General features: G+C 68.6%; 48 protein-coding genes and 1 tRNA gene. 16 read left to right on the forward strand and 33 right to left on the reverse strand.

From position 1 onward, the window contains the following. A partial coding sequence (locus KIH27_RS10435; protein ID WP_214092924.1) for a cbb3-type cytochrome c oxidase subunit I occupies positions 1-1,172 on the reverse strand: 1,172 nt, incomplete at its 3' end. A gap of 188 nt (positions 1,173-1,360) precedes the next feature. On the opposite strand from KIH27_RS10435, the gene KIH27_RS10440 reads away from it, so the two are divergent. Beyond that, complete coding sequence (locus KIH27_RS10440) at positions 1,361-2,386, forward strand: iron-siderophore ABC transporter substrate-binding protein (protein ID WP_214092925.1); 1,026 nt, start codon at positions 1,361-1,363, stop codon at positions 2,384-2,386. A gap of 93 nt (positions 2,387-2,479) precedes the next feature. Then, positions 2,480-3,532 carry an NAD(P)-dependent alcohol dehydrogenase gene (locus KIH27_RS10445; RefSeq protein ID WP_214092882.1) on the forward strand — a complete coding sequence of 351 codons (1,053 nt, stop codon included), beginning with the start codon at positions 2,480-2,482 and terminating at the stop codon, positions 3,530-3,532. On the opposite strand, the gene KIH27_RS10450 is transcribed toward KIH27_RS10445, so the two are convergent. The 5 genes from KIH27_RS10450 to KIH27_RS10470 form a co-directional block, all read right to left on the reverse strand. Further along, complete coding sequence (locus tag KIH27_RS10450; protein ID WP_372451346.1) at positions 3,529-4,719, reverse strand: MFS transporter; 1,191 nt, start codon at positions 4,717-4,719, stop codon at positions 3,529-3,531. The two genes, KIH27_RS10445 and KIH27_RS10450, sit on opposite strands and share 4 nt — an antisense overlap. Before the next feature lie 115 nt (positions 4,720-4,834). Further along, positions 4,835-6,046, reverse strand: coding sequence for an MFS transporter (locus KIH27_RS10455; RefSeq protein ID WP_214092884.1), 1,212 nt, complete (start codon positions 6,044-6,046; stop codon positions 4,835-4,837). Between the two features lie 63 nt (positions 6,047-6,109). Then, on the reverse strand, positions 6,110-7,084 hold the full coding sequence (gene nrdF / locus KIH27_RS10460) for a class 1b ribonucleoside-diphosphate reductase subunit beta (protein ID WP_214092885.1): 975 nt from the start codon (positions 7,082-7,084) through the stop codon (positions 6,110-6,112). Positions 7,085-7,182: 98 nt separating this feature from the next. Further along, positions 7,183-8,730, reverse strand: a complete 1,548-nt coding sequence (locus KIH27_RS10465; protein WP_214092886.1) for a flavin-containing monooxygenase — start codon at positions 8,728-8,730, stop codon at positions 7,183-7,185. Between the two features lie 80 nt (positions 8,731-8,810). After that, positions 8,811-9,548: a TetR/AcrR family transcriptional regulator gene (locus KIH27_RS10470; protein WP_214092887.1), complete on the reverse strand. Its 738-nt coding sequence runs from the start codon at positions 9,546-9,548 to the stop codon at positions 8,811-8,813. A 118-nt stretch (positions 9,549-9,666) separates the two neighbouring features. Here KIH27_RS10470 and KIH27_RS10475 point away from each other — a divergent pair, with 118 nt between their 5' ends. Further along, the gene (locus KIH27_RS10475; RefSeq protein WP_214092888.1) at positions 9,667-10,848 is read left to right on the forward strand and encodes an NAD(P)/FAD-dependent oxidoreductase; all 1,182 of its coding nucleotides are present in this window, start codon (positions 9,667-9,669) and stop codon (positions 10,846-10,848) included. Between the two features lie 70 nt (positions 10,849-10,918). Here KIH27_RS10475 and KIH27_RS10480 read toward each other — a convergent pair whose 3' ends face one another. Beyond that, positions 10,919-11,632, reverse strand: a complete 714-nt coding sequence (locus tag KIH27_RS10480) for a LysR family substrate-binding domain-containing protein (protein WP_214092889.1) — start codon at positions 11,630-11,632, stop codon at positions 10,919-10,921. A 28-nt stretch (positions 11,633-11,660) separates the two neighbouring features. Between KIH27_RS10480 and KIH27_RS10485 the strand changes: the two genes are divergently transcribed. Further along, positions 11,661-12,053, forward strand: coding sequence for a DUF5997 family protein (locus KIH27_RS10485; RefSeq protein ID WP_214092890.1), 393 nt, complete (start codon positions 11,661-11,663; stop codon positions 12,051-12,053). On the opposite strand, the gene KIH27_RS10490 is transcribed toward KIH27_RS10485, so the two are convergent. Together KIH27_RS10490 and KIH27_RS10495 are read right to left on the reverse strand one after the other, a co-directional pair. Then, entirely contained in the window at positions 12,054-12,413 is a 360-nt protein-coding gene (locus KIH27_RS10490) for a type II toxin-antitoxin system PemK/MazF family toxin (protein WP_214092891.1), read from the reverse strand. Continuing rightward, positions 12,403-12,618, reverse strand: a complete 216-nt coding sequence (locus KIH27_RS10495) for a toxin-antitoxin system protein (protein ID WP_214092892.1) — start codon at positions 12,616-12,618, stop codon at positions 12,403-12,405. The genes KIH27_RS10490 and KIH27_RS10495 overlap by 11 nt, the downstream gene beginning before the upstream one ends. Before the next feature lie 42 nt (positions 12,619-12,660). On the opposite strand from KIH27_RS10495, the gene KIH27_RS10500 reads away from it, so the two are divergent. Beyond that, positions 12,661-13,368: an exonuclease domain-containing protein gene (locus KIH27_RS10500; protein ID WP_214092893.1), complete on the forward strand. Its 708-nt coding sequence runs from the start codon at positions 12,661-12,663 to the stop codon at positions 13,366-13,368. Positions 13,369-13,470: 102 nt separating this feature from the next. Here the strand turns inward: KIH27_RS10500 and nrdE are convergent, their stop codons facing one another. From nrdE to KIH27_RS10520, 4 genes are all read right to left on the reverse strand, one after another. After that, on the reverse strand, positions 13,471-15,645 hold the full coding sequence (gene nrdE / locus KIH27_RS10505; protein WP_214092894.1) for a class 1b ribonucleoside-diphosphate reductase subunit alpha: 2,175 nt from the start codon (positions 15,643-15,645) through the stop codon (positions 13,471-13,473). After that, positions 15,612-16,058 carry a class Ib ribonucleoside-diphosphate reductase assembly flavoprotein NrdI gene (nrdI, locus tag KIH27_RS10510; RefSeq protein WP_372451347.1) on the reverse strand — a complete coding sequence of 149 codons (447 nt, stop codon included), beginning with the start codon at positions 16,056-16,058 and terminating at the stop codon, positions 15,612-15,614. The genes nrdE and nrdI overlap by 34 nt, the downstream gene beginning before the upstream one ends. Positions 16,059-16,092: 34 nt before the next feature. After that, positions 16,093-16,332 carry a redoxin NrdH gene (locus KIH27_RS10515; RefSeq protein WP_214092895.1) on the reverse strand — a complete coding sequence of 80 codons (240 nt, stop codon included), beginning with the start codon at positions 16,330-16,332 and terminating at the stop codon, positions 16,093-16,095. A gap of 408 nt (positions 16,333-16,740) precedes the next feature. Beyond that, entirely contained in the window at positions 16,741-17,412 is a 672-nt protein-coding gene (locus KIH27_RS10520; protein WP_214092896.1) for a DedA family protein, read from the reverse strand. A gap of 145 nt (positions 17,413-17,557) precedes the next feature. On the opposite strand from KIH27_RS10520, the gene KIH27_RS10525 reads away from it, so the two are divergent. After that, positions 17,558-18,238, forward strand: coding sequence for a response regulator transcription factor (locus tag KIH27_RS10525; protein ID WP_214092897.1), 681 nt, complete (start codon positions 17,558-17,560; stop codon positions 18,236-18,238). Here the strand turns inward: KIH27_RS10525 and KIH27_RS10530 are convergent. Genes KIH27_RS10530 through KIH27_RS10545 form a run of 4 tightly spaced genes read right to left on the reverse strand, consistent with a single transcriptional unit; the run spans position 18,208 to position 21,758 of the window. Further along, positions 18,208-19,626, reverse strand: a complete 1,419-nt coding sequence (locus tag KIH27_RS10530) for a sensor histidine kinase (RefSeq protein WP_214092898.1) — start codon at positions 19,624-19,626, stop codon at positions 18,208-18,210. The genes KIH27_RS10525 and KIH27_RS10530 overlap by 31 nt on opposite strands. A 49-nt stretch (positions 19,627-19,675) precedes the next feature. Beyond that, positions 19,676-20,218, reverse strand: a complete 543-nt coding sequence (locus tag KIH27_RS10535; RefSeq protein ID WP_214092927.1) for an NAD(P)H-dependent oxidoreductase — start codon at positions 20,216-20,218, stop codon at positions 19,676-19,678. Then, the gene (locus KIH27_RS10540; protein ID WP_214092899.1) at positions 20,203-21,096 is read right to left on the reverse strand and encodes an SDR family oxidoreductase; all 894 of its coding nucleotides are present in this window, start codon (positions 21,094-21,096) and stop codon (positions 20,203-20,205) included. Before KIH27_RS10540 ends, KIH27_RS10535 begins: the two co-directional genes overlap by 16 nt. Beyond that, a complete protein-coding gene (locus KIH27_RS10545) occupies positions 21,093-21,758 on the reverse strand; it encodes a TetR/AcrR family transcriptional regulator (protein WP_307856840.1) in 666 nt (221 codons plus the stop codon). The genes KIH27_RS10540 and KIH27_RS10545 overlap by 4 nt, the downstream gene beginning before the upstream one ends. Before the next feature lie 136 nt (positions 21,759-21,894). Here KIH27_RS10545 and KIH27_RS10550 point away from each other — a divergent pair, with 136 nt between their 5' ends. Continuing rightward, complete coding sequence (locus KIH27_RS10550) at positions 21,895-23,370, forward strand: cytochrome P450 (protein WP_214092901.1); 1,476 nt, start codon at positions 21,895-21,897, stop codon at positions 23,368-23,370. A 78-nt stretch (positions 23,371-23,448) separates the two neighbouring features. Here the strand turns inward: KIH27_RS10550 and KIH27_RS10555 are convergent, their stop codons facing one another. From KIH27_RS10555 to KIH27_RS10570, 4 genes are all read right to left on the reverse strand, one after another. Then, positions 23,449-23,856 (reverse strand): VOC family protein, encoded by a 408-nt coding sequence (locus tag KIH27_RS10555; RefSeq protein ID WP_214092902.1) that lies wholly within the window; start codon positions 23,854-23,856, stop codon positions 23,449-23,451. Positions 23,857-23,878: 22 nt separating this feature from the next. Next, positions 23,879-25,615 carry a ubiquinone-dependent pyruvate dehydrogenase gene (poxB, locus tag KIH27_RS10560; protein ID WP_214092903.1) on the reverse strand — a complete coding sequence of 579 codons (1,737 nt, stop codon included), beginning with the start codon at positions 25,613-25,615 and terminating at the stop codon, positions 23,879-23,881. A gap of 118 nt (positions 25,616-25,733) precedes the next feature. Continuing rightward, on the reverse strand, positions 25,734-27,899 hold the full coding sequence (locus KIH27_RS10565; protein WP_214092904.1) for an acyl-CoA dehydrogenase family protein: 2,166 nt from the start codon (positions 27,897-27,899) through the stop codon (positions 25,734-25,736). A 47-nt stretch (positions 27,900-27,946) separates the two neighbouring features. Further along, positions 27,947-28,705: an SDR family NAD(P)-dependent oxidoreductase gene (locus KIH27_RS10570; protein ID WP_214092905.1), complete on the reverse strand. Its 759-nt coding sequence runs from the start codon at positions 28,703-28,705 to the stop codon at positions 27,947-27,949. 90 nt (positions 28,706-28,795) lie between these two features. On the opposite strand from KIH27_RS10570, the gene KIH27_RS10575 reads away from it, so the two are divergent. The 4 genes from KIH27_RS10575 to KIH27_RS10590 all read left to right on the forward strand — a co-directional run bounded on the left by KIH27_RS10575 (position 28,796) and on the right by KIH27_RS10590 (position 33,500). Next, on the forward strand, positions 28,796-31,024 hold the full coding sequence (locus KIH27_RS10575; RefSeq protein ID WP_214092906.1) for a carbon starvation CstA family protein: 2,229 nt from the start codon (positions 28,796-28,798) through the stop codon (positions 31,022-31,024). After that, complete coding sequence (locus tag KIH27_RS10580) at positions 31,003-31,185, forward strand: YbdD/YjiX family protein (RefSeq protein WP_214092907.1); 183 nt, start codon at positions 31,003-31,005, stop codon at positions 31,183-31,185. The genes KIH27_RS10575 and KIH27_RS10580 overlap by 22 nt, the downstream gene beginning before the upstream one ends. 30 nt (positions 31,186-31,215) lie before the next feature. After that, on the forward strand, positions 31,216-32,547 hold the full coding sequence (locus KIH27_RS10585) for a macrolide-binding ATPase MABP-1 (RefSeq protein ID WP_214092908.1): 1,332 nt from the start codon (positions 31,216-31,218) through the stop codon (positions 32,545-32,547). 146 nt (positions 32,548-32,693) lie between these two features. Next, entirely contained in the window at positions 32,694-33,500 is an 807-nt protein-coding gene (locus tag KIH27_RS10590) for a L,D-transpeptidase (RefSeq protein WP_214092909.1), read from the forward strand. Positions 33,501-33,603: 103 nt separating this feature from the next. Here KIH27_RS10590 and KIH27_RS10595 read toward each other — a convergent pair whose 3' ends face one another. Further along, the gene (locus KIH27_RS10595; RefSeq protein ID WP_214092910.1) at positions 33,604-34,092 is read right to left on the reverse strand and encodes a hypothetical protein; all 489 of its coding nucleotides are present in this window, start codon (positions 34,090-34,092) and stop codon (positions 33,604-33,606) included. A gap of 268 nt (positions 34,093-34,360) precedes the next feature. Between KIH27_RS10595 and KIH27_RS10600 the strand changes: the two genes are divergently transcribed. Both KIH27_RS10600 and KIH27_RS10605 read left to right on the forward strand, forming a co-directional pair. Continuing rightward, positions 34,361-34,516 carry a hypothetical protein gene (locus KIH27_RS10600; RefSeq protein ID WP_214092911.1) on the forward strand — a complete coding sequence of 52 codons (156 nt, stop codon included), beginning with the start codon at positions 34,361-34,363 and terminating at the stop codon, positions 34,514-34,516. Between the two features lie 252 nt (positions 34,517-34,768). Continuing rightward, entirely contained in the window at positions 34,769-35,284 is a 516-nt protein-coding gene (locus tag KIH27_RS10605; RefSeq protein WP_214092912.1) for a helix-turn-helix domain-containing protein, read from the forward strand. Between the two features lie 460 nt (positions 35,285-35,744). Here the strand turns inward: KIH27_RS10605 and KIH27_RS10610 are convergent, their stop codons facing one another. The 9 genes from KIH27_RS10610 to KIH27_RS10650 all read right to left on the reverse strand — a co-directional run bounded on the left by KIH27_RS10610 (position 35,745) and on the right by KIH27_RS10650 (position 43,250). Further along, entirely contained in the window at positions 35,745-36,293 is a 549-nt protein-coding gene (locus KIH27_RS10610) for a hypothetical protein (RefSeq protein ID WP_214092913.1), read from the reverse strand. Positions 36,294-36,304: 11 nt separating this feature from the next. After that, positions 36,305-37,723 (reverse strand): hypothetical protein, encoded by a 1,419-nt coding sequence (locus KIH27_RS10615; protein ID WP_214092914.1) that lies wholly within the window; start codon positions 37,721-37,723, stop codon positions 36,305-36,307. A gap of 26 nt (positions 37,724-37,749) precedes the next feature. Next, positions 37,750-38,040, reverse strand: coding sequence for a WXG100 family type VII secretion target (locus KIH27_RS10620; RefSeq protein WP_214092915.1), 291 nt, complete (start codon positions 38,038-38,040; stop codon positions 37,750-37,752). Further along, entirely contained in the window at positions 38,037-38,390 is a 354-nt protein-coding gene (locus tag KIH27_RS10625) for a WXG100 family type VII secretion target (RefSeq protein ID WP_214092916.1), read from the reverse strand. The genes KIH27_RS10620 and KIH27_RS10625 overlap by 4 nt, the downstream gene beginning before the upstream one ends. A 164-nt stretch (positions 38,391-38,554) precedes the next feature. Beyond that, a tRNA-Ala gene (locus tag KIH27_RS10630) sits at positions 38,555-38,627 on the reverse strand. A gap of 70 nt (positions 38,628-38,697) precedes the next feature. Further along, positions 38,698-39,138 (reverse strand): GreA/GreB family elongation factor, encoded by a 441-nt coding sequence (locus KIH27_RS10635; protein ID WP_214092917.1) that lies wholly within the window; start codon positions 39,136-39,138, stop codon positions 38,698-38,700. 46 nt (positions 39,139-39,184) lie between these two features. Then, on the reverse strand, positions 39,185-40,438 hold the full coding sequence (locus KIH27_RS10640; RefSeq protein ID WP_214092918.1) for an NAD(P)/FAD-dependent oxidoreductase: 1,254 nt from the start codon (positions 40,436-40,438) through the stop codon (positions 39,185-39,187). A 59-nt stretch (positions 40,439-40,497) separates the two neighbouring features. Next, the gene (locus tag KIH27_RS10645; RefSeq protein ID WP_214092919.1) at positions 40,498-42,027 is read right to left on the reverse strand and encodes a PucR family transcriptional regulator; all 1,530 of its coding nucleotides are present in this window, start codon (positions 42,025-42,027) and stop codon (positions 40,498-40,500) included. Next, complete coding sequence (locus KIH27_RS10650; RefSeq protein ID WP_307856841.1) at positions 42,027-43,250, reverse strand: MFS transporter; 1,224 nt, start codon at positions 43,248-43,250, stop codon at positions 42,027-42,029. The genes KIH27_RS10645 and KIH27_RS10650 overlap by 1 nt, the downstream gene beginning before the upstream one ends. Positions 43,251-43,291: 41 nt before the next feature. Here KIH27_RS10650 and KIH27_RS10655 point away from each other — a divergent pair, with 41 nt between their 5' ends. Next, positions 43,292-44,083: a phosphatidylethanolamine N-methyltransferase family domain-containing protein gene (locus KIH27_RS10655; protein WP_214092920.1), complete on the forward strand. Its 792-nt coding sequence runs from the start codon at positions 43,292-43,294 to the stop codon at positions 44,081-44,083. Here KIH27_RS10655 and pgm read toward each other — a convergent pair. Then, positions 44,071-45,723, reverse strand: a complete 1,653-nt coding sequence (gene pgm, locus KIH27_RS10660) for a phosphoglucomutase (alpha-D-glucose-1,6-bisphosphate-dependent) (protein ID WP_214092921.1) — start codon at positions 45,721-45,723, stop codon at positions 44,071-44,073. The genes KIH27_RS10655 and pgm overlap by 13 nt on opposite strands. A 98-nt stretch (positions 45,724-45,821) precedes the next feature. On the opposite strand from pgm, the gene KIH27_RS10665 reads away from it, so the two are divergent. Then, entirely contained in the window at positions 45,822-46,367 is a 546-nt protein-coding gene (locus tag KIH27_RS10665; RefSeq protein ID WP_214092922.1) for a hypothetical protein, read from the forward strand. Between the two features lie 43 nt (positions 46,368-46,410). Here the strand turns inward: KIH27_RS10665 and KIH27_RS10670 are convergent, their stop codons facing one another. Beyond that, complete coding sequence (locus KIH27_RS10670) at positions 46,411-46,776, reverse strand: DUF488 domain-containing protein (protein ID WP_214092923.1); 366 nt, start codon at positions 46,774-46,776, stop codon at positions 46,411-46,413. Between the two features lie 274 nt (positions 46,777-47,050). Between KIH27_RS10670 and KIH27_RS22980 the strand changes: the two genes are divergently transcribed. After that, positions 47,051-47,849 (forward strand): PGRS repeat-containing protein (locus KIH27_RS22980; protein WP_372451348.1); only part of this gene is annotated, 799 nt, incomplete at its 3' end.

The following is a 47,849-nucleotide window of genomic DNA, read 5'->3' on the forward strand; positions in this document are numbered from 1 at the left end:
GTGTCGGACACGTGGAAGTCCAGCGGCGGGCTGGCCAGCATGACACCGGTCAAGCCGCCCGCGAGGAACGTGACGATGAAGCCCATCGCGAACAGCATCGGGGTCTCGAAGGTCAGCTGGCCCTTCCACAGGGTGCCGATCCAGTTGAAGAACTTCAGGCCGGTCGGGATGGCGATCATCAGGCTCAGCAGCGAGAAGAACGGCAGCAGGATGGCGCCGGTGGCGAACATGTGGTGCGCCCACACCGCGGTGGACAGACCCGCGATCGTCATCGTGGCGTAGACCAGGGTGACGTAGCCGAAGATCGGCTTGCGGGAGAACACCGGGAAGACCTCGCTGACGATGCCGAAGAACGGCAGCGCGATCACGTACACCTCGGGGTGCCCGAAGAACCAGAACAGGTGCTGGTAGAGCATCACACCGCCGTTGGCGGAGTCGTAGATGTGCCCGCCCAGGTGCCGGTCGTAGGCCAGCGCGAGCAGCGCGGCGGTCAGCAGCGGGAAGATGATCAGCACCATGATCGAGGTGATCAGGATGTTCCAGGTGAAGATCGGCAGCCGGAACATGGTCATGCCGGGGGCCCGCATGCAGGCGACCGTGGTGATCATGTTGACCGCGCCCAGGATGGTGCCCAGACCACCGACGGCCAGACCGCAGATCCACAGGTCCGCGCCGGCACCCGGCGAGTGCAGCGCGTTGGACAGCGGGGTGTAGGCGGTCCAGCCGAAGTCGGCGGCACCGCCGGGGGTGATGAACCCGCCCAGCGCGATCAGCGCGCCGAACAGGAACAGCCAGTAGGAGAACGCGTTCAGCCGCGGGAACGCCACGTCCGGCGCGCCGATCTGCAGCGGCAGCACCAGGTTGGAGAACCCGAACACGATCGGCGTCGCATAGAACAGCAGCATGATCGTGCCGTGCATGGTGAACAGCTGGTTGAACTGCTCATTGGAGAGGAACTGCAGGCCCGGCGCCGCCAGCTCGATGCGCATCAGCAGGGCCAGCAGGCCACCGATGAAGAAGAACGCCATACAGGTGACGACGTACATGATGCCGATCAGCTTGTGATCGGTGGTCGTGACCATCTTGTAGAGCAGGCTGCCCTTCGGGCCCGACAGAGGCGGGAACGGCCGACTGGCCTCCAACTCTGCACGGGGGGGTGCTTCGGCGGTCAAGATTCCTCCAAACATGGGCATCCTGGGAAACTTGAGAGGAATCCTAACCCCGACCGCCGCCGCATCGGTATAGGCCTCCTACAAACCGTCGTATTCGTCTCCTTCGCGGGCCGCGAATCGGTGGGTGTTAACGTCACGGCGTGACCAGGGCGGACGGGATCGGGCTGGCGACAGCGACTCTGACAGTGATGTTGGTCACGTTGACCGGCTGCGGGAGCGGCGGGTCGGGTCCGGCCGCCACGCCGACCGTCACCACCACGACGATGGTCGCCGGCGCCGGCGTGCTGGGCAACGATCGGCGGCCCGACGAATCGTGTGCGGCCGAACCGGCCCGGGTCGACCCCGGCCCGCCGCAGCGCCCGGTGCACAACGCGGCCGGCGTCGAACCGGCCAGCGTCGAGGTGCACGAGGATCCGCAGCGCATCGTGGTGCTCTCCGGCGATCAGCTCGACGCGCTGTGCGCGCTGGGCCTGCAGTCCCGGGTGGTGGGCGCCGCACTGCCCGACGGCTCCGACCACCAACCGTCCTACCTGGGCGTGGCCGTCCACGCGATATCCGGCGTCGGCAGCCGCAGCACGCCGGACCTGGACGCGATCACCGCGGCGCACCCGGACCTGATCCTCGGTGTGCAGGGGTCGACGCCGTACGCCCAGCTGGCCCAGATCGCCCCGACGGTCATCACGGCTGCGCCGGGCGCGGCGTGGCAGGACAACCTGCGCACGGTCGGCGCGGCCACGTCGCGCACCGGCGCCGTCGACGAGCTACTCGACAAGTTCGCCGAACACGCCGCCCAGTCGGGCGAGGCCGACGACGCCACCCACTTCCAGGCGTCGGTGGTTCAGCTGACCGAGGACACCCTGCGGGTGTACGGAACCGCGAACTTCGCCGGCAGCGTGCTGCGGGCCGTCGGCCTGGATCGGCCGCCGGCACAGCGGTTCACCGACAAGCCCTACCTGGAAATTCCCACCGCCGACCCGGACCGCACCGACTTCTCCGCCGCCGACGGCGACATCGTCTACATCTCGTTTGCCTCCCCCGCGGCGAAGGCGCGGGCCGGGGCACTGTTCGACAGCGCCGGCTGGCGCCGACTGTCCGCCAAGCGCGACAGCCGGGTCTTCGTCGTCAACAACGAGGTGTGGCAGACCGGTGAGGGGCTGATCGCCGCCCGCGGTGTCGTGGCGGACCTGCGCTGGGTGAACGCCCCGATCAACTGACCGGACCCGTACGGGCGACCGCCAAATTACTTTGGTAAGCTATCAATTTGAATTCGTTGATTTCCTGATGCCGATTAGAGGGTTCCTGCACCGATGAGCACCGTCTCCGCCTACGCCGCCACATCCGCCACCGCCCCGCTGACCAAGACCACGATTACCCGCCGCGAACCCGGCCCGCACGACGTCGCGTTCGACATCGTCTTCGCCGGCATCTGCCACTCCGACATCCACACCGTCAAGGGCGAGTGGGGCAAGCCCCGCTACCCGGTGGTGCCCGGCCACGAGATCGCCGGCGTCGTCACCGCCGTCGGCTCCGCGGTGACCAAGTACCAGGTCGGCGACCGGGTCGGGGTCGGCTGCTTCGTCGACTCCTGCCGGTCCTGCCCGAGCTGCGTCGCCGGGGTGGAGCAGTACTGCACCGGTGGCGGCATGGTCGGCACCTACAACGCTGTCGGCCGCGACGGCGAGCCGACCCAGGGCGGGTACAGCGGCGCGATCGTCGTCGACGAGAACTACGTGGTCCGCATCCCGGACTCGATTCCGCTGGACGCCGCCGCTCCCCTGCTCTGCGCCGGCGTCACGCTGTATTCGCCGCTGCGGCACTGGAGCGCCGGTCCCGGCAAGCGGATCGCGGTGGTCGGCCTCGGTGGCCTGGGCCACATGGGCGTCAAGCTCGGGGCGGCGATGGGCGCGGAGATCACCGTGCTGTCGCAGTCGCTGAAGAAGATGGAGGACGGGCTGCGCCTCGGCGCCCACCACTACCACGCCACCAGCGACCCGGAGACCTTCAAGAAGCTGCGCGGCAGCTTCGACGTCATCCTCAACACGGTCTCGGCCAACCTGGATCTGGGCGCCTACCTGAACCTGCTCACCGTCGACGGCACGCTGGTCGAACTGGGCATGCCCGAGCACGAGATGAAGGTGCCGCCGTTCCCGCTGGCCGGCATGCGGCGCAGCCTGTCCGGCTCGATGATCGGCGGCATCGCCGAGACCCAGGAGATGCTGGACTTCTGCGACGAGCACGACGTGCGCCCGGAGATCGAGGTGATCGCGCCGGACTACATCAACACCGCCTACGAGCGGGTGCTGGCCTCCGACGTGCGGTACCGCTTCGTCATCGACACCGAGTCGCTGCGGCAGCCCTAACCGGCTGCCGCTTCGGCCGGCGCGTGCTCGGGATCCGCCGACGATTGGTGTGCCCGAATCCATCCCGCGGTGTAGCCGCACACGATCAGGACCGTGGCCGCCAACAGCAGCAGCCCGACCTCGTAGTTGTTGTGCACCCGGTCGTAGGTCTCGGTCATGACCATCGGCGGGAAGAAGCCGCCCATCTCACCGACGGCTGACACGATTCCGGTGACCGCGCCGAGGGAGTGGCTCGGGGTCCGCCAGGCCACCCACTCGAACACCGCACCGGTGCCGATGCCGATCGCCGCCGCCAGCGCGGTGAACACCGCCCCCGCCCACAGGTCGGCGGGGGGTTTGAAGGCCGCGGCGACGGCCAGGACAGCCATCGCGATCAGAGCGGCCATGACCACGTACTTCGCCGCGATCCGGTCGGCCAGGACCCCGCCGACCGGCCGGGCGAGCACCGCCACCAGCGCGAACACCGCAGTACGGTCACCGGCCTGAATCGCCGAGAAACGGTAGACGGTGTCGATGTAGGTCGGCAGGTAGACGCTGAACGCAACGAACGCCCCGAACACCACGCCGTAGAGCAGCGACATCTCCCAGGTGACCCGCAGCCGGCCGGCGATCTTGAGTTCGGTCAGCAATCCACTGCCGGTCGGTGCGTAGTAGGGCCCGTTGCGCATCGCCAGGAACGACACCGCCGCCGCCACCGCCAGCAGGACGGCGACGAGCAGGTGCGTGGCGAACACCCCGAGCGCCTGCGCCAGCAGGGGGGTGAGGTACGCCGACAGTGCGGTCCCGGCCATGCCGACGCCGAAGACACCGGTGGCGAAACCGCGATGATCCGGCTCGTACCATTCGCTGACGAACGGGATACCGGCCGCGAATGCCGCACCCGGTATCCCCAGGAAGAGGCTGGCCGTCAGCAGCAGTGCATATGACCCGGAGTTCGCCGCAGCACCCACCGCCAGCACCGGAACGGTCGAGACCAGACACACCGCAGCCGTGACGATCCGACCGCCGAATCGGTCGGTCAGCGGCCCGACGATCAACCGGCCCAGGGTGGCGGTGAGCAGGGGCGCTGCGACCAGCAGCGATTCCTGACCGCCGCTCAGCGACATCATCTCGCGATACGTCATCGCCAGCGGGGCGACCAGCGCCCAGGCCCAGAAGTTGATCACCGAGACGCCGGTGGCAACCATGAGCTGCATCCCTGGCCGTCGGCCAGTCGTCAGTGCCCCACGAACCTCCATGACGCCATGAAACCATCGCTGAACTGGATGCTCGCTGTCAGCACGGTGTGACAGTGGCGGGAGTCTATTCCGGGGCTGCCGGTTCTCGCGTCCGCAGCCGGAAAACGGTGTAGGCCAGCGCGATCAGTGCGGTGGCGATCAGCAGCAGCAGTCCGACGGTGTAGTCGTTGTGCACCGGGTCGTAGGTCGCGCCCATCACCAGTGGCGGGAAGTAGCCGCCCAATCCTCCTGCGGCGGAGACGATTCCGGTGATCGACCCCAGCGATCCGGCCGGCGCGCGGCGAGTCACCCAGGCGAACACCCCGCCGGTACCGATGCCGAGTGCGACGGCCTGCGTGATGAACGTGGCCGCCGACCACACGTCCGCCGGCGGTTTGAAGACCGCCACCGAGGCCATCGCCGCGACGCCGACCAGCGATCCCGCCACCACGTACTTGGGCGGCATCCGGTCGGCCAGCCATCCGCCGACCGGTCGGGCCAGCACCGCAGCCAGCGCGAACGCCGCCGTGCGTTCACCGGCATCGATCTGCGAGAACCCGTAGATGGTCTTGATGTAGACCGGCAGGTAGTTGCTGAACGCGACGAACCCGCCGAACACCACCGCGTACAGCAGTGACATCTCCCAGGTGACCCGCAGTCGTGCCGCCGCCAGCAGTTTCGGCACCACCGGGGCGGTGTAGGGCCGAAAGTACGGGCCGTTGCTCAGCACGGCCCAGCACAGCAGTGCGGTCAGCGCCAGTGCCCCCGCGATGATCAGGTGGGTGTTGATCAGCCCGATCCGCCGCACCAGGCGCGGGGTGAAGAACGCGGACAGCGCCGTGCCCATCATGCCCATACCGAAGATACCGGTGGCCAGGCCGCGACGGGACGGCTCAAACCAGTTGTTGGCGAACGGGATTCCGATCGCGAACACCGCGCCCGGCACCCCGAGCAGCAGCGCGGAGGCCAGCACCAGGGGAAAGCGGCCGGCCTGCTCGGCGAAGCCCACCAGCAGCACCGGGACGATTGACGCCACCGAGGTGCCGATGAACATCGCCCGGCCACCGAACCGGTCGGTCAGCGGGCCGGCGATCATCCGTCCCGCCGAGCCGACCAGGATCGGGGTGGCCACCAGCAGCGCTACCTCGGTGGTGCCCAACGACATTCGAGCCGCGTCGGTCATCGCGACCGGGCCGATCAGGTTCCACGCCCAGAAGTTGATCACCGACACCCAGGTCGCCAGCGCCAGGTGCACCCCCGGTCGCGCTTCGGCGTCTGGCCTTATGGCGCTGCCCATCGGCCCATGAAACCACCGCGGCTCGCCGTCGATGCGGCGTTTCAGCGGAATCTCGCGGCCTGCTTAGAAGTCCCAGTCGGAGTCTTCGGTGACGACGGCCTTGCCGATCACGTACGACGAGCCCGACCCGGAGAAGAAGTCGTGGTTCTCATCGCCGTTGGGGCTCAACGCCGACAGGATCGCCGGGTTGACGTCGGTCTCGTCGCGCGGGAACAGCGCCTCGTAGCCGAGGTTCATCAGCGCCTTGTTGGCGTTATAGCGCAGGAACTTCTTGACGTCCTCGGTCAAGCCCACCGAGTCGTAGAGGTCCTGGGTGTACTCGACCTCGTTGTCGTAGAGCTCGAACAGCAGCTCGTAGGTGTAGTCCTTGAGCTCCTGACGCTTGGCGTCGTCGACCGTTGTCAGGCCGCGCTGGTACTTGTAGCCGATGTAATAGCCGTGCACCGCCTCGTCGCGGATGATCAGTCGCAGCACGTCGGCGGTGTTGGTGAGCTTGCCCCGGCTCGACCAGTACATCGGCAGGTAGAAGCCGGAGTAGAACAGGAAGCTCTCCAGCAGCGTGGAGGCCACCTTGCGCTTCAGCGGCTCGTCACCGCGGTAGTACTCCATCACGATCGCAGCCTTGCGCTGCAGGTTGGAGTTCTCCTCCGACCAGCGGAACGCCTCGTCGATCTGGCTGGTCGACGCCAGTGTGGAGAAGATCTGGCTGTAGCTCTTGGCGTGCACCGACTCCATGAAGGCGATGTTGGTGTAGACGGCCTCCTCGTGCGGGGTCAGCGCATCCGGGATGAGGCTGACCGCGCCGACCGTGCCCTGGATGGTGTCCAGCAGCGTCAGGCCGGTGAAGACCCGCATCGTCAGCTGCTTCTCGTCGTCGGTGAGCGTGCCCCAGGAGGGGATGTCGTTGGAGACCGGCACCTTCTCCGGCAGCCAGAAGTTGCCGGTCAGCCGGTCCCAGACCTCGAGGTCCTTGTCGTCCTGCAACCGGTTCCAGTTGATCGCCGAGACCCGGTCGATCAGCTTCAACTTCTCACTCATCAGAACCCCATTCCGCCCGCCGATAACTAGGCCTCTGACACTACCCCTGGGGTGCGACAACCGAGCGGAACACAAAGTGTTGTGTTCGTCGTGTCGCCTCAGCGGGCGGCCGCACCCGAGCGCACCCCGAAAAACCGGTACTCGGCCGGCCGCAGTTTGCGGGTGGATCGCCAGTATTGCCAGGTCATCCCGCTCCACAGGGTCCGGTTCACACCGTGCTCGTCGAGGTACCAGCTGCGGCAGCCCCCGGTGTTCCACACCGTCGTACCCAGCCGATGCTGCAGCTCCGCGTTGAACCGGTCCTGCGCGGCCCGGCTGGGCGCCAGTGCCTGGGCACCGAGGTCGTCGACGGCGGCGATCGCCGCGGCGACGTAGTGGATCTGCGACTCGATCATGATCACCACCGAGGTGTGCCCCAGCCCGGTGTTCGGCCCGAGCAGGAAGAACAGGTTGGGCATGTCGGCGACGGTGATGCCGCGGTGCGCCGCCACCCCCTCGGTGTTCCAGCGGTCGACCAGGTCTTCGCCGCCGGGTCCCTTGATGTCGACGTAGGTGTAGGAGTCGACGACGTGGAATCCAGTGGCGTAGACGATCACGTCGACCGGGTGCTCGACACCGTCGGCGGTGACGATCCCGTGCGGCGTGATCCGGTCGATGTGCTCGGTGATCAGCTCGGTCTTCGGGTCGGCGACCGCCCGGTAGTAGTTGGGCGCGTAGAGGATTCGCTTGCAGCCTGCCCGGTATCGCGGCGTCAGCCGCCGGCGCAGGTCCTTGTCGCGGACGTTGGCCCAGATGTTCGCCCGGCCGACCAGTTCGACGCCGCGCAGCAGACCGGGCCGCCTGGTCATCGCGAAACCCAGACCTTCCAGCCCCCAGTAGATCGCGGTCCGCACCGCCCAGCGCAGCCCGGGCACTCTGGAGAATGCGGTCAGCACGAATTTGGGGAACGGCCGGTTCGGTCGGGGCACCACCCACGGCGGGGTGCGCTGGTACAGCTGAACCTGCGCGACCCCGACGTCGTCGCGCACCAGTTCCGGCACGATCTGGATCGCGCTGGCACCGGTCCCGATCACCGCGACCCGCTTGCCGGCCAGTTCCACATCGTGCCGCCACTCCGCGGAATGGAAGGCAGCACCGGCGAATTCATCGATGCCGTCGATGTCGGGCAGCCGCGGGATGTGCAGCGCACCGGCGCCCGAGATCAGGAACTGGGCGATGTATTCATGACCGGACTCGGTGAACACGTGCCAGCGGAATTCGTCGTCGTCCCAGTGCGCGCGCTGCACCCGCTCACCGAACCGGGTGCGTTCCCGCAGCCGGTATTTGTCGGTGACGCCCCGGAGGTAGTCGAGGATCTCCGGTTGCGGGGAGAACAGCTTGCTCCAGGTCGGCTTCGGCTCGAACGAGAACGAATACAGGTGCGACGGCACATCGCAGGCACACCCCGGGTAGGTGTTGTCCCGCCACGTCCCGCCGACGTCGTCGGCCTTCTCCAGGATGAGGAACTCGACGCCGCGGCGCCGCAGTTCGATACCCATGCCGAGCCCGGAGAACCCGGTCCCGATGATCAGCGCACGGGTGCGTATCGGCGCCTCGCTGGGCGTTTCGCTCGCCGCACGATCGGCGGCCCGTTCGGTGACGGCCATGTCGCACAACTTTCCCGGGAACGGCGGTACTGGGTATTTTCCAGTGTCTCCGCGGTGACCGGTGGTGTCAACGAATCCGGTCAGGCGACCGGCTGGCGCTGCACCGCCTCGTGGATGGGCTGATCCGGGTCGATCGTGATGCCCAGTAGTTCGGCGGCGCCGTTGATCACGCCCATCATGATCGTGGTGAAGTAGGTGGTGAACGCGTCGTGCGGAATCCGGCGCGGGCTGTCCACATCCGAGCCCAGCCACCAGTCGGTCGTCGAGGCCGCCGCACCGAACGCCGCGAACGCCGCGAGCTCGAAGGCGGAGCGGTCCAACTCCATCTCGTGCAGCTCGTTGTTGAACATCTCGGCCATCGCCAGGGTGATCTCACGCCCCTCGTTGAGGGTGCGCATCGTCGACTCGGACTGCTCCGGGAACCGGCCCTGGATGAAGAACCGCAGCACATTCGGGTGCTCGTCGACGAGCGTGACGTATTCCTCGACGCTGCGCCGGATGACGGTGCGGACCGAGTCGACGGTCAGGTCGATCGAGGGGAAGATCGCCGCCCACAGGTTGTCGCGGAGCCGCTCTCCGATCGCCTGGAACAGGTCCGACTTGTCGGTGAAATGGCGGTAGATCTTCGGCTTGGCGGTGCCGGCCTCCTCGGCGATCTGCCGCACGCTCAGATCCGGTCCGAGCCGGTCGATCGCCCGGAACGCGGCTTCGACGATCTCGCCGCGCACCTTCTTGCGGTGCTCACGCCAGCGCTCACTGCGCGCGTCGACCCGCTGGCCGCCGTTCTCGGCCGGCTTGGGTCTACTCGTTCCGCGCACGTCAAGCACCTTACCGCCTGGTCCCGGCTGACCTGGGCAGACCGTCCGGGCGCGAGGTCCGTTAGCATCGACCGACGGTTCCGGCCCTTCGGCCGCCTAATTGTGAGACGAGACTGGCGTGACGCAACGATTCGACCTGGCCATTGTCGGCGGCGGTCCGGCTGGATCGGCCGCCGCCTGGCAGGCCCGCCAGTCCGGTGCGAACGTCGTCGTCCTGGACAAGGCCGAGTTCCCGCGGGACAAGCCCTGCGGCGACGGCCTGACGGCACGGGCGGTCAGCTACCTGCAGAAGATGGGGCTGGCTGAGCAGGTGGCGGAGTTCCACCGGGTCAACCGGGTCACGGTGTTCAGCCCCAGCCGCTGGGAACTGTCGTTCCCGCAGCGCCCCGGCATGCCCGACCACGGGCACACCGTCAGCCGCACCGTGCTGGACACGCAGTTGCTGCGTCATGCCGCCGCGGCGGGCGCCGAGGTGCGCGAGGGCGCCGAGGTGTCCGGGCCGATCCTCGACGACCGCGGCCGGGTCACCGGGGTGACGCTGAAAAGCGGCGAGCAGGTGCTGGCCGACGCGGTGATCGCCGCGGACGGCGCCTACTCCCCCATCAAGCGCGCCCTGAAGCTCGACTCGGCCTACAACGGCTACTCGGCGATCGCGATCCGCGCCGAGATGCAGGCCAACCGGCCCGACTCCGACTCGCTGGACATCTACCTGAAGCTGGCGTTCCAGGGTGACCAGCTGCCCGGTTACGGCTGGGTGTTCCCGATGGGCGGCGGCCGGTTCAACATCGGACTGGGTTACGTCAACAGCTACAAGAACTGGCAGGCGATCAACGCGACGCAGTTCCTGGGCGAGTTCTTGGCGACGCTGCCGCGGGACTGGGAGCTGCCGCCGATCACCGAGTTGAAGCAGTCGAAGATGGTGCGCGCCTGGCGGCTGCCGATGGGCTTCACCGCGTGGCCGCCGTGGCGACCGGGCGTGCTGTTCGCCGGCGACTCGCTCGGCGCGGGCAAGCCGGCATCCGGCGCGGGCATCTCCAAGGCGCTGGAGTCCGGGTTGACCGCCGGTGAGTGCGCGGTGGCGGCGTTGAACAACGGCGGGCCCGACGACTTCACCAACTACGCGCAGCGCATGGAAGCGGCCTGGGGCCGGGAGTACAAGCGCGGCCGGGTGTTCCACAAGCTGCTCGGCTACCCGCGGGTCGCCGACGCCGGGGTGCGGTTGATCGACAATGCCGCGTTCCGCGACCGGATGCTGCGGGCGCTGTACAAGAAGGCGCAGGGGCCGCAGCACACCTACTGACGCCCGAGTCGGAATCTCACGACGCGACACGCCGTCTGGGCGTCGTGGGATTCCCGGTCGGCGGGTGAGGTCAGCGCCGGCCGCGCTGCGTCCGCCCCGGCTTGCGGGCGGTTTTGCCCGCAGCGGCGCGGGCGGCCTGCTTGGCCAGCGTCTTCTCCCGGGCGGTGCGTTTCGGTACCGGTTCGGCCTGCCCGCGCGACGAATTCGGTTTGCGGCCCCGCACGATCCCGACGAACTCCTCGACCAACTCCGGTTGCGGCCCGGCCGGAAACGCAAGCGCGACCGGGCAGGTGGGCGCGTCGGTGATCGGACGGTAGGTGAGGTCCTTGCGGTGGTGCAGCCGCGCCAGCGACTGCGGCACGATCAGCGCGCCGAGCCCGGCGGCGACGAGTTCTATTGCGTCCCCGGTGGTTTCGGGCCGGTGCTCGATCGGCTCCCCGGGCGCAGCCGGCCAGTCGACGACGTCGTCGAGGGGAAGCAGGGTGGGTTCGCCGTCGAGGTCCGCGCTCGTGACCGCGTCGACGGCGGTGAGCAGGTGCTCTTTCGGGACCACCACCACCGCCGTCTCCTCGTAGAGCGGGATGATCGCCAGCCCCGTCGTGTCGACGGGCGGCCGCAGCAGCGCCACGTCGACGGTGCCGTCCCGCACGGCGGCGGGCGCGTCCGCCGCGGTCACCGGGTGCAGGTCCAGGGCGACGCCGGGATGCCGCTCCGCCCAGATCCGCGCCCACTTCGCCGGTGTCGCGCCCGGGACGTACCCGAGGGTCAGGCAGCGCGCGGTCACGGCATCAGGCTACCGATAGGCTGATGCCATGAGCAGGCCGAACACGCAGTCCATGAAACCCGCCACGGCGGCGAAGAAGCTGGACGTGTACCTGCCCGCCACACCCGCGGAGTTCCAGGCGAACCCGATCACCCGTGACGAACTCGCCGCCCTGCAGGCCGACCCGCCGCAGTGGCTCAAGGATCTGCGCAAGAACGGGCCGCACCCGAAGAACCTGGTCGCGGCGAAACTGGGCATCACGATCGCCGGCCTCGGCCGCAGCGGCGGCGACGACGCGCTGACCACCGAGCAGATCACCACGCTGCTAGAGGAGCAGCCGCCGTGGCTGGTCGCCGAACGGGAGAACTACCAGGCGGTGCAGTCCGAGCAGCGCCGGGTGAAGGCGCTGCAGGCGGAGAAGGCCCGCACCGACACCCGCTGATCAGGGCAGTCCGAGAAAATCCCGAAGCCAGGTGTCGACCTCGCGCATCGTTGCCGCATCAACGACACCCGCGACGTCCACGAGCCGTTCACGGGCAATCGTCCGGGGCTGTTCCGTCATTGCAAACGTCGGCTGCCCCAACGTCAGCCCGGGTCCTTGCAGCAGCACGTGATTGGGCCAACCGCGATCCGTTGTCGTCGCGGGGACGACGATTGCCAACGTGTCAGCCTGTTCAAGGTAGAGATCGCTGGCGACCACGAGCACCGGACGGCGCCCGGATTGCTCACGGCCGCGCACGGGATCGAGTTCGGCCCAGGCCACCATGCCGCGTCGCAAGTCGCGGGACGCCTCAGCCGTCATCGAGTGTTACGTCCCAGTCGCGAAACTCGTCCCAGTACTGTGGGTCGGCACCGCGGACCGCACGCCCGAAAAGCTCCATGCGCCGGCGTCGTTCGTACCCGTCCACCAAGCCCTCGATGAAACCGGCCGCGGTCACGCCGCGCTCCTGCGCTTCCCGGTTGATCCGGTCGCGGAGTTCGACCGACACCTTGATCGTCGTGGCCATGTGACGAGTATACGGAGTCGTATACCTTGGTAGTCTGCGCAGATGAACTGGGCTGAAGGGCCACTGCTGGCGCTGGATATCGAGACCACCGGCACCGATCCCTGGGCTGACCGGATTGTCACCGCATCGCTCGTCGAGGTGGGTGTCGGATCGGAACCGAACGTTCAATCATGGCTGTTGAATCCGGGTGTGCCGATTCCGGCGGACGCCGAAGCCATCCACGGAATTTCAACGGCACAAGCATCCAGCGACGGCGCCACGCCGGCACAAGCCTTGGCCGAAATCAGTTCCCGGGTCGCGGCGTGGCTCGAAACGTCCAGCCCGGTGGTCGCGTTCAACGCCTCATTCGATCTGACCATGTTGGAGGCGGAGAACGAACGTCACGGCGTTGCAACCCTGGTGGAACGACTGGGAGAGATTCGCCCCGTGATCGATCCATTCGTTCTCGACAAGAAAATGGACACGTACCGGCGAGGTAAGCGGACGCTTCCGACCCTGGCGGAACTGTACGGCGTCCCACTTGAAAATGCTCACTCGTCGGCTGCGGATGCGGTCGCGACCGCCTTGCTGGTCCCGCGAATCACGGCGCAGTTCCCGGAATTAGGCGCCTACTCGGTCGATGCGCTGCATGATGCCCAAAAACTCTGGCGCGAAGAACAACAACTCAGCCTCGCCAATTACTTTCGGCGACAAGGGAACCTGGACGCCGTTGGGTCGATACGGACCGAATGGCCGATCCACTCGCGCTGATGCACGGATCGGATCCGAGCCTGGGCGCCGCCATGCTGGATGGTCTAGAAATGAGCAGGCCAGGGGACACATCCCCCGGCCTGCTTATTGCTCAAAACTCCCCTACAGCATGCAGCTGACGCAGCCGCCCACCTCGGTGCCCTCCAGCGCCATCTGCCGCACCCGGATGTAGTACAGGGTCTTGATTCCCTTGCGCCAGGCGTAGATCTGGCCCTTGTTCACGTCGCGGGTGGTGGCGGTGTCCTTGTAGAACAGCGTCAGGCTCAACCCCTGGTCCACGTGCTGGGTGGCCGCGGCGTAGGTGTCGATGATCTTCTCGTAGCCGATCTCGTAGGCGTCCTGGTAGTACTCCAGGTTGTCGTTGGTCATGTACGGTGCCGGGTAGTAGACCCGGCCGATCTTGCCTTCCTTGCGGATCTCGATCTTGGAGACGATCGGGTGGATCGAGCTCGTCGAGTGGTTGATGTAGGAGATCGACCCGGTCGGCGGCACCGCCTGCAGGTTCTGGTTGTAGATGCCGTTGGCCATCACCGACTCCTTGAGCCGGCGCCAGTCGTCCTGGTTGGGGATGCGGATTCCCGCGCCCTCGAACAACCCCCGCACCTTGGCGGTCGCGGGCTCCCACACCTGATCGGTGTACTTGTCGAAGAACTCCCCGGAGGCGTACTTGGAGCGCTCGAAACCCTCGAACGCCTGACCGCGTTCGATCGCAAGGCGATTCGACGCCCGCAGCGCGTGGTACAGCACCGTGTAGAAGTAGATGTTGGTGAAGTCGACGCCCTCTTCGGACCCGTAGAAGACCCGTTCCCGGGCCAGGTAGCCGTGCAGGTTCATCTGCCCCAGCCCGATTGCGTGGGAGGCGTTGTTCCCCTGCTCGATCGAGGGCACCGACCAGATGTGGGTCTGGTCGGACACCGCGGTCAGCGCCCGGATCGCCACCTCGATGGTCTGGGCGAAGTCCGGCGAGTCCATCGCCTTGGCGATGTTCAACGACCCCAGGTTGCAGGAGATGTCCTTGCCGACCTTCGAGTAGGTCAGGTCCTCGTTGTACTGCGACGCGGTGGAGACCTGCAGGATCTCCGAGCACAGGTTCGAGTGGGTGATCCGGCCTTCAATCGGGTTGGCCCGGTTCACGGTGTCCTCGAACATGATGTAGGGGTAGCCGGATTCGAACTGCAGCTCCGCGACGGTCTGGAAGAACTCGCGCGCCTTGATCTTGGTCTTGCGGATCCGCGAGTCGTCGACCATCTCGTAGTACTTCTCGCTGACCGAGATGTCGGCGAACGGCACCCCGTAGACGCGCTCGACGTCGTACGGGCTGAACAGGTACATGTCCTCGTTGCGCTTGGCCAGCTCGAAGGTGATGTCGGGGATCACCACGCCCAGACTCAGCGTCTTGATCCGGATCTTCTCGTCGGCGTTCTCCCGCTTGGTGTCCAGGAACCGGTAGATGTCCGGGTGGTGCGCGTGCAGGTACACCGCGCCGGCTCCCTGGCGGGCACCGAGCTGGTTGGCGTAGGAGAACGAGTCCTCCAGCAGCTTCATGATCGGGATGACACCGGAGGACTGGTTCTCGATGTTCTTGATCGGCGCACCGTGCTCGCGAATGTTGGTCAGCAGCAACGCGACTCCCCCGCCGCGCTTGGACAGCTGCAGTGCTGAGTTGATCGACCGGCCGATCGACTCCATGTTGTCCTCGATGCGCAGCAGGAAGCAACTGACCGCCTCACCGCGCTGCTTCTTGCCGGAGTTGAGGAACGTCGGGGTGGCCGGCTGGAACCGGCCGTCGATGATCTCCTCGACCAGCAGTTCGGCCAGCTTGGTGTCACCGTCGGCCAGGGTCAGCGCCACCATGCACACCCGGTCTTCGAAGCGCTCCAGGTAACGCTTGCCGTCGAAGGTCTTCAGCGTGTACGAGGTGTAGTACTTGAACGCGCCCAGGAACGTCGGGAAGCGGAACTTCTTGGCGTAGGCCCGGTCGAACAGGCCTTTGATGAACGGCCGCGAGTACTTGTCGAGCACCTCGCGCTCGTAGTACTGCTGCTCGATCAGGTAGTCCAGTTTCTCGTCGAGGTCGTGGAAGAACACCGTGTTCTGGTTGACGTGCTGACGGAAATACTGGTGTGCCGCTTGCACATCCGCGTCGAACTGGATCTTGCCGTCACCGTCGTACAGGTTCAGCATCGCGTTGAGCGCGTGGTAATCGAGCTCGCTCGCGGGCGCGGCGGTGCGCGCGGGGGCGGTTACCTGCTCTGCAGTTGCAGCGGTGGGCGGCATATCTCGTCCTTCCAGAATTCGACCAATCCCGCGCGGACGGCCTGCACGTCCTCGTCGGTTCCCATCAGTTCAAAGCGGTACAGATACGGCACCCCGCACTTGCGGGCGACCACGTCGCCCGCGTAGCAGAACTCGGTGCCGAAGTTGGTGTTGCCGGCGGCGATCACGCCGCGCAGCAGCGACCGGTTGTGTTCGTTGTTCAGAAACGCGATGACCTGCTTGGGCACATACCGGGCATCGCTGACATCGGGCCGCTGGTGGCCGCCGCCGTAGGTCGGCAGCACCAGCACGTAGGGCTGATCCACCTCGATCCGGCCGTGCAGGGGGATGCGGGTGGCGGGCAGGTGCAGTTTCTGCACGAACCGATGGGTGTTCTCCGACACCGAGGAGAAATACACCAGGTTGCCCGACACGGCTACCTCCCTCAGCTCATGACTGCCGCGGGCGTTACGCGCTCAGCGCGGTCCGGGCCAGTGCCTTGATCCGGTCCGGCCGGAAACCCGACCAGTGCTCGTCGCCGGCCACCACGACCGGAGCCTGCAGGTAGCCCAGCGCCATCACGTAGTCGCGCGCCTCGGAGTCCAGCGAGATGTCGACCTTCTCGTAGGCGATGCCCTGGCTGTCCAGCGCCTTGTAGGTGGCGTTGCACTGCACGCATGCGGGCTTGGTGTAGACGGTGATGCTCATGGGCGGCAGCTCCTCAGCGAATCCCTAACGGGGATGGACAACGGGCGGACGAGAGGGTGGGAACTACTGTTCAGCGCTCCGGCAGAACCTGAGACCACCGATGCCCCCAGCCGTGGCGGACACCTGATCGGTGTCGGTTACCGCGATCCGGATCGGCTGGCGATCTCGGCCCTGTCGGTGTCATGAACACTACACCTAGTGGGTCTCGACGTGAAGAGATACTAGATGTTCCGAACAACATTCGTGAAATTCCCTGGTAGTAAGCCTTCCGCAGGAAAACCTCTCGGCGTGTCGCAGTTCACATTCAACGTTGGTTGTGACCATGTCGTCAGGTCTATCACCGGTCCCCGACACCGCTCCGGCACCGGTCCGGGCCCGTCCGCAGCGCCCGGCCGTCAGCAAATCGGCTCAGCGCAGCCCCGCCAGCGCCGGTTCGGCCACCGCGAGCCGCCGGGCCGCCGTGACCGCAGGCCGCACCCGCCGCCCCAGCCGGCTGCGCAGGTACCCGATCACCAGGGGCGCCACCGACACGGCCACCACCGCGATCAGGGCGACGTCGATGTGGTCGCGCACCAGGGCGACACCGCCGAGCAGGTACCCGAGCAGTGGCACGCCCGCCCCCCAGGCGACCCCGCCGGCCACGTTGCTGCGCAGGAACGTGCGGCGCGGCAGCCCCGACGCCCCGGCCAGCACCGGGGTCAGCGTGCGCAGCACCGGGATGAACCGGGCCGCGACGACGGCGACCGCACCGTGCCGGGCGAAGAACTCCCGCGCCCGCTGCAGGTGCTGTGCCCCCAGCCGTCGGGCGTCCGGCCGGTCGAAGACCGCCGGCCCGGCTTTGGCCCCGATCATGAATCCGCACTGGTCGCCGACGATCGCGGCGACCGGCACCGTCGCCAGCAGCAGCCACAGCGGAATCGCCGGGTGCAGTTGGGCGGCCAGCACCCCGGCGGTGAACAGCAGCGAGTCGCCCGGCAGGAAGAAGCCGAGCAGCAGTCCGGTCTCGACGAACACCACCGCCAGCAGGCCGAGCAGACCGAACGTGGCGATCAGGGTGCCGGAGTTGAGTAGGTCGATCATCGGGATGCCTCCGATTCAGCGGGAACGGGTCTGCGCCCAGACTGGCGACCGGGCGCTGTAGGGACGCTGAGAAGACGTCGCCGGCACCGCCGGGGCTCTGGTCTACTGGGGTCGTCGGCCGCGAGAAGGACCGGGAGGGGGCGTCGTGCGGGTGCTGCTGGTCGAAGACGAGGTGCGGCTGGCCGAGACCGTGCGCCGGGGCCTGGTCGCCGAGGGGTTCGTCGTCGACGTCGAGCACGACGGGCACGACGGCCTTTCCGCCGCCGGCACCGGGGATTTCGACGTGATCGTGCTCGACATCATGCTGCCCGGGCTCAGCGGCTACGAGGTGGTGCGGGCGCTGCGGGCGCAGCAGGTGTGGACGCCGGTGCTGATGCTGTCGGCCAAGGACGGCGAGTACGACCTGGCCGACGCGTTCGACATCGGCGCCGACGACTACCTGACCAAACCGTTCTCGTTCGTGGTGCTGGTGGCCCGGCTGCGCGCCCTGCTGCGGCGCGGCGCCCCCGCGCGGCCGACGGTGCTGACCGCGGGCACGCTGGCCCTGGATCCCGCGCGGCGCAAGGTGACTCGCGGCGACACGGTGATCAGTCTGACCCCGCGGGAGTACGGGGTGCTGCAGTTCCTGCTGCGGCACGCCGGCGACGTCGTCACCAAGGCCGAGGTGCTGCGGTCGGTGTGGGACACCAACTACGACGGCGACGACAACGTGGTCGAGGTCTACGTCGGGTATCTGCGGCGCAAGATCGACGTGCCGTTCGGCCTCAGCACGATCGAGACCGTCCGCGGAGCCGGCTACCGGCTGGTCTCGGACACCGAACCCTGATCGTCACCGGCTGAATCCGCCTGCGGCAGAACGACAGTGAACACCGCACCGCCGTCGGGTCCGTCGCCGACGGTCACCGTGCCGCCGTGCGAGCGCACCACCCCGTCGACGATCGCCAGCCCCAGTCCGGAGCCGCCCGCCGCGCGGGTGCGGGCCGCGTCGAGGCGCACGAACCGCTCGAAGACCCGCTCCCGGTCGGCGGCCGGGATACCGGGCCCGTCGTCGGCCACGCTGATGACGACCCGCCCCGGTTCCGGGTGGCAGTCCAGGGTGACGGTGCCCGCCGCGTGCCGCGCGGCGTTATCGACGAGGTTGCGGATCACCCGGGCCAGCGCCGCCCGGTCCCCGACCGTGCGGCACGGTTGGATGCAGGCGACCGGGTGGACCGGGCCGAGGCTGGTCAGCCGGGTCACCTCGGCGAGCAGCAGGTCATCGACGTCGACGTCCTCCCGGCGCAGCCCCAGCACCCCCTCGTCGGAGCGGGCCAGCAGCAGCAGGTCCTCGATCAGTCGGTTCATCCGACGGGCCTCCGGCAGCAGCGAGCCGTCGATGAGGTCGGCGTCGAGCAGATCCGGCCGCCCGGCCGCCAGTTCCAGCGCGGTGCTGATCGTGGCCAGCGGGCTGCGCAGCTCATGGGAGACGTCGCCGACCAGCCGCAACTGGGCGGCCCGCCCGCGTTCCAGCCGGGCCAGCATCGCGTTCATCGTCGCCGCCAACTGGGCGATCTCGTCGCCGGTGGCGGGCACCGGAACCCGCTGGCTCAAGTCGGTGCTGGAGATCGACGCCACCCGGGCGCGGATCGCTTCAACCGGGGTGAGCGCCGCCCCCGTCAGCCGGTAGGTGGCGACCGCGACCAGTCCGATCAGCACCGGGGCGCCGACCGCCAGCAGCACGCCGACCTTGGTGACGATGGATTCAACCGGCTCCCGGTTCACCGCCACCAAGATGGTGACGGGCTCCCCGTCGGCGGTGGCACCGCGGGCCGACACCCAGTACTCAGCCCCGGCTGCGGTTTTGACCCGGCCCAGGTAGTGCGCCTGGCCGCTGGCGACCGACACCGCGGCCAGCGGAGATCGGGGTGCGCCGTTGGAGGCGGCCCGGATCAGCCCCGCCGCCCCGATGATCTGCACGGCGCCGATCTGCCCGTCGGTGGCCAGCAGCGTCGAATCCAGGTCGTCGAGGTCGTCCGCGCGCAGCGCGACGGCGATGCGTTCGGCACGCAGTCCCGCCGCGGTCTGGGCGGTCGATTCCAGTGACCGGTACAGCACGAGCAGCAGGATGCCACCGGCCACGGCCAGGCAGAGTGCCATCACCACTGCGGCGGCGAGGGCCGACCGGGTCCGCACCCCGGCGAACAACCGAACACACCGCTGACGCAACCCCCGCATAGCCGTCATCGTCTCCGAATCCCGCGGCGCGAGTGGGCCGAACCGCGTTTCAGACCTCAGCGACCAGTTTGGCCACGACATCACGCACGTCGGCGACCAACCGGTCGTGTTCGGCCGGGTGCTTGCCGTCCAGGGAAGCCAGCGGCACCGACAGCCTGAGCTCCTCGAGCACCCGCGGGCCGGCGATGCCGAAGGACTTGCGGGTCTCGTCGTGCGCCCACACGCCCCCGTACCGGCCCTGCGCCCCGCCGACCACCGCCAGCGGCTTGCCCTTGAGCGCACCCGCCCCGAATGGCCGGGACAGCCAGTCGATCGCGTTCTTCAGCACCGCGGGAATGGTGCCGTTGTACTCCGGGGTGACGACGAGCGCGGCATCGGCGTCGGCACCCGCTGCCCGCAGTGCCGCGACCTGGGCAGGCAACCGTTCGGCGGTGTCGAGGTCCTCGTTGTAGAAGGGCAGTTCGCCCAACCCTTCGAAGATCCGCACGACCACGCCGTCCGGAGCGGTGTCCGCCGCCAACTCTGCGATCTGGCGGTTGACGGACGCCGCCCGCAGGCTGCCCACCAATACGAGTATCACGGTGTCGGAGATGTCGGCGCTCCTTGCTTCGGCATCGGCGCCGGCCGCAGCGCCCGGGCGAACAGCACGTTGATCCGGCGCATGGCCGCGCTGTAGGGCAGCCAGGCCAGCCGCTTGAACGCGTAGAACGCCCGGATGTCGCCGGAGGTGTAGATCAGGTAGTGGTTACGGACCACCCCGGCCAGGATCTTCTCCGCAGCCCGTTCCGGCGACACCGCGTGGCCGGCGAACCGGTCCACCCACTTCTGCACCTGCGGGTCGTCGCGGTCCACCCCGGCGATCTCGACGGTGTTGACCAGCCCGGTCTTGACCGCGCCGGGCACCACCACCGACACCCCGATGCGGTGGCGCGCCAGGTCGAACCGCAGCACCTCCGACACCCCGCGCAGGCCGTATTTGCTGGCGCTGTAGGCGGCGTGCCACGGCATTCCGAGCAGGCCCGCGGCCGAGGACACGTTGACCAGGTGGCCGCCGCGCCGGGCGGCCATCATCGGCGGGATGAAGGTCTCGATGACGTGGATCGGCCCCATCAGGTTGATGTCGATCAGCTTGCGCCACTGCTCGTGGGTGAGCCGGTCGACGGTCCCCCACGCCGAGATCCCGGCGATGTTCATCACCACGTCCATCGCCGGATGGTGCGCGTGGATGTCGGCGGCGAACGCGGCGACGGCCTCGTAGTCGGAGATGTCCAGCGCCCGGTGCTCCGGCACCGCCGCGCCGAGCGCGACGGCGTCGGCGACCGTCTGCGCCAGCCCGTCGGCGTCGCGGTCGGTCAGGTACAGCTCGGCGCCCAGCGACGCCAGCCGCAGTGCGGTGGCCCGTCCGATACCACTGGCCGCTCCGGTGATGAAACACCGCTTACCCCGGTAGTAGTCGGATCTACGCGTCATGGTTCGTGACAATACGCATCGGCCCCACCCCATAGTGCGCGCAGCCACAGTGCTTCGAGCACCGCGATGCTGCGCTGCACGTCACCGTCGGGCCCGAGGTAGGCGCTGTCACCGGAGAGTACGACGGTCGTGGTCACCGCCAGGGTGCGCACCAGGGCGGGCATGTCGTCGCTGATCGGGTGCGCGGTGCCGGCTGCGACCTCGGCGTTGACGATGCCGACGATCTGGTCGATCACCACGTCGTTCTGCGCGTTGAGCAGTTCCCGGATCTCCGCGTCGGTGGCGCGGGCGATGTTGCACGCCGACATCACCGGGTCGTTGTGGGCGTAGACCGCTGCCGCGCTGCCGACCATCCGTTTGGCGAACGCGGCGGGTGACTCGTCAGCCCCCCGGGGCGCGAAGTGCTCGGTGAGTTCCTCGAGTTCCTGCAGCACCTCGGCCAGAATCCGGGCCAGCACGGCGTATTTGGAGTCGAAGTAGAAGTAGAAACCGGACCGCGCCACGCCGGCCCGGTCGCTGATCGTGCTGACCGACAGCTCCGCGAACGGCTTCTCCTGCAGCAGTTCCCGCACCGCGCGCAGGATCGCCTCTCGCTGCTTGTCGCCGCGCCGCCGCGGTGGACCGTCGGCCGCCTGGGTGTCGTCGTCGGGCCGGGTTGTCACCCCTCGACCTTGCACCACGCCGGACGCGAATCAAACTTGACACGCGTCAACACTGCCCTGAAGATGTGGGATACGTGACGGCCGCCACAGTCGTCGCGCTGACCGCAGCCCGGCGACGGAGAGGCACCCACCCGCTATGACCACGATCAGCACCCCGCACTACCTCCTCGACCAGGCCAAACGGCGGTTCATCCCGACGTTGAACACGATCCCGGGCCTGGGCGCCGTCGAGAAGCGACTGCTGAACGTGGACTGGCCGCAGCACGCACTGGCCGAACCGCCGGCGGGCAGCGGCCTCAAGCCGATCATGGGCGATTCGGGGCTGCCGGTGCTCGGGCACATCATCGAGATGTTCCGTGAGGGCCCGGAGTTCTGCCTGCACCTATACCGCAAATACGGGCCGGTGTGCTTCGCCGAGTCCCCGATCCTGCCGTCGATCGTCGCGGTCGGACCCGATGCCACCGAGACGATCTTCGCCAACAAGAAGAAGGACTATTCGACGACCGGCTGGATCCCGGTGATCGGGCCGTTCTTCAACCGCGGCCTGATGCTGCTGGACTTCGAGGAACACCTGGCGCACAAGCGAATCCTGCAGGGTGCGTTCACCCGGCCGCGGCTGACCAGCTACGTCGAGGACATGGACCGGGTGGCGACCGCGCTGGTGGCGGAGTGGCCGACCAACGACACAAGGTTCCTGTTCCACCCGGCGATCAAGGAACTGACGCTCGACGTCGCGACGGTGGTCTTCATGGGTCACGACCTGGGCGAGGACCGGCAACTGCTGGCGAAGGTGAACCACGCGTTCGAGCAGACGATCCGGGCCGGCGGGGCGATCATCCGCACCTCGGTGCCGCCGTTCAAGTGGTGGCGCGGGCTGCAGGGCCGCAAGGTGCTCGAGGAGTACTTCTACGACCGGGTCGCCCAGCGCCGCAAGGTCGACGGCACCGACATGCTGACCGTGCTGTGCCACACCGCCGACGAGGACGGCAACACGTTCACCGACGAGGACATCGTCAACCACATGATCTTCTTGATGATGGCCGCCCACGACACCACCACGTCGACACTGACCTCGATGGTCTACCACCTGGCCGCCAACCCGGAATGGCAGGAGCGGGCCCGCGAGGAGTCGGCGGGGCTGGGCGACGGGCCGCTGGACATCGAATCGCTGGAATCCCTGGGGACTTTGGATCTGGTGATGAACGAGTCGTTGCGCCTGGTCACCCCGTTGCCGTTCAACATGCGCCGGGCGGTGCGCGACACCGACCTGCTGGGCTACCACGTGCCGGCCGGCACCAACGTGGTGACCTGGCCGGGGATGAACCACTGGCTGCCCGAGTTATACACCAACCCACGGCAATTCGACCCGGAGCGTTTCCTGGAGCCGCGGTCCGAGCACAAGAAGCACCGCTACGCCTGGGCGCCGTTCGGCGGTGGCGCGCACAAGTGCATCGGGATGAACTACGGCCGGCTGGAGGTCAAGACCGTCCTGCACCGGATGCTGCGGCGCTACCGGCTGGAACTGTCGCGGCCCGGCTACCAGCCGCACTGGGACTACGGCGGCATGCCGATCCCGATGGACGGGATGCCGCTGGTGCTGCGGCCCATCTGATTACCACGACCGTGCAGAGTTGACCGGCAAACCCCCCAGGTCGGGGCGGTCAACTCTGCACGCTCGGCGGTGAGTGGATCAGCCGTGCGGGCGGGTCCACCACAGTTCGAGCTGGATGTTGTCCGGGTCGCGGAAGACCAGCGCGGTGCCCATGCCCGACGGGTCGTCGGTCACCGGCGAGTGGGTGACGCCAAGTTCAGCGAAACGCTGCTGCCAGGCGTCGAGTTCGGACCGCTCGGCCACGTTGAAGCCGACGTGGTCCAGGCCGGGCCGGCGCTCGTCGAAACGCTCCGCGGGCCCGCCGAGGTGCTGGTTGAGCCCGATCACCAGCTTGGACTCGGCGTGGAACAGCACCACCATGATCCGGTCGTCGAAGTCGGACCGCTTGATCCGCAGCAGCCCGAGGGTGTCGATGTACCACTGGGCGCTTTTCTCGACGTCGGTGACGGTCAGGTCGAGGTGGCTGACTCCGGTGAATCCGGGCATGGGCGCGCTCCTTTGCGTCGTTTCAGTCCAAGATACGACGGGCCACGTTGGTGCTGACCAGATCCAGCAACTCGTCGGCCCGCCCGGCCAGCACGGTGCGGATCGCATACAGCGAGAAGCCCTTTGCCTGCTCGGCGCGGATCACCGGCGGGATCGACAGTTCCTGACGTGCGGTGACCACGTCGACCAGGGCCGGGCCGTCGTGCGCGAAGGCGTCGGCCAGCGCACCCTCCAGGTCACCCGGCTGCTCCACCCGTCGGCCGAACATGCCGATCGCAGTCGCCACCGCGGCCAGATCCGGGTTCTGCAGCCCGGTGCCGAAGTTGACGATGCCGGCGGCCTTCATCTCCAGTTCGACGAAATTCAGCGACGAGTTGTTGAACACGATCACCTTGACCGGCAAACGATTCTGTACCAGCGTCAGCAGTTCGCCGAACATCATCGTCAGCCCGCCGTCCCCGGCGAACGCCACCACCTGCCGACCCGGCTGCGCGGTCTGCGCGCCGATCGCGTGCGGCAGCGCACAGGCCATCGTGCCGTGGTTGAACGACCCGATCAGCCGCCGTCGCCCGTTCATGGTCACGTACCGCGCCGCCCACACCACCGGTGAACCGACGTCGACGGTGAATACCGCGTCGTCGACGGCAACCCGGTTCGCCACCGCCGCAACGTATTCCGGCCGGATCGGGGTGCGGTCCCGATCATTGGCGGCCAGCGTGTCCAGTTTGCGACGGACCTTGCGGTAGTGGTTCAGCGACCGGTCCAGGTGGGTGCGGTCGACCTTCGCGGCCAGCAGCGGCCGCAGCGCGGCGACCGTGTCGCGCACGGTCCCGACCAGGCCCAGGTCGATCGGCGCACGCCGGCCCAGGTTCGCCCCGCGGATGTCGACCTGGATGATCTGTGCACGGTCGGGATAGAACTGCTGGTAGGGAAAGTCGGTGCCGAGCATCAGCAGCACGTCGGCTTCGGCGATCGCCTTGTAGCCGGAGGCGAAACCGAGCAGCCCGGTCATCCCGACGTCGTGCGGGTTGTCGTACTCGATGTGCTCCTTACCGCGCAGCGCGTGCACGATCGGCGCCTGCAGGGTGCGCGCCAGGTCCATCACCTGGTCGTGGGCGTCGGCCACCCCGGCGCCGGCGAGGATCGTGACATTGGCTGCGGCATTGAGCATCACGGCGGCCGCACCCAGCCCGCGCTCGTCGGGATGGCAGACGCTCTGCGCGGCGACCACCGGGCGCAGACCCCACCCGGTGTCGGCGACCTTGGTGCCGAGCACCTCACCGGGGATGACGACGACGGCGACGCCGTTCTCCTCGATCGCCGCCCGCATCGCCATCGCGAAGATCCGCGGCGCCTGCTCGGCGGAGCTGACCAGTTCGCAGTAGACGCTGCACTCGGCGAACAGGCTCTGCGGGTGGGTCTCCTGGAAGTACCCCGACCCGATCTCGGCCAGCGGGATGTGCGCGGCGATCGCCAGCACCGGCACCCGGGACCGCTGCGCGTCGAACAGCCCGTTGATCAGATGCAGGTTGCCCGGGCCGCAACTGCCGGCGCAGACCGCCAGGCTGCCGGTGAGCGCGGCTTCGGCGGCCGCCGCGAACGCGGCGGTCTCCTCGTGCCGGACCTGTTCCCAGCTGAAGTCTCCGGCGCGCCGGATCGCGTCGGTGAAACCGTTGAGGCTGTCCCCCGGTATCCCGTACACCCGTTGCACGCCACAGAGTTTCAGTGTCGAGATGAGACGGTCTGCGACGGTTGCCATGCGGCGCCTCCTGAACCGGCGCGACCGTGCAGAGTTGTCCGGCGCCACCAGGGTTTCGGCGGACAACTCTGCACGCTCGCGGAGAAGGTGGGCGGGGTGCTCCCCTCCCGCAGAGACGCTACTTGATCAGTGGGTCGCGGGGCATGCCCAGGATGCGCTCGGCGATCTGGTTGCGGGTCACCTCCGAGGTGCCACCGGCGATCGCGATGCCACGCGCACCCATCGCCATCCGGCCGACCATCGCACCGGGGCCGTCATCCAGGGCAACCTCCGGGCCGAGCAGCGCCGCTGCGATCGACGCCCCGTCGTTCATGTGCTCGGCCAGCTTGAGTTTGGTGACGTTGCCCTCCGGGCCGGGGGCACCGCCGGCGATGCTGCGGGCGGCGCGCCGCAGGTTCAGCAGGCGCAGCGCATGCTCGTCGGCGATGAACCGGCCGACCCGGACCACCGCGTCGGAAACGTGCTCACCGCGCTGCTCGGCCAGCGCCACCAGCTTCTTGTCGACGCCGGCGTAGTAGGAACCGCCGCCGCCCAGCGACACCCGCTCGTTGCCCAGGGTGGCGCGGGCGACCTTCCAGCCGCCGTTGACCTCACCGACGACGTCCTCGTCCGGCACGAACACGTCGTTGAAGAAGACCTCGTTGAACTCCGAGCTGCCGTTGATCTGGCGCAGCGGCCGCACCTCGACGCCGGGCGCCTCCATGTCGACGATCACCATGGTGATGCCGGCGTGCTTGGCGACGTCGAAATCGGTTCGCACGGTGGCCAATCCGCGCCGGCACAGGTGCGCACCGGACGTCCACACCTTCTGGCCGGTGATCTTCCAGCCGCCGTCGACCCGGGTCGCGCGGGTCTTCACCGCGGCGGCGTCCGAACCGGCGTCCGGCTCGGAGAACAGCTGGCACCAGATCTCCTCCTGGCGCAGCGCCTTCTCCACGAACCGATCGATCTGCGACTCGGTGCCCTGCTGGATCAGGGTCAGGATCACCCAGCCGGTGATCGAGTACTCCGGGCGTTTGACGCCGGCCGCGGAGAACTCCTGCTCGATCACCAGCTGCTCGACGGCGTCAGCGCCACGGCCCCACGGCTTGGGCCAGTGCGGCATCACGTAACCGGTGGCGATCAGCTTGTCGCGCTGGGCGTCGGCGTCCAGCGCGGCGATCGCGACGGCGTCGGCGTGGATCGCGGTGCGCAGCTCCTCGGCCTCCGGCGGCAGGTCCAGGCTGTTCTCCCGGGTGACACCGCGGGCGGTGGAGGCGAACACGTCGGCCGCGGACGCGTCGCCGCCGAACAGCGCCTGCACGGTCAGGGCGCGCCGCAGGTGCAGGTGCGCGTCGTGCTCCCAGGTGAAGCCGATGCCGCCGTGCACCTGAATGTTCAGCTCGGCGTTGCGCTGATACGCCGGGAACGCCAGGGTCGCGGCCACCCCGGCGGCCAGCCGGAACGCGAACTCGTCCTCACCGTCGGCGCGGGCGGCGTCCCAGACCGCGGCGGTGGCGGCCTCGGCGCCCACCAGCATGTTGGCGCAGTGGTGCTTGATCGCCTGGAAGGTGGCGATGGTCCGGCCGAACTGCTCGCGGACCTTGGCGTACTCGACGGCTGCCTCGGTGCAGTCGCCCGCCCCGCCGACCGCCTCGGCCGCCAGCAGGGTGCGCGCCCGGGCCAGCGCCGATTCGCGCGCCCCGGCCAGCACGTCGTCGTCGCCGATCACGACGTCGGTCAGGGTGACCCGCCCGGACCGGCGGGTCGGGTCCAGGTTGCCCGGCACCTCGACGCTGACCCCGGCTCGACCGCGCTCGATCACCAGCACGTCGTCGCCGGCGGCCAGCACCAGCAGGTCGGCCAGCCCGGCGCCCAGCACGATCCCGGCCGCACCGGAAGCGGTGCCGCCGCCGGCGATCACGTCACCGGCCAGGCCCACCCCGGCCGTCACGCTGCCGTCGATCAGCCCGGGCAGCAGCCGCGCCTGCTGGTCGGCGGTGCCGGCCGCACTGATCACCGCTGAGGCGATCACGGTGGGCAGGAACGGCCCCGGCGCCACCGCGCGGCCGAGTTCCTCGATCACCACCACCAGCTCCGGCAGCCCGAAGCCCGAGCCGCCGTGCTCCTCGTCGATGTGCAGGCCCAGCCAGCCCAGCTGCGCCAGCTCGTTCCAGAACGTCGGGCGGGCCTCGTCGGCGGCGTCCAGCAGTTCGCGGGCCGCGCCGCGGGCCTTCTGCGCGGTGAGGAAGCCGCGGGCCACCTCGGCCAGTTCGCGGTGGTCGTCGGTGAGTGCGATAGCCATTCGGGTCTCCTGTGCTGCTGCGGTGGGCGTGGTGAAATCGGGGTGGGTTACTTGGGGGCGAAGCGTTGGCCGGCGTCGAGGCGCAGGCACTGCCCGTTGAGCATCGGGTTGTCGACGATGGCCAGGGCCAGCTTGGCGTACTCCTCGGGGCGGCCGAGCCGCTTGGGGAACGCCGCGTCTTTGGTCAGCGCGCTGGCGAATTCCTCGGGGATGCCCTTGGTCAGGCCGGTGGCGAACAGGCTCGGCGCGATCGCCAGCACCCGGATGCCGACCGAGCCGAGGTCACGGGCCATGGTCAGCGCCATACCGGCGATACCGGCCTTGGCCGCGGTGTAGGCGACCTGGCCGATCTGCCCCTCGTAGGCGGCGATCGACGACGTGTTGATGATGACGCCGCGCTCCTCATCTTCGGGCTCGTTGACGCTCATGTGCGCCGCGGCCAGCCGGTTGAGGTTGAAGGTGGCGACCAGGTTCAGGTCGATCACGCTTTGGAACGACTCCAGGTCGTGCGGGCCGGTCTTGGTCAGAGTGCGCTTGGCGATGCCGCCGCCGGCGGTGGTGACGATGACGTGCAGCCCGCCGAGGTTCGCCACGGCGGTGGCCAGCACCTGCTCGGCGCCGGCGAAGTCGGTGACGTCCACCGGGTAGAAGGCGCCGCCGAACCCGGCCGCGACCTGTCCACCCTCGGAGCCCTCCCGGTCCAGCACCGCGACCTGCGCGCCGCGGGCGGCGAGCAACTCGGCGGTGGCCCGGCCCATGCCGGATGCGCCGCCGACGACGACGGCCTTCTTACCGCTGATCTCCATGCGAACTCCTTACAAGCGATCCCCGAGAATCTAGAACACGTTATCGTTTCGCTCGGAAACCGTCGCGGTTTGGGCATCAGGGAGGCACCAGTGGCTGCACCGACCGCCCCGCAGGTGATCGAACGGCACGACGGACCGGTCACCTATCTGCATACCGACCCCGACCTGCCTCCCGTCGCCGTCATCGACCGCTCCCCGATCACCGTCCGGCACAAACTGGTGTTCGCCGCGCTGGCTGTCGTCGGCGCGCTGGCGTGGGCGCTGATCGCGTTCACCCGCGAGGAACCGGTGAACGCGGTGTGGTTCGTGGTCGCCGCAGGCTGCACCTATGTGCTCGGGTTCCGCTTTTATGCGCGCCTGATCGAGCGCAAGATCGTGCGCCCCCGCGACGAGTGCGCCACCCCGGCGGAGATCTTCGAGGACGGCACCGACTATCTGCCGACCGACCGCCGGGTGCTGTTCGGCCATCACTTCGCCGCGATCGCCGGGGCGGGTCCGCTCGTCGGCCCGGTGCTGGCCACCCAGATGGGTTACCTGCCGGGGGCGATCTGGATCGTGCTCGGCGCGGTGCTGGCCGGTGGGGTGCAGGACTACTTGGTGCTGTGGTGCTCGACGCGGCGCCGCGGCCGGTCGCTGGGCCGGATGGCGCACGAGGAGCTGGGCCGGGTGGGCGGGGCGGCGGCGACGCTCGGGGTGCTGGTGATCATGGTGATCCTGATCGCGGTGCTGGCGCTGATCGTGGTGCGCGCGCTGGCGGTCAGCCCGTGGGGACTGTTCGCGATCACGATGACGATCCCGATCGCGCTGTTCATGGGCGTGTATCTGCGCTTCCTGCGCCCGGGCCGGGTGTCGGAGGTGTCGTTGGTTGGCATCGTGCTGCTGCTGGCCGCCGTCGTCTCCGGGCGCTGGGTGGCCGAGACCCCGTGGGGCGCAGCCTGGTTCACGCTGTCGCCGGTGGCGCTGTCGTGGTGTGTGATCGGCTATGGCTTCGCCGCGTCGGTGCTGCCGGTGTGGCTGCTGCTGGCACCGCGGGATTACCTGTCGACGTTCATGAAGGTCGGCACGATCGCGCTGCTGGCGCTGGGCATCCTGATCGCCCGCCCAGTGCTGGCCGCCCCGGCGGTGTCGGAGTTCGCCCGCAGCGGCCAGGGGCCGGTGTTCGCCGGGTCGCTGTTCCCGTTCCTGTTCATCACGATCGCCTGCGGGGCGCTGTCGGGGTTTCATTCGCTGATCGCGTCGGGCACCACGCCGAAGCTGCTGGAGAAGGAACGGCAGATGCGGCTGATCGGCTACGGCGGGATGCTCACCGAATCGTTCGTGGCGGTGATGGCGCTGATCACCGCGGCGATCCTCGACCAGCACCTGTACTTCGCGCTGAACGCCCCGATCGCGCAGACCGGGGGTGCGGCGGCCACCGCCGCCGAGTACGTCAATGGGTTGGGGCTGGGCGGGGCGCCGGTGACCGGGGAGCAGATTCAGGCGGCGGCCGACGCGGTCGGCGAGTCCTCGATCGTGTCGCGCACCGGGGGCGCGCCGACGCTGGCGGTCGGGATGGCCGACGTGCTGGAGCGGGCGTTCGGCGGGGCCGGCCTCAAGGCGTTCTGGTATCACTTCGCGATCATGTTCGAGGCGCTGTTCATCCTGACCACGGTCGACGCCGGCACCCGGGTGGCACGGTTCATGCTCTCCGACGCGCTCGGCGGCCTGGGCGGCTCGGGCCGGCGGGTCGGGGTGTGGCTGTGCAGCCTGGCGGTGGTCACCGGGTGGGGGTCGATCCTGCTGATGGGGGTGACCGACCCGCTGGGCGGCATCAACACGCTCTACCCGCTGTTCGGGATCGCCAATCAGCTGCTGGCGGCGATCGCGCTGACCGTGGTGACGGTGGTCGTGGTGAAGCGCCGGGGTTTCGCCTGGGCGCTGGTGCCGGGGATCCCGCTGCTGGCCGATCTGACGGTGACGATGACGGCGTCCTGGCAGAAGATCTTCTCCGGTGACCCGCGGGTCGGCTACTGGACGCAGCATTTCGCCTACCGGGCCGCTGAGCGCGCCGGAGCCACATCCTTCGGGTCGGCCGGTGATCCGGCCGCCCTGCACGCCGTCGTCCGCAACACGTTCGTGCAGGGCACGCTGTCGATCGTCTTCGCGGCCCTGGTCGCGGTGGTGTTCATCGCCGGGGTGGTGCAGGCGGTGCGCGGCCGGGCCCGGCCGGGCAGCGACGACCCGCCGCCGGTGCCGTCGAAACGGTTCGCCCCGGCCGGGCTGATCCCGACCGCAGCCGAGCGAAAGGTGCAGGACCAGTGGGCCGCGCTGCCCGGCTAGTGCGCCGGGTCGGCTGGTACTGGGCGTCGCTGCTGGGTGACAACCACTACCAGCGGTATCTGGAATTCCGTCGGCGCGCCCATCCGGGTGAGCCGGTGCTCTCCGAACGGGACTACTGGCGGCGCCGGCACGCCGCCGATCCGGGCGGTCGGTGCTGTTGACCTGCTCGGCCAGCGCTATCGGGGCCCGTCATGGATGATCGATACGTGGCAGACATCACGCGGCGGGGGGCCGCGCGCAATGCGAAGCTGGCCGGCCTGCCCCTGAGCATCGCCGGGCGCGCCGCGCTCGGGCTGGGCAAACGCCTGGCCGGCAAGTCCAAGGACGAGGTCACCGCCGAACTGATGGAGCAGGCGGCCGAGCAGATCTTCACCGTGCTCGGGGAACTCAAGGGCGGCGCGATGAAGGTCGGGCAGGTGCTGTCGGTGCTGGAGGCCGCGGTGCCCGCCGAGTTCGGCGAGCCCTACCGGGAGGCGCTGACCAAGCTGCAGAAGGACGCCCCGCCGCTGCCCGCCGACAAGGTGCACCGGGTGCTCGACGCCCAACTGGGCACCAAGTGGCGGGAGCGGTTCAGCTCCTTCGACGACACCCCCGTCGCGTCGGCCAGCATCGGGCAGGTACACCGGGCGGTCTGGGCCGACGGTCGGACCGTGGCGGTGAAGATCCAGTATCCGGGCGCCGACGAGGCGCTGCGCGCCGACCTGAAGACACTGCGCCGGCTGTCGAACGTGCTCAAGCCGCTGACCCCCGGCGCCGACGTGCAGGGGGTGGTCGACGAGCTGATCGAACGTGCCGACATGGAACTGGACTACCGGTTGGAGGCCGACAACCAGCGCGCGTTCGCCCGGGCCTACGCCGGTCACCCGCACTTCACGGTGCCGCGCGTGGTGGCCAGCGCCCCCAAGGTGGTGGTTCAGGAGTGGATGGCCGGCACGCCGATGGCCGAGATCATCCGCGATGGCACCGTCGAGCAGCGCGACCTGCTCGGCGCCCGGCTGGTGGAGCTGATCGCCGACGCGCCGGCCCGGGTGGGCATGCTGCACGGCGACGCGCACCCCGGCAACTTCATGCTGATGCCCGACGGCCGGATGGGCGTCATCGACTTCGGTGCGGTGGCACCGCTGCCCGACGGGCTGCCGATCGAACTGGGGCAGGCGCTGCGGTTCGCCGATCAGCACAACTACGACCTGCTGCTGCCCACCCTGGAGAAGGCCGGCTTCATCCAGCCCGGCGAGCAGATCTCGGTCGAGGAGATCGATGACATGCTGCGCCGCTACGTCGAACCGGTGAAACCGGAGGTCTTCCACTTCACCCGGCGGTGGTTGCAGAAGCTGGCCGCGCGGCAGCTGGATCAGTCGGTGCACCAGATCAAGACCGCGCGCCAACTGGATCTGCCGCCGCGGTTCGCGGTCCTGGCGCGGGTCACCGGGACGACGGTCGCGATCCTCGCCCAACTCGACGCGCACGTGCCGGTCCGGGAGATCGCCTTGGAACTGCTGCCCGGTTTCGCCGAGCCGGTCTGAGGTCTGCGCGCCGCCCGTCTCCGTGGCCTGATCTTGATCAAGCCTTGACCGAATCGTGTGCGCGCGCAACTGAGTTCACGCTTTGAGCAGTCCTACCATCAACGGGCAGTAACTCCAGTTACCTTGACTCGAAAGGTGCGCCTGCGATGTGGGCAGCGTTTCGCTCTCTCCCCGTTGTGCTCGGACTCGTCACGGCCACCGTCGTCACGTCGACCGGGGTGGGTGTCGCCGCGGCGAGCCAACCGGCCGGTGTCGCGATCGCCGAGGTGCTGCCGGCTGCGGGCACCGTGGTCGGCGTGGCCCATCCGGTGGTGGTGACGTTCGGGCGACCGGTGCTCGACCGTCTGGCGGCCGAACGCGCCATCGCGGTGCATTCGACGCCGGCGATGTCCGGCCGCTACGAGTGGATCGACGACACCGTGGTGCAGTGGACGCCCGACCGGTTCTGGCCGGCGCACAGCACGGTGGCACTGTCGGTCGGTAAACGCTCCGCGGACTTCTCCACCGGCCCTGAACTTCTGGGTGTCGCCAGCATCTCGGCGCACACGTTCACCGTCACCCTCGACGGCGTGGAGGTCGGGTCGGCGCCGCCGCTGCCCACTCCGCACCACCGGCCGCACTTCGGCGAGGAGGGGGTGCTGCCCGCAACGATGGGCAAGGAGGAGTTTCCGACGCCGGTGGGCCGCTACGCGGTGCTGGCCAAGGACGCCTCGGTGGTGATGGATTCCAGCAGTGTCGGCATCCCGGTCGACGACCCGGAGGGGTACCGCTTCACCGTCGAGCACGCGGTGCGGATCACCGCCCGCGGCCTCTACGTGCACGCCGCGCCGTGGGCGCTGCGGTCACTGGGACTGGAGAACGTCAGCCACGGCTGCGTCGGATTGAGCCCGACCGACGCCGAATGGTATTTCGACAACGTTCACGTCGGCGACCCGGTTATCGTCACGGAGTAAATTCGGTGCGGTGCGCGCATTCGGATGCGCGCACCGCTTTTTGTTATCGACACATAAAAGACCCGCGAGCAGATTGTCTGCTCGCGGGCCTTTTCGTCGTATGTTATTTACTCGGACCGGCGGGCGCGGCGCCGAGGGCATCGGTGAGCACCCCCGCCAGCGGGCTTGCCGCGGCCGCGCCTGCGGGCCCGGGTGCCGCGAGGGGCACCGGCGGCGGTCCGCCGGGAACGGCCGGGACGACGGGGACCACCGGGGCCGCCGGAACGGGTCCGGGCAGCGCCATCGGCGCGGCCGGCCCGGCGAATCCAGCCAGGTCGGCAACGGGGGCCGCACACGGACCTGCAGGTCCTACCGGTGCGACCGCGTCGGTGAGCGTCGCCTCGGCGGGGGCGGCCACACCGCCCGGTCCGGCCGCGCCACCGAGATCGAGCGGACCGAATACCGCCGGGCCGACCGCAGCCGGTACCGCAACCGGTGCGGCAGCACCGCCCGCGGCGCCGTCGGCCGGGCCGATGAACACCGCGACACCGCCCTGGCAGACCGGGCCGCCGAGCCGAAAAGGAATTGCCGTCGCATCAGCACCGACGACCACCGCACTTCCACACAATCCTGCGGCCGCAATCGCCACGACGCTGAATCGATTGAAGGTCTTCAACTCCCGCTCCGAAACTAGTTGTTGATCCCCCCAAATTCGCAGTCATGGGACCGCAGAAAAGACCGTATCACACGGCTGTAAGTCTTATGGTGCGCGTTTTGATCCGTTATCCAAGCGATGCCGATTCGAGCATTCCCCTGCCGGCCGTGCGCAGTTCACCGGGCCCACCTGGGATTTCGTCGGAGAGATGTGCACGGTCGGCAGGGTGGTGGCGTTCACCTGTCGGGGCCGGACCCACCTGCCCCTGCGACGCCCTCATCTGCGCAAATCGCTGAAGGAGCGGGCCGCCGCGGAAGCCGCCACCCCGGCGGAGATCATCCGCCGCGCTCTCGTCGAATACCTCGACCGGCATCCTGCCTGAGGTGGGGGTGTTTCGGTCGTGCGAGTGCCGGCAGCACCGTCATCGTTGGATGAGGGGGACCCGGTTACTGGTCCAGTCGCTATGCGGCTTGGGGTTGGTGGGTCGTGGTCCACCGTAGGGCGAACTCGGCTGAGTGCGTTCACAATCGAGACCGTGCTGAAGAAGTTCGACCTAGTGGAATGACCCTGTGCTGAGCAGCGGTTTCAACGCTTACGTAATTGCGAATTTTGCGAATATCGCTACCATGGGGACATGTCCACGAGCACTGTTCACCAGGCGATGAGGAAGGGGACGGTCCTTCCTCCCGCGGATATGCGTGAACTGCTGGACTTGTCGAAGTTCCTCGAGGAGCACGCGGAGCCGGCGGCACTGCTCGGCCCTGACGGTGAGCAGATCCCGCTGCCGATAGAGGTCTATGACGTCCTGGTGCGTGTTGTCGCGGCCATGCGCAAGCAGCGCGCAGTGACCATCGCACCGATCGAGCAGCGTCTGACGACGCAGGAGGCCGCAGACTTACTCGGCATCAGCCGGCCGACGCTGATCAAGCTCATCGAAGAGGGTGAGATGGCATGCGAGAAGCTCAGCGGTAGCCGTCACCGGCGCCTGCTGCTCAGCGATGTCCTCGACTATCAGAGCCGGCGCCGGGATCGCCAGAGCGACCTGCTGAGCAAGTTGACTCGCGACGCCGAGACAGACCAGCTCTACGACGTCCCCACGCAGCAGTACCGCGAGGCTGTCCGGCAGGCGCGGGCGGAACGCAACGCGTAGCGGTTCGAGTCGATGTCGGGGTTTCGCGCGGTACTCGATACCTGCGTATTGGTGCCCATCGTCAAGGCGGACCTCCTGCTGACGTTGGCAGTTCGCCAGGCATTCTTACCGCTGTGGAGCGAAGCCATCACGGATGAGTTGGCGCGAGCAATCGTGATCGCCAACCCCGGAACCTGTCCGCCGATGCTTTGGCCCGCCGCTCCGAGATGAGGGCGCGAGTGGCGACGGCCATGGAGACGACAACCGCAACCCACGACGAGACGTCTCCCCAGTGCATGCTCGGCAGCGTAGGGCAGCGCGCCGACAGGATCGTCGCACGCTGCCGATTGATGCACCGCTCCCCTGTCGGGTCTGTGCAGTATGGTCATGACACTTTTCGGCAGCGGAAAGCGGCGGCAGTGCCCCGTGAAGTGGTGGACTTCGAATCTGGGAAATTCCATCAACATCGTGCCACTCCGGGTTAATCCTCTTCTCTGAGGGTGCCGCGAAACGTGCGTTCTGGTCGGCCAGCTTCCAGCCATTCGTTATACGGTCGCTGCATATGACCGTACGTGCGAGTAATCTCAATGCCGCTGCGGCGATTTAGTGCCATCCCGACGAGTTCCATTGGCTGGAGGAACATCTCATCGAACGGCACGTCGATGGCCGGTCGCAGACGTTTTGCATCCTGGTTGGGGTCGCCGGGGGGCAAGGCCACCCAGGTCGCTTCGAGGGCGCGTCGGAAGGTCTCGCCGATGTAGTAGACGTAGCGCATGGTGCGGTGGATGTTGTCGTCGCCGGTGTAGGCGGCCCGCTCGTTGGGGTAGAGCTCCATGAGCTGGGCCTCGACGATTTCCAGACTTTCCCTGGTGTACATGATGTCACTGATTTCGGGCAGGTCATAGATGGGGAACTCGATGTCCATCACGGCTTCCTGCATCTTCAGCCAGCCCTGAAACCGCGTGTCGGACTGCGCCGCACGAAACGCTTTGGTCAGCTGAACCGGCACATACTCGAATGCCTTTCCCATAATTTCCTCCGTCAACCTATTCGATTCACCGTAAACTGGCCTGGATACAGTTCTTGCAGCCGTTGCAGGGCCGCGATCTCCGCCGGACTGTAGGCGTAGTTCGCGTTGAGGTTGTACGTGATATTCACATTTCGTTGGAGCGCTCGCTCATCGAGGACCAGTTGGTCGACGTCGAGGCGTCCGCTCTTGTTCTCGACGTATTCGCGAAGGTCGGGATTGGCGTAGTCCCACACCCTGCTGGGAACGACGTTGGGATCGCGGTATTGGCTGTGCCAGCCTTGCTCGGGCGTGTAGCCCATGATGTCGGCGGCGTACTTGTCGAACCAGTAGCCGTTCGCGGAGTTCTCTTTCAGTTGGTCGTACGCCTTGCTCCAGCGGTCGATGTCCCAGAGGCCGCCTCGGGCGCGATAGCGTTGCCAGGCTTCCCATTTGGCGCGGTCGAAGTAGCGGACAGTGGACTTGATGGTGCCGTCGGGGTTGCGTTCGAAGCCCTCCGCAGGGACCAGGCTGTTCTTGTCCAGGATCGCCTTCATCACCGACGAGAACAACGGCGAGAAGGTGTTGATCAGCGACGTGGTGGCCTGCAGTGCGCGGATCTGGGTGCGAACCCTGTTGCCCGTCTGCGCCAACCGCCAGCGGACGAACGCCACCTCGCCGCGGATCGACGCAGTGCCGGCGACCCTCGTCGCCAGGACCGAAACCAGCGCAGAACCCTCCAACTGCAAGGCGGTGCTTTCGACCTCGCGGGCGATGTTCTGTCGCATGGTCGTGGTGGCTGCGGCAAACGCTCGGGTAAGGGAGCTCAGCGACTGGGCGTCAGCCGCCAGCGCATCAGCCGGCGCGGTCACACTGGTGATCGCGGCGTAAAACGCCGTCGCATCCGGCAGCGAGGGGTCCGGTCGTTTGATCAGGTCGATGACGTCGGCGGCGGTGTCTCTGAGGCTGACGGAGAACTTGCCCCACGCATCCGCGGCGGTCCCCAGTTCATCGGTGTTCGCGTTCGGTGTCTCCTGGCCGACAGCTCCAGTCAAGCCGGGAATGATCTCCGTGAGTCCAGGACCATTGCGACCGACCGAACTCGGCAACGTCAGCGACGGCTGCGAAATCGCTGGTGAATGAGGAAGATTCACAGGCGCCGGGAGCTTGCCGCGCCCAGCGGTGAACTCCGCCCACGCATGATTGACCCCAGCCTGATACACCCGACCGGCCAACGCCGACCACGCACTGCACAGCGCGGTGATCCCGGAAATGGTCTCGGAGGCCGAGGCGTCAAACTTGGTTCCCCAGGCGGTCCCGATGTCGTCATTGCCGGCCATGTGATTGGCGGCTAACGCCGACGTACTGGCCACAATCCCGGCGTCCCCGGCGACCCTGGACGCGGCACGGCCCAAGACTTCAGCGGTGTGAAAATACCAGTCGGGATCGACCACCCACACGCCCATGCAGCAGGCCCGTGCTATTCGCCGGCCATGCGCAGGTTCATCGCCATCACACTGCGGTAGGCGTCCTCCGCATTCGCGGACCAGCCCTTGAACTCGTCCAGGGATTGTCTCATCGCACCGAGCGCCTCAATCCACTGCCGGTGCCGCTGCTGGTAGGCGGTTGCAGCGGTGCCATCCCAGGATGCTGACACCCGCTCGATCAAATCCTCGACTCGCTCCAAACTCTGCGCGCACACGTTGAGGTAGCGCTGCATCTGCAGCCCCAGTTCGCTGAGCGCCTCGACATCAACGGTGTAACCGCTCACGAGTCCGACCTCACCCAGACCGAACGCACCACCGCAGCACTGGTTTCATCCTGTTCCCCGTAAACCTGCACGCTGTAGGCGACCAAATCGGCGATCGTGTCGGCATCGCCGACGACGGCTTTGGCGGCGTCGTGAAACTCGACCCAATCACGGTCGAATGCCGACGCGGCAGCCCCACGCCACGAGATGCCGAGCACCGAATCGGCAGCGCACACCAACTGCCCAAGACCGTCAGCGAGTTCATCGGCGATCGATCGAAACTCACCGACCGCAGCCAACACCGAGTCCGCCTCGACACGCAGCACACCGCCACCAGTCGCATCCGCCATCGCAACACCCTTCGTGCCCACGCAGATTCGCATCCAGGACCGCGCGAATTCGCCAGTACGACGCCTCGACACGCTACACCGGTGTGCCGCCGAGTATCCGGAGGTGAGGATTGACTCTGCGCCTACGGCGCAACGCTCTCGCGTTTTTGCTGCGTGGACGCAGAGTCAACGCGGATTCCAATGGGTGGAGCTAAGGGGATTCGAACCCCTGACCCCCACACTGCCAGTGTGGTGCGCTACCAACTGCGCCATAGCCCCGCGATGTCGTGCTCATCGAAGTTACACCACGCCACCGGCTGTATTCAAAACGGCTGGTCAGCCTTCGGTTTCAGGCCGAATCCCGGGTTTGGTGCACCCCGTAGGGCACGGCGTCGACCAGTGTGACGGCCACGGTGGCCCCGCTGGGCACCTGATAGCTGCGCTGCTCCCCGGGCTTGGCGCCGACGATCGCCCGGCCCAGCGGTGACTCGCTGGAGTACACCTCCAGGTCACCGTGGTCGTCGCGGACACCCAGCAGGAAGGTCTCGGTGTCCCCGCCGTCGTCGTAGCGGACGGTCAGCACCATGCCGGGCTCGGCGACACCGTCATCCGGCGGGTCCTCCCCGACCACCGCGCTGGCCAGCAGCTCGTGGATCTGGTGCACCCGGGCCTGCCGGGCCTGCCGCTCGTCGTACTCGTCGGGTTCGGGCGCGGTGCGCAGCTCGGCCAGCTCGGCCTCCAGCCGGTCGCGGGCGTCCTGCGTCATCCAGACGCCGTTCGGTTCGGTCATGGGTCGTCTCCTCACACAACGGGGTTTGCTTGAATGCCAAGAAGTTTCAGCGCAGCGGGTCGAGTTCGCGCAGCACGGCGGATTGCTTGCCGGTGGTGATCTGCTCGGCCAGCAGCCGGCCGGTCACCGGGCCGTGCGTCATCCCCCACATGCCGTGCCCGCCGGCGACGTAGACGGCACCGGGGACCGCCTCCCCCACCACCGGGCGGCCGTCGGAGCTCACCGGGCGCGGACCCACCCACACGTCGGTCCGCTCATCCCAGCGCACCCCGTCGAGCAGTGGTCGGGTGGCGGTGACGATCGCCTCGACGCGGGCGGGGACGATCGGGTCGTCGGGGTCGCGGAACTCCATGGTCCCCGCCACCCGCAGCCCGCCGTCGATCGGCGTGCAGGCGACTCTGGTGTCGGGCAGGTAGATCGGACCGGTGACCGGGCCGTCCACCGGAACGGTGAACGAGTAGCCGCGCCCAGCCCGCACCGGAACCCGCACCCAGCGGCGCGTCAACCGGGACAGCCAGGCGCCGGTGGCGATCACCACGGCGTCCGCGGTCAGCACCCGCCCGTCGGCGCTGGTCACGCTCACCCCGCCGGCACCGGGCGTCACGTCGGCGACCTCGGTGATGTGCAGCGCGGCGCCGCGTTCCACCACGGCGCGGCCCAGCGCGGTGACGAACCGGCCCGGGTCCAGGTAGCGCTGGCCGTCGATCTGCACGGCGGCGCCGACCGCCTCCGATGCCAGCGGCACCCGTTCGCGCAGGGCGGCGCCGGTCAGTTCGGTGCGCAGCACCGGCAGGCTGTCCTCGGCGAACCGGCGCAGCTCGTCGAGCAGGCGCTGCGCGTCGGCGGAACTGCGGAAGATCGCGGTGATCGGCGCGTCGTGCAGCGCCGCGTCCACCCCGTTGGCGACCAGCACGTCGTAGGCCTCGATGCATTCCGCGCTCAGCGGCGCGTTCGCCCGCACCGCGCGGCGCCACGCCGAGCGTCGGCTGTGCGCGGCGAAGCTCAGCAGGAACGACCACATGCTCGGGCCGGCATTCCACGGGATCTGCAGCGGCGCAGCCGAACTCAGCAGTGACCGCAGGCCGTAGCGCACGTTGGCACCCTCGTTGAGCGGGATCGCCAGCGCCGGGGAGATCCAGCCGGCGTTGCCCCACGACGAGCCGGCCGCCACCCCAACCCGGTCGACGAGGGTGACCTGCACCCCGCGCTCCTGCAGGAACCAGGCAGTGGACAGCCCGACGATGCCGGCGCCCACCACGATCACCGACCGTGGTGTGCCGTCGACTCGATCGCCACCCATGCCTCCATGATGCGACGGTCCGGCCGGTCATGGTTTGACGAAGCCCGACAACGCTCCGGTCAGGGTTTGTCGGTTTCCGACAGTCCCAGTTCGATCATCATCGCGAACCGTTTGCGGGCGTCGTCCAGCGGCAGCGGGGTCACCTCGGCCATCTTGCGCAGCCGGTAGCGCACGGTGTTGTCGTGCACGCCGAGCCGCTCGGCGGCCTGCGCCGGATCGCCCTGGGCGTCCAACCAGGCCCGCAGCGTGTCCAGGTAGCGGGTGCCGTGCCGCAGGTCGTGGTTGCGCAGTTCGGCGACCGGCCCGCGCACCGGCACCCGCCCGGCCCGGGCCGCGGTCTGCAACCGCCGCAGCACGATCTCATCCCAGGATTCGTCGTAGGCCGGCGGCGGACCACCGGGTGGCCCGGCCTCGTGCAGCGCCAGGCATTCCTCGGCCTCCCGGCGGGCCGCGGTCAGTTCGTCGGCGGTCGCCGCCGCGCTGATCCCGGCGAGCACGGTCGCCTGCTCCGGCAGCGTCGACCGCAGGCCGGCCACCCAGCGCCGCGCCTGCTCGGCGTCCTCGGCCGGCAGCAGCGTGTAGACGGTGTTGGCGGCCAGCGCACTGCGACCGGGCCGCGACCACCCGAAGCCGGTGGTGACGGCCTCGAACGCCAGCAGCAGCGCGGCGTGCGGCTGGGCGGCGAGCCGGGTGTGCACGGCGATCACCCGCAGCGGGGTCTGCGGCAGCCCGAGGCGGGTCACCAGGCCGGCGGCGTCGGTGCAGTCGGCGCCGTCGAGCAGCCGGGTCACCCAGTCGGATTCGACCTGCCGCTCCAGGTCGGCGCTCGCCCGCGACCGCAGCATGTGCAGCGCGACGGTGCGGGCGCCGTCGGCCAGTGCGGCCAGCCGGTCTCCGGTCAGCGCCGTCGGGCAGGCCACCCACACCGCGCCGAGCAGTTCCCGGCCGGCCCGCACCGCCGCCACCATCCGCCCGGTCATCCCGTGGTCGGGGTCGGCGGCGACGAACAGCGGCTCGTCATGCTCGGTCAGATGCCGGAACACGCCGGCCTCCTCGAAAACGGCCCGCAGCGTCTCCGGCGCCTGCCGGCCCAGGATCGTCGCCGAGCGCGCCGGGTCGGCCTGCTGCTGCCCGCGGGAGTACGCCAGCACCCGGCAGTGCCGGTCCTCGATGGTGACCGCGCCGCCGACGGTGCCGGCCAGGCTGTCGGCGACGGCGAACAGATCCGTTGGGCCGCGGCCGGATTCGGTCTCCCGGCCTTCGAGTACCAGCCCGTAGACGACACCGGCCAGCTCACTCCAGGACACCGCCGGCTCGACGACCAGCACGGCCAGCGACTCACCCTCACCGGCGAACGCGGTGCGGTCCTCGAAGTCACGGACCAGCACCGCAACGGCTTTGGCGGCCACCGCCCAGCGGACCGCCTCCTTGACCGAGCGGGCGCCGACCGCCAGCAGCACGTCACCGACCACGACGCCGTCCTCGTGCAGTGCGACGCTGGCGAGTTCGGTGGTCCGCGGCGCCGAGCAGAAGCGCAGCCGCACCCCGTAGCCGCCGAGCACGTTGACCAGCCGGTCCAGTGTCACCATCAGGCCACGTCCCGGGCCGTCGAGTCGGTGGTGCGGGTCTCCGGCGCCAGCACCCAGCCGATGGCCGCCGTCAGCAGCACGGCGCCGCTGACCGCGAAACTCCATTCGAACGACAGGTGCTGGGCGATCTGGCCGACGGTCAGTGACCCGATGATCGAGCCGAGGTCGGCCATCATCTGGTAGGTGGCGACCGCGGTGCCGGCCCGCGCCTGGTTGCCGATGATGTCGGCGATGACGGCCTGCTGCGGCGCCCCGTACATGCCGGAGGCCAGGCCGGTCAGATACGCGGCGGCCAGAAACAGCGGCAGCGACGACGTCACCCCCAGCAGCGCGGTCGCCACGGCCGACACCGCCAGTCCGGCGATCAGCGGGCCGCGGCGGCCGATCCGGTCCGACAGGTGCCCGCTGGGCAGCACCGCGCAGACGTTGCCGATCGCGATCGTCGCCAGCGCCAGCCCGGCCACCGCCGCGCCGCGGCCCAGGATCTCGGTGACGAACAGCGGCACCAGCGCCACCCGCATCCCGAACACCGACCAGCCGGTGGCGAAGTTCGACAGCAGCGCCGACCGGTAGGCCCGGTGTGCCAGTGCGGTGCGCAGCGCGACGGTCGGCGCGCCCGTCGCCGCCGGTGCCGCCAACTCGGAGTTGCGCAGGCTGACGAACACCACCGTCGCCGACACCAGCAGCACGCTGCCGTAGATCAGGAACGGCGCACTCAACCCGAAACCAGCTGTGAGACTGCCCAATACCGGTCCGCAGACGGTACCCAGCAGGAAGGCGGTGGCGAACATGCCGGCGATCCGGCCGCGGGCGTCCGGCGGGCTGATCCGGATCATCAGACCCAGCGAGGCGATGAAGAACATCGTCGACCCGACCCCGGACAGCGCGCGGAACGCCAGCAGTTGCCAGTAGGTCTGGGCGAACGCGCACGCCGCGGTCGACGACGACACGATCAGCAGCCCGGCGACGTACACCCGCCGCTCCCCCAGTCGCTGCACCAGGATGCCGCTGCCCGGCGCGCAGCACAGCCGCATCAGGGCGAACGCGGTGATCACGAACGTCGCCGCGGAGATGCTCACCCCGAAGTGCCGGGCGTAGGCCGGCAGCACCGGCGACACCACCCCGTAGCCCAGGGCGATCAACGTGTTGGCGCCCATCAGCACCCAGATCTCCCGGGGCAATCCCAGCCAGCGGGATCGATCCGGCCGGGTGGTGGAGGTCACCCGCTAACTTTAGTCACCTGTCGTTCACCGAAGGGATTGCAATGCACTGGTACACCGGGAACTCCGGCTACGACACCGTCCTGGCCGCGGCGTTCGCGTTCGCGGCGCTGGTGATCATCGGCGGCTTCTTCGGACAGAGTTCCTACGGGCGCTTCTCGTCGAAGAAGCTCGGCTTCAACCTGAACCCGAAGTTCGGCTGGTGGCTGATGGAGATCCCGGCGACGGTCGTGTTCGCGGTCGCCTACCTGACCGGGCCGCACCGGTCCGCGGCCGCGCCACTGGTGCTCGCCGGAATGTGGTTGCTGCACTACGCCAACCGCGGCTGGTTCTTCCCGCTGGCGATCCGGCAGGTGCCCGGCAAACGGAACACGTTCAACGCCTCGGTGATCGTGATGGGCATGCTGGTGACGTCGATGCACGGCTACCTCAACGGCGCGCTGTTCAGCCACGACTACTTCGGGCAGTACACCGCCGGCTGGCTGACCGACCCCCGGTTCATCGTCGGGGTGGTGATCTACCTGGGCGGGTTTGCGCTGCTGGTCAGTTCGGAATCCATCGTGCGGAACCTGCGCGACAAGAACAATCCGGGTGCGGTGGAGTACCGGGTGCCGTTCGGCGGCGGCTTCCGGCTGGTCACCAGCCCGGCCTACCTGGGTGAGCTGATCGCCTGGACGGGGTTCACGATCTTCACCTGGGCGCTGCCGGGCCTCGTCATCCTGCTGATCACCGCCGGCAACCTGATCCCGCGGGCGCTCGCCACGCACGGCTGGTACCGGCAGAAGTTTCCCGACTACCCCGCCGAGCGCCGGGCGCTGATCCCCTACCTGGTCTGAGTCAGTCCGTCGACCAGTTCGCACGCCGCCTGCTGGACCTGCGCCAGATGCTCTGGGCCGCGGAAGGATTCGGCGTAGATCTTGTAGACGTCCTCGGTGCCCGACGGCCGGGCGGCGAACCAGGCGTCGGCGGTGGTGACCTTCAGCCCGCCCAGCTTCGCGCCGTTGCCGGGTGCGGTGGTGAGTTTCGCGGTGATCGGCTGCCCGGCCAGTTCGGTGGCCCGCACCTGATCGGCGGTGAGTGCCTTGAGCCGGGCCTTGAGTTCGGGGTCGGCGGGTGCGGTGATGCGGACGTAGGCCGGGGTGCCGTACCGCTGCGTCAGCCACCGGTAGCGCTGCGACGGGGTTTCGCCGGTGACGGCCAGGATCTCCGCGGCCAGCAACGCCAACTGGATGCCGTCCTTGTCGGTGGTCCAGACGCCGCCGTCACGCCGCAGGAACGCCGCCCCCGCCGACTCCTCGCCGCCGAACCCGAGCGTGCCGTCGCGCAGCCCGTCGACGAACCATTTGAAACCGACCGGCACCTCCACCAGCCGTCGCCCCAGCCCGTCGGCCACCCGGTCGATCAGTGACGAGCTGACGACGGTCTTGCCGACTGCGCACTGCGCGGGCCACGCCGCCCGGTGGCTGAACAGGTAGTCGATCGCCACCGCCAGATAGTGGTTCGGCGGCAGCAGCCCGGCGTCGGCGGTGACGATGCCGTGCCGGTCGGCGTCGGCGTCGTTGCCGGTCACCAGCTGGTAGCCGCCCGGGTCTCCGGCCAGCCGGTGCAGCACCCCGGCCATCGCATCCGGTGAGCTGCAGTCCATCCGGATCTTGCCGTCGGTGTCCAGGGTCATGAACCGCCAGGTGGCGTCCACCGTCGGGTTCAGCACGGTCAGGTCCAGCCGGTGCCGGTCGGCGATCGCCGCCCAGTAGTCCACGCTGGCACCGCCGAGCGGGTCGGCGCCGATCCGCACCCCCGCCGACCGGATCGCGTCGATGTCGATGACGTTCGGCAGGTCGTCGACGTAGCCGGTGAGGTAGTCGTGGCGTTCGGCGGCGCCCAGCGCGGCGGCCAGCGGGACGCGCCGGACCGCAGTGTCGCCGTCGCGCAGGATCTCGTTGGCGCGGGCGGCGATGGCCGCGGTGACGGTGTCGTCGGCGGGGCCGCCGTGCGGGGGGTTGTATTTGAAGCCGCCGTCGGCGGGCGGGTTGTGTGACGGGGTGACCACGATCCCGTCGGCGAGGCCTGCGGTGCGGCCGCGGTTGTGAGCCAGGATCGCGTGACTGACCGCCGGCGTCGGGGTGTAGCGCCCGGCGGCGTCGATCACGGTGACGACGCCGTTGCCGGCGAGCACCTGCAGCGCCGACGACCAGGCCGGCTCGGACAGCCCGTGGGTGTCGCGGCCGAGGAACAGCGGCCCGGTCACCCCGTGCGCGGCGCGGTGCTCGACGATGGCCTGCGTGATGGCCAGGATGTGCGATTCGTTGAACGCCCCGGTCAGCGCGGAGCCGCGATGCCCGGAGGTGCCGAACACCACCCGCTGGGCGGGATCATCTAGATCGGGTTCGACCGTGTAATACGCGGTCACCAGCTGCGCCAGGTCGATCAGGTCTTCGGGACGGGCCGGCTGGCCGGCACGCGGGTGGGCCACCATATCCGCCATTGTGGCGGCGGTGACGGGCGTGCCGCACGGGTTTGCTGTGAGCCGGGTCATTGCCCCGCCCCGGTAATCTCGAAGCCGGAGGCGTGAACATGAAAACAGTGCGCGACCAGGGTCAGATCACGAGCGTCGAAGGCGGCTGCGGGCCCGACGGGTTTGACGACCGGCCGGCGGCGCTGCGGCTGTGGGATCGGCGTGCGGCGTTCAAACCGTTCGCGGTGGCCGGGGTGGCCGCCGTGCTGATCGGCGGTGTGCTCGCCTCGGCGATCGCGGCGCCGGCACCCACCCGGCACGGGGTGTGGGCGGTCGCGTTCCTGGTGCTGGTGCTGGGCGCAGGTCAGTTGGCGCTGGGCGCGGGCGAGGTGCTGCTGGCGGCGCGCGCGCCGCGCACCGGCCTGCCGGCGGCGGTGGCGTTCAACGTCGCCGGCATCGCGATCCTGCTCGGCGTCGTCACCGACCACGTCCTGGTGTTCGACGCCGGCTCGCTGCTGCTGCTGGTGACGCTGGCGCTGCTGCTGTACGACGTGCGGGACAGCACCCGGCGCGGGTGGTGGCTGCGGCTCTACCGGCTGCTGATCGTGGTGCTGATCGTCAGCATCCCGATCGGGATGGGGCTGACCACCGTCGGCAAGGTGTGACCGGGGCTCGGCATGTGACCGAGGCTCGGCATGTGACCAGGGCTCAGCCCTTGGCCAGCAGCTTGGCGAGCACCGCGGCCTGCGAGCCCTCCACCTGCTTGGTGGCGGTGACCAGGGTGACGGTCTTGCCCCGGGTCATCTCACGCAGTTCCTCGAACGCCGCGCTGCCCTCGGGGGTCTGCAACTCCTGCTCGTAGCGGGTGACGAACTCGTCGAAGCGCTCCGGCTGATGGTTGTACCAACTGCGCAGATCCTTCGACGGCGCCGCGTTCTTGAACCAGCGCCCGACCCGTGGGTCTTCTCGATGGAATCCGCGCGGCCAGACCCGGTCCACACAGATGCGTTCACCGTCTTCCGGGCTGGGTTCGTCATAGACGCGGGCCACCCGGATCTTGGTTTTCAGTGCCATACCCCAGCGTATCGCCGATATCGGAGTTCAGCCACGGCCCGCCAGACCCCCGGATGCGGTGGCGCGATCAGTCGATCTCGCGCCGCGAGGCTGACAACTTGCTGAAAACTGAATAATTCAGAGTTCAGTATTCACTTATTTTGCACTCGGTTCGCCCCTAGTTAGCCACTCAGGACTCTGCTACCTTCGGGTGACATTTCTCATGTTCATGCCAGGGTGTGATGCGCGGACGACGGTTGCGCCTGCCCTCTGGCCGACCCGATAAGGAACACGTGTGGGTGGTCAGCACAGGGCGAACGGCAACCGTCAATCGGCTGACGCCAAGGTCAGAGGTGCTCGCCGGGTCGCCGGTGCCACCACCGCGGTCGGCGCGTTCCTGGCGTTCGGCCTCGCCCCACTGACATCGGCCCCGGCCGCGCACGCCGACGGGGAGTTCGACTGGCTGACCGAAATGTTGGAACCGGCCACCACATCAGTCAGCACGAACGATCTTGGCGAGTTCTCAGGACCTGTGGTCGACTCCGGCGGCTGGCTCAGCCCACTCAGTCCGCTCAGTCCGGGGGACGACCTCTCCGGCTCCGCCGCGTCCACCAGCGACGCCGGCATCTTCGCCGAACTGCTCACCTCCTTCTACACGCCGATGCACGACAGCATCGAGGCCTGGATTCAGAGCTCGACCGGTCAGACCGTGGATGCCGCGATCAACGCCCTGGTCGGCTCGCACATGATCGGCGACGGCACCGCCGGTACCGCCGCTGACCCGAACGGCGGCGCAGCGGGCTGGCTGTTCGGCGACGGCGGGGCCGGCTACGACGGCGGCGGCGGTGACGGCGGGGCCGCCGGATTCTTCGGCAACGGCGGCGACGGCGGCACCGGCGCGGCCGGCGGGGTCGGTGGCACCGGCGGTGCGGGCGGCACATTCATGGGCTTCGGCGGTGACGGCGGCGCCGGCGGGGTCGGTGCAACCGGCGCAGTCGGCGGCACCGGCGGGACCGGCGGCGACGGGATCGGCTGGTTCCTCAGCGCCGGCGGCACGGGCGGCGTGGGCGGCACCGGCGGGATCGGTGCGGTCG

The sequence above is a fragment of the Mycolicibacter acidiphilus genome (assembly GCF_018455725.1).
Classification (GTDB): domain Bacteria; phylum Actinomycetota; class Actinomycetes; order Mycobacteriales; family Mycobacteriaceae; genus Mycobacterium; species Mycobacterium acidiphilum.

Excerpts from the sequence above, each read along its gene's own strand:
- KIH27_RS10440 (WP_214092925.1), top strand. The coding sequence starts at position 1,361 with ATGTTGGTCACGTTGACCGGCTGCGGGAGCGGCGGGTCGGGTCCGGCC.
- KIH27_RS10445 (WP_214092882.1), top strand. The coding sequence starts at position 2,480 with ATGAGCACCGTCTCCGCCTACGCCGCCACATCCGCCACCGCCCCGCTG.
- KIH27_RS10450 (WP_372451346.1), bottom strand. The coding sequence starts at position 4,719 with ATGGTTGCCACCGGCGTCTCGGTGATCAACTTCTGGGCCTGGGCGCTG.
- KIH27_RS10455 (WP_214092884.1), bottom strand. The coding sequence starts at position 6,046 with ATGGGCAGCGCCATAAGGCCAGACGCCGAAGCGCGACCGGGGGTGCAC.
- nrdF (WP_214092885.1), bottom strand. The coding sequence starts at position 7,084 with ATGAGTGAGAAGTTGAAGCTGATCGACCGGGTCTCGGCGATCAACTGG.
- KIH27_RS10465 (WP_214092886.1), bottom strand. The coding sequence starts at position 8,730 with ATGGCCGTCACCGAACGGGCCGCCGATCGTGCGGCGAGCGAAACGCCC.
- KIH27_RS10485 (WP_214092890.1), top strand. The coding sequence starts at position 11,661 with ATGAGCAGGCCGAACACGCAGTCCATGAAACCCGCCACGGCGGCGAAG.
- KIH27_RS10490 (WP_214092891.1), bottom strand. The coding sequence starts at position 12,413 with ATGACGGCTGAGGCGTCCCGCGACTTGCGACGCGGCATGGTGGCCTGG.
- KIH27_RS10495 (WP_214092892.1), bottom strand. The coding sequence starts at position 12,618 with ATGGCCACGACGATCAAGGTGTCGGTCGAACTCCGCGACCGGATCAAC.
- KIH27_RS10500 (WP_214092893.1), top strand. The coding sequence starts at position 12,661 with ATGAACTGGGCTGAAGGGCCACTGCTGGCGCTGGATATCGAGACCACC.
- nrdE (WP_214092894.1), bottom strand. The coding sequence starts at position 15,645 with ATGCCGCCCACCGCTGCAACTGCAGAGCAGGTAACCGCCCCCGCGCGC.
- KIH27_RS10515 (WP_214092895.1), bottom strand. The coding sequence starts at position 16,332 with ATGAGCATCACCGTCTACACCAAGCCCGCATGCGTGCAGTGCAACGCC.
- KIH27_RS10520 (WP_214092896.1), bottom strand. The coding sequence starts at position 17,412 with ATGATCGACCTACTCAACTCCGGCACCCTGATCGCCACGTTCGGTCTG.
- KIH27_RS10530 (WP_214092898.1), bottom strand. The coding sequence starts at position 19,626 with ATGCGGGGGTTGCGTCAGCGGTGTGTTCGGTTGTTCGCCGGGGTGCGG.
- KIH27_RS10540 (WP_214092899.1), bottom strand. The coding sequence starts at position 21,096 with ATGACGCGTAGATCCGACTACTACCGGGGTAAGCGGTGTTTCATCACC.
- KIH27_RS10550 (WP_214092901.1), top strand. The coding sequence starts at position 21,895 with ATGACCACGATCAGCACCCCGCACTACCTCCTCGACCAGGCCAAACGG.
- KIH27_RS10555 (WP_214092902.1), bottom strand. The coding sequence starts at position 23,856 with ATGCCCGGATTCACCGGAGTCAGCCACCTCGACCTGACCGTCACCGAC.
- poxB (WP_214092903.1), bottom strand. The coding sequence starts at position 25,615 with ATGGCAACCGTCGCAGACCGTCTCATCTCGACACTGAAACTCTGTGGC.
- KIH27_RS10565 (WP_214092904.1), bottom strand. The coding sequence starts at position 27,899 with ATGGCTATCGCACTCACCGACGACCACCGCGAACTGGCCGAGGTGGCC.
- KIH27_RS10570 (WP_214092905.1), bottom strand. The coding sequence starts at position 28,705 with ATGGAGATCAGCGGTAAGAAGGCCGTCGTCGTCGGCGGCGCATCCGGC.
- KIH27_RS10585 (WP_214092908.1), top strand. The coding sequence starts at position 31,216 with ATGGATGATCGATACGTGGCAGACATCACGCGGCGGGGGGCCGCGCGC.
- KIH27_RS10590 (WP_214092909.1), top strand. The coding sequence starts at position 32,694 with ATGTGGGCAGCGTTTCGCTCTCTCCCCGTTGTGCTCGGACTCGTCACG.
- KIH27_RS10605 (WP_214092912.1), top strand. The coding sequence starts at position 34,769 with ATGTCCACGAGCACTGTTCACCAGGCGATGAGGAAGGGGACGGTCCTT.
- KIH27_RS10610 (WP_214092913.1), bottom strand. The coding sequence starts at position 36,293 with ATGGGAAAGGCATTCGAGTATGTGCCGGTTCAGCTGACCAAAGCGTTT.
- KIH27_RS10635 (WP_214092917.1), bottom strand. The coding sequence starts at position 39,138 with ATGACCGAACCGAACGGCGTCTGGATGACGCAGGACGCCCGCGACCGG.
- KIH27_RS10640 (WP_214092918.1), bottom strand. The coding sequence starts at position 40,438 with ATGGGTGGCGATCGAGTCGACGGCACACCACGGTCGGTGATCGTGGTG.
- KIH27_RS10645 (WP_214092919.1), bottom strand. The coding sequence starts at position 42,027 with ATGGTGACACTGGACCGGCTGGTCAACGTGCTCGGCGGCTACGGGGTG.
- KIH27_RS10655 (WP_214092920.1), top strand. The coding sequence starts at position 43,292 with ATGCACTGGTACACCGGGAACTCCGGCTACGACACCGTCCTGGCCGCG.
- pgm (WP_214092921.1), bottom strand. The coding sequence starts at position 45,723 with ATGGTGGCCCACCCGCGTGCCGGCCAGCCGGCCCGTCCCGAAGACCTG.
- KIH27_RS10665 (WP_214092922.1), top strand. The coding sequence starts at position 45,822 with ATGAAAACAGTGCGCGACCAGGGTCAGATCACGAGCGTCGAAGGCGGC.
- KIH27_RS10670 (WP_214092923.1), bottom strand. The coding sequence starts at position 46,776 with ATGGCACTGAAAACCAAGATCCGGGTGGCCCGCGTCTATGACGAACCC.